The organism is Terriglobales bacterium (genome assembly GCA_035561515.1).
In the GTDB taxonomy this organism is placed as follows: Bacteria; Acidobacteriota; Terriglobia; order Terriglobales; family Acidobacteriaceae; genus DATMXP01.
The window spans coordinates 57,672-113,597 of the sequence record DATMXP010000040.1 but is presented as its reverse complement, the minus strand read 5'-3'; the positions used below and the strand labels follow the sequence as shown (position 1 = coordinate 113,597).

59 protein-coding genes and 1 tRNA gene (2 of these 60 running past the window's edge) are annotated in these 55,926 nt (G+C 57.0%); 31 read left to right on the top strand and 29 right to left on the bottom strand.

The genetic code is table 11. The features are described from left to right. The 4 genes from VN577_18100 to VN577_18085 all read right to left on the bottom strand — a co-directional run. Window positions 1–275 carry the 5' portion of an inorganic phosphate transporter gene (locus VN577_18100; protein HWR16744.1) on the bottom strand. 766 nt of this gene lie to the left of the window's left edge, so the window shows 275 of its 1,041 coding nt (coding positions 1–275); its start codon is at window positions 273–275; the stop codon falls past the left edge of the window. 51 nt (window positions 276–326) lie between these two features. Then, window positions 327–941, bottom strand: a complete 615-nt coding sequence (locus tag VN577_18095) for a DUF47 family protein (GenBank protein ID HWR16743.1) — start codon at window positions 939–941, stop codon at window positions 327–329. A gap of 143 nt (window positions 942–1,084) precedes the next feature. Then, window positions 1,085–1,696 carry a DUF4126 domain-containing protein gene (locus VN577_18090; protein HWR16742.1) on the bottom strand — a complete coding sequence of 204 codons (612 nt, stop codon included), beginning with the start codon at window positions 1,694–1,696 and terminating at the stop codon, window positions 1,085–1,087. A gap of 103 nt (window positions 1,697–1,799) precedes the next feature. Then, window positions 1,800–2,027, bottom strand: coding sequence for a hypothetical protein (locus VN577_18085; GenBank protein ID HWR16741.1), 228 nt, complete (start codon window positions 2,025–2,027; stop codon window positions 1,800–1,802). Window positions 2,028–2,604: 577 nt separating this feature from the next. On the opposite strand from VN577_18085, the gene VN577_18080 reads away from it, so the two are divergent. Together VN577_18080 and eno are read left to right on the top strand one after the other, a co-directional pair. Continuing rightward, a complete protein-coding gene (locus tag VN577_18080; GenBank protein HWR16740.1) occupies window positions 2,605–4,023 on the top strand; it encodes a SpoIIE family protein phosphatase in 1,419 nt (472 codons plus the stop codon). A 125-nt stretch (window positions 4,024–4,148) separates the two neighbouring features. Continuing rightward, a complete protein-coding gene (gene eno, locus VN577_18075) occupies window positions 4,149–5,459 on the top strand; it encodes a phosphopyruvate hydratase (protein HWR16739.1) in 1,311 nt (436 codons plus the stop codon). A gap of 43 nt (window positions 5,460–5,502) precedes the next feature. On the opposite strand, the gene VN577_18070 is transcribed toward eno, so the two are convergent. Continuing rightward, window positions 5,503–6,414 carry a hypothetical protein gene (locus VN577_18070; GenBank protein ID HWR16738.1) on the bottom strand — a complete coding sequence of 304 codons (912 nt, stop codon included), beginning with the start codon at window positions 6,412–6,414 and terminating at the stop codon, window positions 5,503–5,505. A 57-nt stretch (window positions 6,415–6,471) separates the two neighbouring features. Between VN577_18070 and gpmI the strand changes: the two genes are divergently transcribed. After that, a complete protein-coding gene (gene gpmI, locus VN577_18065) occupies window positions 6,472–8,088 on the top strand; it encodes a 2,3-bisphosphoglycerate-independent phosphoglycerate mutase (protein HWR16737.1) in 1,617 nt (538 codons plus the stop codon). Beyond that, window positions 8,085–9,092, top strand: coding sequence for a D-2-hydroxyacid dehydrogenase (locus VN577_18060; protein ID HWR16736.1), 1,008 nt, complete (start codon window positions 8,085–8,087; stop codon window positions 9,090–9,092). The genes gpmI and VN577_18060 overlap by 4 nt, the downstream gene beginning before the upstream one ends. A gap of 2 nt (window positions 9,093–9,094) precedes the next feature. Here VN577_18060 and VN577_18055 read toward each other — a convergent pair whose 3' ends face one another. The 3 genes from VN577_18055 to VN577_18045 form a co-directional block, all read right to left on the bottom strand. Then, a complete protein-coding gene (locus VN577_18055) occupies window positions 9,095–11,710 on the bottom strand; it encodes a hypothetical protein (GenBank protein HWR16735.1) in 2,616 nt (871 codons plus the stop codon). Between the two features lie 159 nt (window positions 11,711–11,869). Beyond that, window positions 11,870–12,070: a cold shock domain-containing protein gene (locus VN577_18050; GenBank protein HWR16734.1), complete on the bottom strand. Its 201-nt coding sequence runs from the start codon at window positions 12,068–12,070 to the stop codon at window positions 11,870–11,872. A gap of 627 nt (window positions 12,071–12,697) precedes the next feature. Further along, entirely contained in the window at window positions 12,698–13,102 is a 405-nt protein-coding gene (locus VN577_18045) for a YciI family protein (GenBank protein ID HWR16733.1), read from the bottom strand. A gap of 339 nt (window positions 13,103–13,441) precedes the next feature. Here VN577_18045 and VN577_18040 point away from each other — a divergent pair, with 339 nt between their 5' ends. Then, on the top strand, window positions 13,442–14,119 hold the full coding sequence (locus VN577_18040; protein ID HWR16732.1) for a hypothetical protein: 678 nt from the start codon (window positions 13,442–13,444) through the stop codon (window positions 14,117–14,119). Between the two features lie 174 nt (window positions 14,120–14,293). Here the strand turns inward: VN577_18040 and VN577_18035 are convergent, their stop codons facing one another. Then, window positions 14,294–14,659 (bottom strand): DUF3467 domain-containing protein, encoded by a 366-nt coding sequence (locus tag VN577_18035; GenBank protein HWR16731.1) that lies wholly within the window; start codon window positions 14,657–14,659, stop codon window positions 14,294–14,296. A 573-nt stretch (window positions 14,660–15,232) separates the two neighbouring features. Beyond that, window positions 15,233–15,652: a hypothetical protein gene (locus VN577_18030; GenBank protein HWR16730.1), complete on the bottom strand. Its 420-nt coding sequence runs from the start codon at window positions 15,650–15,652 to the stop codon at window positions 15,233–15,235. 963 nt (window positions 15,653–16,615) lie between these two features. Here VN577_18030 and VN577_18025 point away from each other — a divergent pair. The 9 genes from VN577_18025 to VN577_17985 all read left to right on the top strand — a co-directional run bounded on the left by VN577_18025 (window position 16,616) and on the right by VN577_17985 (window position 23,618). Beyond that, window positions 16,616–17,317, top strand: a complete 702-nt coding sequence (locus VN577_18025; protein HWR16729.1) for a PEGA domain-containing protein — start codon at window positions 16,616–16,618, stop codon at window positions 17,315–17,317. 272 nt (window positions 17,318–17,589) lie between these two features. Then, window positions 17,590–18,267, top strand: coding sequence for a PEP-CTERM sorting domain-containing protein (locus VN577_18020; protein HWR16728.1), 678 nt, complete (start codon window positions 17,590–17,592; stop codon window positions 18,265–18,267). Window positions 18,268–18,514: 247 nt separating this feature from the next. Next, window positions 18,515–19,219 (top strand): YggS family pyridoxal phosphate-dependent enzyme, encoded by a 705-nt coding sequence (locus tag VN577_18015; protein HWR16727.1) that lies wholly within the window; start codon window positions 18,515–18,517, stop codon window positions 19,217–19,219. Continuing rightward, on the top strand, window positions 19,216–19,512 hold the full coding sequence (locus tag VN577_18010) for a DUF167 domain-containing protein (protein HWR16726.1): 297 nt from the start codon (window positions 19,216–19,218) through the stop codon (window positions 19,510–19,512). The genes VN577_18015 and VN577_18010 overlap by 4 nt, the downstream gene beginning before the upstream one ends. Before the next feature lie 18 nt (window positions 19,513–19,530). Continuing rightward, window positions 19,531–20,934 carry an MFS transporter gene (locus VN577_18005; GenBank protein ID HWR16725.1) on the top strand — a complete coding sequence of 468 codons (1,404 nt, stop codon included), beginning with the start codon at window positions 19,531–19,533 and terminating at the stop codon, window positions 20,932–20,934. A gap of 105 nt (window positions 20,935–21,039) precedes the next feature. Continuing rightward, complete coding sequence (locus tag VN577_18000; GenBank protein ID HWR16724.1) at window positions 21,040–21,804, top strand: DNA alkylation repair protein; 765 nt, start codon at window positions 21,040–21,042, stop codon at window positions 21,802–21,804. 24 nt (window positions 21,805–21,828) lie between these two features. After that, window positions 21,829–22,995, top strand: coding sequence for a M24 family metallopeptidase (locus VN577_17995; GenBank protein ID HWR16723.1), 1,167 nt, complete (start codon window positions 21,829–21,831; stop codon window positions 22,993–22,995). Window positions 22,996–23,037: 42 nt separating this feature from the next. Beyond that, window positions 23,038–23,439: a DUF6677 family protein gene (locus tag VN577_17990; protein ID HWR16722.1), complete on the top strand. Its 402-nt coding sequence runs from the start codon at window positions 23,038–23,040 to the stop codon at window positions 23,437–23,439. Then, entirely contained in the window at window positions 23,436–23,618 is a 183-nt protein-coding gene (locus VN577_17985; protein ID HWR16721.1) for a hypothetical protein, read from the top strand. Before VN577_17990 ends, VN577_17985 begins: the two co-directional genes overlap by 4 nt. 53 nt (window positions 23,619–23,671) lie before the next feature. Here VN577_17985 and VN577_17980 read toward each other — a convergent pair whose 3' ends face one another. Then, window positions 23,672–24,946 (bottom strand): GAF domain-containing SpoIIE family protein phosphatase, encoded by a 1,275-nt coding sequence (locus VN577_17980; protein ID HWR16720.1) that lies wholly within the window; start codon window positions 24,944–24,946, stop codon window positions 23,672–23,674. Window positions 24,947–25,044: 98 nt separating this feature from the next. Here VN577_17980 and VN577_17975 point away from each other — a divergent pair, with 98 nt between their 5' ends. Further along, the gene (locus VN577_17975; protein HWR16719.1) at window positions 25,045–25,446 is read left to right on the top strand and encodes an EVE domain-containing protein; all 402 of its coding nucleotides are present in this window, start codon (window positions 25,045–25,047) and stop codon (window positions 25,444–25,446) included. A gap of 36 nt (window positions 25,447–25,482) precedes the next feature. Here the strand turns inward: VN577_17975 and coaBC are convergent, their stop codons facing one another. The 5 genes from coaBC to VN577_17950 form a co-directional block, all read right to left on the bottom strand. Then, on the bottom strand, window positions 25,483–26,706 hold the full coding sequence (gene coaBC, locus VN577_17970; GenBank protein HWR16718.1) for a bifunctional phosphopantothenoylcysteine decarboxylase/phosphopantothenate--cysteine ligase CoaBC: 1,224 nt from the start codon (window positions 26,704–26,706) through the stop codon (window positions 25,483–25,485). Window positions 26,707–26,814: 108 nt separating this feature from the next. Beyond that, window positions 26,815–27,048 carry a DNA-directed RNA polymerase subunit omega gene (gene rpoZ / locus VN577_17965; GenBank protein ID HWR16717.1) on the bottom strand — a complete coding sequence of 78 codons (234 nt, stop codon included), beginning with the start codon at window positions 27,046–27,048 and terminating at the stop codon, window positions 26,815–26,817. Window positions 27,049–27,065: 17 nt separating this feature from the next. Beyond that, window positions 27,066–27,776, bottom strand: coding sequence for a guanylate kinase (gene gmk / locus VN577_17960; protein ID HWR16716.1), 711 nt, complete (start codon window positions 27,774–27,776; stop codon window positions 27,066–27,068). After that, on the bottom strand, window positions 27,773–28,660 hold the full coding sequence (locus VN577_17955) for a YicC/YloC family endoribonuclease (protein ID HWR16715.1): 888 nt from the start codon (window positions 28,658–28,660) through the stop codon (window positions 27,773–27,775). Before VN577_17955 ends, gmk begins: the two co-directional genes overlap by 4 nt. Window positions 28,661–28,712: 52 nt before the next feature. Next, window positions 28,713–30,557: an ABC transporter ATP-binding protein gene (locus VN577_17950; protein ID HWR16714.1), complete on the bottom strand. Its 1,845-nt coding sequence runs from the start codon at window positions 30,555–30,557 to the stop codon at window positions 28,713–28,715. A 108-nt stretch (window positions 30,558–30,665) separates the two neighbouring features. Between VN577_17950 and VN577_17945 the strand changes: the two genes are divergently transcribed. After that, window positions 30,666–31,241, top strand: coding sequence for a YdeI/OmpD-associated family protein (locus VN577_17945; GenBank protein ID HWR16713.1), 576 nt, complete (start codon window positions 30,666–30,668; stop codon window positions 31,239–31,241). A gap of 57 nt (window positions 31,242–31,298) precedes the next feature. Here the strand turns inward: VN577_17945 and VN577_17940 are convergent, their stop codons facing one another. From VN577_17940 to tmk, 4 genes are all read right to left on the bottom strand, one after another. Then, a complete protein-coding gene (locus tag VN577_17940; protein ID HWR16712.1) occupies window positions 31,299–31,886 on the bottom strand; it encodes a CHRD domain-containing protein in 588 nt (195 codons plus the stop codon). 248 nt (window positions 31,887–32,134) lie between these two features. Continuing rightward, the gene (locus tag VN577_17935) at window positions 32,135–32,515 is read right to left on the bottom strand and encodes an RNA chaperone Hfq (protein HWR16711.1); all 381 of its coding nucleotides are present in this window, start codon (window positions 32,513–32,515) and stop codon (window positions 32,135–32,137) included. 171 nt (window positions 32,516–32,686) lie between these two features. Continuing rightward, window positions 32,687–33,778 carry a hypothetical protein gene (locus tag VN577_17930; GenBank protein ID HWR16710.1) on the bottom strand — a complete coding sequence of 364 codons (1,092 nt, stop codon included), beginning with the start codon at window positions 33,776–33,778 and terminating at the stop codon, window positions 32,687–32,689. 26 nt (window positions 33,779–33,804) lie between these two features. Continuing rightward, entirely contained in the window at window positions 33,805–34,476 is a 672-nt protein-coding gene (gene tmk / locus VN577_17925) for a dTMP kinase (GenBank protein ID HWR16709.1), read from the bottom strand. 181 nt (window positions 34,477–34,657) lie between these two features. On the opposite strand from tmk, the gene VN577_17920 reads away from it, so the two are divergent. After that, complete coding sequence (locus VN577_17920) at window positions 34,658–36,562, top strand: hypothetical protein (protein ID HWR16708.1); 1,905 nt, start codon at window positions 34,658–34,660, stop codon at window positions 36,560–36,562. Window positions 36,563–36,735: 173 nt separating this feature from the next. Further along, on the top strand, window positions 36,736–38,028 hold the full coding sequence (locus VN577_17915; GenBank protein HWR16707.1) for an MFS transporter: 1,293 nt from the start codon (window positions 36,736–36,738) through the stop codon (window positions 38,026–38,028). Here the strand turns inward: VN577_17915 and VN577_17910 are convergent. Then, complete coding sequence (locus VN577_17910; protein HWR16706.1) at window positions 38,021–38,704, bottom strand: peroxiredoxin-like family protein; 684 nt, start codon at window positions 38,702–38,704, stop codon at window positions 38,021–38,023. The two genes, VN577_17915 and VN577_17910, sit on opposite strands and share 8 nt — an antisense overlap. Window positions 38,705–38,860: 156 nt before the next feature. Between VN577_17910 and VN577_17905 the strand changes: the two genes are divergently transcribed. Then, window positions 38,861–39,829: a manganese catalase family protein gene (locus tag VN577_17905; GenBank protein HWR16705.1), complete on the top strand. Its 969-nt coding sequence runs from the start codon at window positions 38,861–38,863 to the stop codon at window positions 39,827–39,829. Between the two features lie 51 nt (window positions 39,830–39,880). Here VN577_17905 and ffh read toward each other — a convergent pair whose 3' ends face one another. After that, entirely contained in the window at window positions 39,881–41,248 is a 1,368-nt protein-coding gene (ffh, locus tag VN577_17900) for a signal recognition particle protein (GenBank protein ID HWR16704.1), read from the bottom strand. A gap of 83 nt (window positions 41,249–41,331) precedes the next feature. Next, entirely contained in the window at window positions 41,332–42,966 is a 1,635-nt protein-coding gene (locus VN577_17895) for an NAD(P)/FAD-dependent oxidoreductase (GenBank protein HWR16703.1), read from the bottom strand. A 136-nt stretch (window positions 42,967–43,102) separates the two neighbouring features. Between VN577_17895 and VN577_17890 the strand changes: the two genes are divergently transcribed. Further along, window positions 43,103–44,491 carry a glycoside hydrolase family 125 protein gene (locus tag VN577_17890; GenBank protein ID HWR16702.1) on the top strand — a complete coding sequence of 463 codons (1,389 nt, stop codon included), beginning with the start codon at window positions 43,103–43,105 and terminating at the stop codon, window positions 44,489–44,491. Between the two features lie 9 nt (window positions 44,492–44,500). On the opposite strand, the gene purK is transcribed toward VN577_17890, so the two are convergent. Both purK and purE read right to left on the bottom strand, forming a co-directional pair. After that, window positions 44,501–45,640 carry a 5-(carboxyamino)imidazole ribonucleotide synthase gene (gene purK / locus VN577_17885; protein ID HWR16701.1) on the bottom strand — a complete coding sequence of 380 codons (1,140 nt, stop codon included), beginning with the start codon at window positions 45,638–45,640 and terminating at the stop codon, window positions 44,501–44,503. After that, on the bottom strand, window positions 45,640–46,140 hold the full coding sequence (purE, locus tag VN577_17880; GenBank protein HWR16700.1) for a 5-(carboxyamino)imidazole ribonucleotide mutase: 501 nt from the start codon (window positions 46,138–46,140) through the stop codon (window positions 45,640–45,642). Before purE ends, purK begins: the two co-directional genes overlap by 1 nt. Window positions 46,141–46,651: 511 nt before the next feature. Between purE and VN577_17875 the strand changes: the two genes are divergently transcribed. The 10 genes from VN577_17875 to VN577_17830 all read left to right on the top strand — a co-directional run bounded on the left by VN577_17875 (window position 46,652) and on the right by VN577_17830 (window position 52,681). Continuing rightward, window positions 46,652–46,954 carry a DUF962 domain-containing protein gene (locus VN577_17875; protein ID HWR16699.1) on the top strand — a complete coding sequence of 101 codons (303 nt, stop codon included), beginning with the start codon at window positions 46,652–46,654 and terminating at the stop codon, window positions 46,952–46,954. Between the two features lie 62 nt (window positions 46,955–47,016). Then, entirely contained in the window at window positions 47,017–47,376 is a 360-nt protein-coding gene (locus VN577_17870) for an STAS domain-containing protein (GenBank protein ID HWR16698.1), read from the top strand. Between the two features lie 180 nt (window positions 47,377–47,556). Beyond that, entirely contained in the window at window positions 47,557–47,802 is a 246-nt protein-coding gene (gene rpsP / locus VN577_17865) for a 30S ribosomal protein S16 (protein HWR16697.1), read from the top strand. A gap of 63 nt (window positions 47,803–47,865) precedes the next feature. Then, complete coding sequence (locus VN577_17860; GenBank protein ID HWR16696.1) at window positions 47,866–48,120, top strand: KH domain-containing protein; 255 nt, start codon at window positions 47,866–47,868, stop codon at window positions 48,118–48,120. Continuing rightward, window positions 48,110–48,670, top strand: coding sequence for a ribosome maturation factor RimM (gene rimM / locus VN577_17855; protein HWR16695.1), 561 nt, complete (start codon window positions 48,110–48,112; stop codon window positions 48,668–48,670). The genes VN577_17860 and rimM overlap by 11 nt, the downstream gene beginning before the upstream one ends. Next, entirely contained in the window at window positions 48,667–49,473 is an 807-nt protein-coding gene (gene trmD, locus VN577_17850; GenBank protein ID HWR16694.1) for a tRNA (guanosine(37)-N1)-methyltransferase TrmD, read from the top strand. Before rimM ends, trmD begins: the two co-directional genes overlap by 4 nt. 94 nt (window positions 49,474–49,567) lie before the next feature. Beyond that, window positions 49,568–49,939: a 50S ribosomal protein L19 gene (gene rplS / locus VN577_17845; protein ID HWR16693.1), complete on the top strand. Its 372-nt coding sequence runs from the start codon at window positions 49,568–49,570 to the stop codon at window positions 49,937–49,939. A gap of 135 nt (window positions 49,940–50,074) precedes the next feature. Then, complete coding sequence (locus VN577_17840) at window positions 50,075–50,926, top strand: halocarboxylic acid dehydrogenase DehI family protein (protein ID HWR16692.1); 852 nt, start codon at window positions 50,075–50,077, stop codon at window positions 50,924–50,926. A 332-nt stretch (window positions 50,927–51,258) separates the two neighbouring features. Continuing rightward, window positions 51,259–51,912, top strand: a complete 654-nt coding sequence (locus VN577_17835) for a PEP-CTERM sorting domain-containing protein (protein HWR16691.1) — start codon at window positions 51,259–51,261, stop codon at window positions 51,910–51,912. A 196-nt stretch (window positions 51,913–52,108) separates the two neighbouring features. Continuing rightward, complete coding sequence (locus VN577_17830) at window positions 52,109–52,681, top strand: hypothetical protein (GenBank protein ID HWR16690.1); 573 nt, start codon at window positions 52,109–52,111, stop codon at window positions 52,679–52,681. Window positions 52,682–52,800: 119 nt separating this feature from the next. Here the strand turns inward: VN577_17830 and VN577_17825 are convergent, their stop codons facing one another. Both VN577_17825 and VN577_17820 read right to left on the bottom strand, forming a co-directional pair. After that, window positions 52,801–53,451: a PEP-CTERM sorting domain-containing protein gene (locus tag VN577_17825; protein ID HWR16689.1), complete on the bottom strand. Its 651-nt coding sequence runs from the start codon at window positions 53,449–53,451 to the stop codon at window positions 52,801–52,803. Between the two features lie 764 nt (window positions 53,452–54,215). After that, the gene (locus VN577_17820) at window positions 54,216–54,620 is read right to left on the bottom strand and encodes a phosphopantetheine-binding protein (protein ID HWR16688.1); all 405 of its coding nucleotides are present in this window, start codon (window positions 54,618–54,620) and stop codon (window positions 54,216–54,218) included. A gap of 260 nt (window positions 54,621–54,880) precedes the next feature. Between VN577_17820 and VN577_17815 the strand changes: the two genes are divergently transcribed. Next, on the top strand, window positions 54,881–55,474 hold the full coding sequence (locus tag VN577_17815; GenBank protein ID HWR16687.1) for a hypothetical protein: 594 nt from the start codon (window positions 54,881–54,883) through the stop codon (window positions 55,472–55,474). A 116-nt stretch (window positions 55,475–55,590) separates the two neighbouring features. On the opposite strand, the gene VN577_17810 is transcribed toward VN577_17815, so the two are convergent. Together VN577_17810 and VN577_17805 are read right to left on the bottom strand one after the other, a co-directional pair. Beyond that, window positions 55,591–55,665 (bottom strand) — tRNA-Glu (locus VN577_17810). A 49-nt stretch (window positions 55,666–55,714) separates the two neighbouring features. Then, a protein-coding gene (locus VN577_17805) for an alpha/beta hydrolase (GenBank protein ID HWR16686.1) crosses the window boundary here: on the bottom strand, window positions 55,715–55,926 show its end. 790 nt of this gene lie beyond the right edge of the window; 212 of the gene's 1,002 nt are visible here — the last part of the coding sequence; its start codon lies beyond the right edge, outside the window — the gene reads right to left on this strand; it ends in the stop codon at window positions 55,715–55,717.

Here is a 55,926-nt window from a genome sequence, read left to right as displayed (position 1 = left end):
AGCCCGGCAAGGACAACGTATTGCGTCACGACCTGCACGCCGCCCATCTCGAGATGGATCATCCCTTTGCCTATGGTTTTGGCAACGGCGGTACCCAGGAAGAATGCGGCGACAAAATTGAAGAATGCAGCCCAGAGGACAGCAAGTTTCGGCGAAAGAACTCGAGTAGAAACTACAGTTGCGATGCTATTTGCAGCATCGTGAAAGCCATTAAGAAAGTCGAATGTTAACGCGACAGCAATCGTTATGATTACAAGCAGTAGACCGGTTTCCACCAGTAGTTGCCTCGAATAATTAACCCAAGAACTTTAAGTGCAGCCAGTGGTTTATGCGCTTTTGAGAATCACCGATTCCAGAACGTTGGCGGCGTCCTCCGCCTTATCGGTCGCCAATTCCAGTACTTCGAACAACTCTTTGATCTTGATCAGCTGAATCGGGTCCTTTTCGTTTTCGAAGAGGTATCCGACGGCGGCGCGGGTAACCTGGTCCGCTTCGTTTTCGAGGCGGTTGATTTCCACGCAGTGTTCCAGCACATGCTGCTGCTTTTCCAGATTGGCAAGCGCCCTTGCAAGTTCTTCCGCCTGCTGCAGGATCAGGGAAGCCAGTTTCGCGGAGTCGCCCGGGACGGCGGTGATCTTGTACACCATGATCCGGTCTCCCGCGGCGTTCAGCAGGTCAAGCACATCGTCGATGGAAGAAGCCAAACGGTGTATGTCTTCGCGGTCGAAAGGAGTAATGAAGGTCTGGTTGAGCTTGGTGATGACGGCATGGGTCATGTCGTCACCGTGGTGCTCGATGTCTTTCAGTCGAGCGACCTGGGCCGGGACATCCTGGAAATTCTCCAGCAGCGCTTTCATCAGTCGAGCGCCTTCGATCAGGTTCTGGGCCATCTCGACGAACATGTCGAAGAACTTAGTTTCCCGCGGAATCAAGCGGACCATCGGTATCAGGGCTCCTTCAGACGGTACACAGAATCGGATTAGGTATGTCAGCGCCCTTGAAATGTAAGGGGCTGATAAATATCTCATGCGAGGTGGGTGGGGTCAAACTTGACAAGCACACTCTTAAAATGCGGAGTGCGCCATTATGCGGCACGAACTTTTTCCCAGCTTTTCTCTGCGCCCCGGAAGAGCCGCTTCAGAGCTCGGACAACGAATCTGACAAACAGAAAAACAAAAACCAACAAGACGGCCACCGTGGCGGCGGCGACATAAGGATGCTGCGTCGCGAACCACGTCAGGCCGATGGCCGCGACATCCTCGCCAATACTGAGCGCAGAGTTGGAAAGCGGCTCAGGCGATGGCGTTACGGCGGCCCGGGCGGCCGTCTTGCCTCCGTGCGCCGCGAACGCTATGGCGCCGCCGGCTACGGCTGCGATCATCTGGACGTGCGGAGGCAACTGCGCCGAGGCATGATACGCAAGCAGGGCAGCAACCGGAATGCGCACGAATGTGTGCAGTGCGTTCCAGATCAGGTCGAAGACAGGAATTTTGTCGGCGAAGAACTCTATGACGAACAGCACGCCCGAAATTCCTATCACCCACCAGCTTTCGACAAGGCTCAGGGAAGCAGGAATCTCGACAATGTGTGCACGTGAGAGAAGCCCCAGGGTGGCAAGCGTGGCATACACATTCAGTCCAGCCGCGAAGCTGGTTCCGACAATCAATCCGAACAGATCTTTGTCGCTGAAGTGCATAAGAAGCGCTGCTCCTCAGAATGTACGTAATCTGATGCGATTGGTTCCGCGACGGCAACGAAAAAGGCCACCTTTGCAGGTGGCCTTCATCGGCAGAATAATCTTAAAGCGCCGATTCAATCTCGAAGCCCCAAGCCTCGAGCAAAGGCTCAGGAATGTACTTCGAATTCCGATTCTTGCGCGCCCACTCACGAAGCCGAGTCGAACGGATGTACTGGTCGGGCGTCAACTTGAACTCTTTCACGACCTGTTCGAACTCGGTTACAGTGGGAACGATGGGGCCGATCGGCTCGGGCTTACCCCAGTTAGGATTTCCACGTCGCTTTGCCATGATTAATTCGTCCTGCCTCGCTTGATTAGAAAGGTAGAAAATACCCGTTGGTACTGATTGGATTCACCGGGGCCGAAAATGGATTCAGTGGATGGGCCCTAAGTCTTGACTTTGCTTGACCTTACCAGTACGACCAAGAGTCCCCGACGAAACTACCGATCTTAGGGCAATTTTCCTAAAGAGTCAATGTTAAAAGGGTCGGGCGCATAAAACATCAATGTGGAAATTTAGCGCAACTGGCTGAAAACACAAGAGATTGGCGCGTAATGGCGCATAACGGAAAGCAGTGACGTGTTGAGCTCAGCTAAGTAAAAACACTGTCGTGTTTCTCAACAATCCATGGAGACGAACATTTAGCTTTTCGAGTGGCAGTCGTGAACTTACCAGCCGCCATCCAGAATCTGTAGACATTCCACCAACAAAGAGCCCTCGCATCCGTCCAACTCACACGTGCCGATGGCATCCTGTTTGCTATCTCATTGATGTGCAGCGATTTGACTCAATAGATTCGCAAAAAGTGTTCGATTTTGGGACGCAAGCGGCCGCTACCGCACAGTCGGTATGGGGAAGAAGTCCGGTGAAGTTATTCCGCCGAACGCGACGGCCCGACAGCGAACACGGCAGTCATCGCTTGCTCGCAAGATTCGCCGCGGGATTAAGCTTCCTGAGCTTGAGGCTAAAGCGCGACCACCAGCCATCTCCGGCGGAACAGATTCTCGGCGCTGTGCCGAGCCTCGATCTTGCGCAAGCCGTCCGCAGGGCGACATCCGTCGAGGACCTCTTCCAATCACTGATCCGCACCGTAAACGCGACATTCCCGTCGAAAGCAGTCAGCCTGTTCATCCGCGATGACGAAACCGGCAACTATCCGTGTCGGATCTCCACCATTCCGGGCGAGGGCGATGGATCCACCCCGGCCCTTGCGCGCGACGCTTTCGTCGTTCGGCGTCTTCGCGGACTTGACTCACCTTTCTCCGTCGACGCCGGCGACCTGAAGGCTTGGGCCGACGCGCTCCAGGATGCGCCGCGTGAAGTGTTCGAGAAGCGCATGCGCGAAAGGGAAACGCTGGAGCGCACCCGAACGTCGCTACTCGTCCAGTTGAAAACGCGCAACGAGTTGATTGGCATTCTGTGTCTGGGGGAGAGCAACTACGGGCGCTTCAGCCCGCGTGATCAGCAGGCCTTAAAGGGCGTGGCGGGACAACTCGCGCTAATAATCGAAAACGCGAAACTGCTCGAACGCCTGGTCGAGCATCAGCGTCTTCAAGCCGAACTGGAACTCGCTGCCGAGGTCCAGCGAAGCCTCCTTCCCCATCGTGCGCCAACCATGCGCGATTTCGATCTTTGCGGATTCTGCAAGCCAGCCCAACAGGTGGGAGGCGATTACTACGATTTCGTCTCCGTGGGCGAACACTCTACAGGAATCGCCATCGCCGATGTCGCCGGTAAAGGGATTTCCGCTGCTCTGCTCATGTCCGTAGTGCAGGCATCGCTTCGCGGACAACTCCTCGGCAGCAACGGAACGCACAGTCTCGGGGAAATGGTGGGACTTCTAAACCGATTGATCAGCGGATCGGTATCCACCGCTCGATACGTAACTTTCTTCTATGCCCAACTCGACCAGCGCCAAAATGGCGTTCGCTTCGTGAATGCCGGTCACAATCCGCCGATCCTTTACAGCGCCGCTACCGCAGAGTTCCAGATGCTGGATAGCAGCGGCCCAGTTCTGGGCGTCTTGCCTGAAGCCAACTTCACCGAGCAGGCATGCGCCCTCAACACGGGCGATGTGCTGTTCGCATACACCGACGGGGTAACGGAAGCACTGAACTCCAGCGGCGAGGAATTCGGGGAGGAGCGCCTCCGTGCCGCGATTGCCGCAGCTTGCAGCGGCTCCGCTCAAGACATTCTCGACCGCGTGATCGCCGAAGTCACCGCATGGTCAAGCGGCATTCGACAGCACGACGACATCACAGTGATAGCCCTAAAGAAGAACTAACAGCGAGATCGTTCCCTAAATCACAACCGAAAGTGCCTTCGTTACACCTGACTGGCCGGGAGTTTTATATAATCGCGGGTTTGACGCAGTGATTCGGCAGTTTCCGTAGAGCAGAGAGGACTCATATGACAGTAATCGTAGACATACATGGCCGCGAAGTACTGGATTCGCGTGGCAATCCTACCGTTGAAGCTGAAGTTTTCTTGTCCAGTGGAGCAGTGGGGCGGGCGATTGTTCCGAGTGGCGCCTCAACCGGTGAGCACGAGGCAGTCGAATTACGAGACGGTGACAGGGGCCGTTATCTCGGCAAAGGCGTCACCAAGGCCGTGGACAACATCAACACCGAGATCGCCGACGCCCTCGAGGAAATGGACGCGAGCGACCAGCGTACGCTCGACGCGACCCTGATTGAGCTCGATGGCACCGAGAACAAGGGACGTCTAGGCGCGAACGCGATGCTGGCCGTCTCCATGGCCGCCGCTCGCGCAGTCGCGACTACGATGGAAGTTCCCCTGTATCGCTACCTCGGCGGCGTAAACGCCAGCGTACTGCCAGTCCCGATGATGAACATTCTCAACGGCGGCGCCCACGCTGATAACAACGTAGATTTCCAGGAATTCATGGTCATGCCGGTCGGTGCGCCGAACTTCTCCGAGGCACTCCGCTGGGGCGTGGAGGTCTTCCACACCCTTAAGGGCGTGCTTAAGAAGCGCGGATACAACACTGCGGTCGGCGACGAAGGCGGCTTTGCACCGTCATTGAAGTCCAATGTGGAGGCCATCGAACTGGTGGTCGAAGCCATCCAGGCCGCCGGATACACTCCCGGTGAACAGGTCGCGATTGCGCTCGATCCGGCTACCAGCGAGCTCTATTCCGATGGTAAATACGTGTTCAAAAAGTCGGACAAGTCGGCGAAATCATCTGAAGAAATGGTGAAGTACTGGGCTGACTGGGCGAACAAATATCCGATCGTATCCATTGAAGACGGACTGGCGGAAGACGACTGGAAAGGCTGGAAGATGCTGACCGATGAAGTTGGCAGCAAGATTCAGCTAGTCGGCGACGACCTTTTCGTAACCAACACCAAGCGTCTTCAGCAGGGCATCGACACGAAGACTGCTAACTCTATTCTGATCAAGGTCAACCAGATTGGCACCGTGACCGAAACCCTGGATGCGATCGAGTTGGCGCGCCGTAATCGCTACACGTCAGTTATTTCGCACCGCTCCGGCGAGTCGGAGGATACCTTTATCGCCGACCTCGCTGTTGCCACCGGCGCAGGCCAGATCAAGACCGGCTCGGCTTCACGTACCGACCGCATCGCGAAGTACAACCAGTTGCTGCGCATCGAGGAGGAACTCGGCGACGGCGCACGCTTCCTGGGTTTGAAAGCGATCAACTTCCACGGGGAGCTGAAGGCGAAAGCGAAAGCCTAAGTTCGATCCCTTGGCACTGCCCGGCCGCTCTGGCCGGGCATTTCTATTTTGCTGGCTCGGTTGGCGGCAGGTCCCTAGCCGGTTCCTCTACAACTCCGGTGATCTTCGATTCAGCCGTGAACTTGTGATAATCACTGTAGGTGGCTTCGTTGCGGAAGCGTCCGGTGGCTACGGCAACTCGTCCGCTGCCCTGGATGAACACTCGTTTTGGTAGCCAGACCTCGTCGTTCACGCGCGTCTGCTCGAATTCCAGATGCGTGCCTTTGTGAAGTTTGAAGAGGAACCATCCGACGCTGAAGTCATCGGAGAGATCGGCTTCCACTTTCACCCACTGGTAGTCGGCTTTGGTGATCCAAACTGTGCCGCTCAGCTTCGATAGCAACTTACCAGCCCTGGAACTCGACTTGTAGTCACTGCGCGGTGTGGCGCGAAGTACCCATACGCCTTGGCCGTTGAAGTTATCTTCTCCAAGCAGTTCGTAATTCAGCATCAGGGGCAGTTCGTCGGCGATCTCGTGCTGGAACTTTTCGCGATCTTTCTCGCGTTCGCGCTCGCGATCAGCGTCTGTTCTCTTGCTCTGCTTCTTGAAGAAGTCTTCTAGCTTTTCTTCTTCTTTCTTCTGGTCTTTTTCGCTCAAAGGTTGATCGTCTCGAGCAATCAACTTTCTGTATGGTTCGCCGTAGATGATGGAAATCTCATACGTCTTGATCTCCGTCTTCTTGGGTGAGCCGTTCTTCTCCAGTTGCTGATCCACTGTGCGTTGCTGAAACGTGTAGTTCCGGATGGCGTCGAGATTACGTCGCCAATGAGCTAGGGAGCGTCTGACAATCTCCTGTGCGGTCGGCGGCTCGGAAGCATCAGGCTCCTGGCAGTAGCCGCGAACGCCGAGCGAGAGCAACAAGGCTGCAATCAGCAGAGACGTCTTCGCAGATCGGAGCGGGGAGGGTCGCATCATTTAGAATTCGAAGTCGTAATTATCCTAATCTTCTCGACAAAGAGATACCGGAAATCCATGACTGTTCGTCCGAAACCGCTGGTACTGACTATTCTCGACGGCTGGGGATACTCCCCGAAAACGGAAAATAACGCGATCGCGCTCGCGCGCAAGCCCACCTACGACAAACTGCTGAGTGAATATCCAAACACCCTGATCTACACCAGTGGGCGCTACGTCGGGTTGCCCGACGGCCAAATGGGGAACAGCGAAGTTGGACACCTGAATATCGGCGCCGGGCGCGTCGTCTACATGGACATCGTTCGTATCGATCTAATGATCGAGAACGGTACCTTCTTTAAACATCCGGTGCTGCTCGATGCCATGAAAAGCACCCAAGTGAACGGCCGGAAACTGCACATTTTCGGGCTGATCTCCGACGGCGGCGTGCACTCAATGAATACGCATCTCTATGCGTTGCTCAAGATGTGCAAGCAGCAAGGCGTAGAGCGGGTATTCATTCATTGCTTCATGGACGGCCGCGATACTCCACCAAACTCCGGCGCCACCTACGTTGCGCAACTGGAACAGAAGATGCGTGAGTACGGTGTCGGCAAGATCGCGTCGGTTTCCGGGCGCTATTACGCGATGGACCGCGATAAACGCTGGGAACGTACGAAGAAAGCGTTCGACGCGATGGTACACGGCAAGGGCGAGGGCGGAACGTTCACCGATGCGGTGCAGGGAATTAAGGAGTCATACAACAAGGGCGTGACCGACGAGTTTGTGCTTCCATTCGTTTGCGTGGATGGCAAGGGAAATCCGGTCGCGACGATCGGCGACGAAGACTCGTGCATCTGTCTCAACTTCCGTGCCGATCGTGTCCGCGAAATTACCCGTGCGTTGTGCCGGAATAGTAGCATCAGTAAAGAAGCCGGACGCGATCTTGATGGATGGGAGTCGCTGGATCAAACAATTCCGCGCGACGACGAACCGAAGAAGCTGAAATACGTCACCATGACCCAGTACGACGCGAAGTTCACGCTGCCCTACGTAGTGCCCCCGGAGTCGCTCGACAACATTCTTGCGAATGTCATGGGACAGGTGAACATGCGCAACCTGCGCGTGGCCGAAACTGAGAAATACGCTCACGTCACGTACTTTTTCAACGGCGGCGTCGAAAAGCCATTCCCTGGCGAAGACCGGTTGCTTGTTCAATCGCCAAAGGTCGCGACCTACGATCTGAAACCGGAGATGAGCGCCGAACAAATTGCTGATGGCGTGGTGAAGGCCATCAACGACACGGCTTTTGATGTGATCGTGGTGAACTTTGCCAACGCCGACATGGTGGGGCACTCCGGCAAGATCGAGCCGACCATTAAGGCGGTTGAGACTGTCGATCACTGCCTCGGACGCATCTATTCCGCAGTCCGCCAGCACGGAGGCGCTATGTTGATCACCGCCGATCACGGAAACGCCGAGATGATGGTCGATCCAGTGACGGGTGGGCCGCACACGTACCACACGACGAATCCGGTTCCGTTCATCGTGGTAGGTGAGGATTCGAATAAGTACACGTTGCGCAAAGACGGTGCATTACAGGACATCTCGCCGACAGTTCTCGGACTGCTCGGAATCCCGCAGCCCAAAGAGATGACCGGACATGATTTGAGGATCCCGAAGAACGGTAGATGAAAGTCGTCATCATTCTTAAACATCGCGCGGCGCATTGGACGGCGCCTGACTGGTTTCTGGAAAAACTGCGGGCCGAGTTTTCTGATGTCGAGTTCGTGTACCTGCGCTCGTACGACAACATTGAGCAGGACATTCGGGACGCAGATGTGATCGTTACGTCTTCGCTGCGTCCCGAGCAGGTTCGTCTGGCTCCGCGGTTGCGCTGGATTCATTCAACCACCGCTGCTGTGCATCAGTTGCTGATTCCGGAGATCGTCAACAGCGACATCATTCTGACGAATGCGCGCGCAGTTCACGGACTTCCTGTCGCCGAGCATGTTCTCGCGTTGATGTTCGCCCTCGCTAAGCGACTACCAGCTGCGGTTCGCGCTCAGACCAGGCACGAGTGGGGCAAAGAGGATCTTGGCGGAGCTGATTCGCCGCAGGAGCTACGGGACGCGACTCTCGTTCTGATTGGTGTCGGCTCCATTGGTCATGAGGTGGCGCGCGTGGCAGCGACGCTTGGCATGCGCGTGTTTGCTGTGCGAGCGAATCCTAAGAAGGGCGTTGACTGGCTTCCGGATGGCGACCCGGAGCGAGCACAGCATCGAGTCTTCGGACCGAAGGATTTGCATCGTGCGCTGAAGGACGGAGATTTCGTCGTGGTGAGTGCGCCTTTGACCGGCGCGACCGACAAGCTGATCGACAGGGAAGCACTCTCGCAGATTAAACCAGATGCATTTCTCATTAACGTTGCGCGCGGCGCTCTTGTCGACGAGAAGGCTTTGGTCGAAGTACTTCAGCAGAAACGAATTGCTGGCGCGGCGCTCGATGTGTTCGAGACAGAACCGCTACCGGAAAACTCTCCGCTGTGGGATTTGGATAACGTCCTGATTACGCCTCATCAAGCCGGCTTCGCTCGCAAACTTTGGCAGCGGCAATACAAGCTGCTCAGCGACAACCTGCGCCGTTATCGCGCCGGCATGCCGCTTCTCGGAACGGTCGACAAGAAAGCCGGCTACTAGCGCTATCTCATCTGAGCAGCAATCAGCTTCCTGAGCCGATTCCGCTCATCCATGCCAATATCGGCGATTTCGAACATCACACCGGCATTTGCTTCGCGTATCAGCACGCGACTACGCAAATGACGCATACCGAGTTGCATCTCGAGGAGTGCTTCAGAACCGAACTGGCCGCGACCATTGCGCACGGCGAGTCCGCCACCGAGCGAGATGCGCTCAAGCGCAACTGGGCAACGTCCTTTGGCGGTAATTGCGGTGGCGTTGATGGTTGTATTCGGCACGACGCGTTCGTAGCGGCGCTGCCGCAGCCAATTGGTATCGGTTGCGTCCAACGGACGGATGTTCAGTTCCTGCTCGTCGAGTCCGGACTTGACCAACAACCGTTTCGCGCGCTCCGGATTGATGTTCTGAAGTGCCTGCATCGCGGCGAGGCGTAGCTCGCGCGCGTTCGAGAAGCCTATCAGCGAGCGCTGCTGGATGATTTCGGCCAACATGTCTTCCGCGTCGTTGATGCGCAGACGACCGACAGCTTCCACAGCCTTTAGCTGCGCAAATTGGGAGCTTGCAGCTGCGCCTTCACCGGAAGCGAGGTCGAGCAGGGAAATGACCGTAGTCGAGTTTCCGGAAAGCCCTATCTCGTCGATCGCTTCCGGAATGATGAGCGGATCGAGATGCTCAAGCAGAGACAGTAGCAGTTCGCCGCGGAGTTCCGCGCCAGAAGAGGCGATTTGACGAACGACCGAATCCTGTTGCAATCGCGACCATTCACAAGCCCGCTTTGGCAGCTCATTGAGCATCAGTTCGATGTCGAGGCGCGTCAGTACGCCGATGCCGATAATGCCTTCTGCGGCTGGTCCTTGCAGCAGCAGTTCGCGCAAGTGCTCAATTGCCGGCGAGCCGATCTGATTCAGCAGATCGAGATAACGTTCAGTTTCCTGAAGCGTGCTGCAACGTGCGAACTGGCTGGCGATTTCCTCGGCAGCAGGACCAGGCGTGCGACGAAGCACGTCGACAAGACCTTTGGGCAGCGTTTCGCCCTGATGTACTTCGGCGACGAAATCGTGCAGTCGGCTCTGGACAGATATGCGCGGACGCATGTCGCGCACAAGGTTCGGCTGCGACTTCTCGACACGCGCGAGGCTGCACATCGACTGCTCAAGCGCTGGGTAATCGCGCTTGGCGCTTGCTTCCTGGCTGAGTCGCACAAAGGCGGCGCTGAGTAGAGTCTGGATCTCGAGTGACTGCTCCGCTGCGAGTTGGCGTCCGACGCGCAGGATGCACTGCTGCAGGAGCCCGTGATCGACGCGACCACAGAGCTCGGCAAGTTCCGTGAGTCCAGTTGCGACTTTGCGGCGAGCTTCCATGTCGGTGCTTTCGACGCCGGAAGTGAAGTTGGCAAGAATGGAGATCGCTGTGTCGCCATCGCGACGCTCGATCAACTGCTCGACATAGCTGCGAACATTGCGGGCAGGAATGCACCAACTATCTTCCGAGAGCAGGACGTTCTTTTTGCCCCAATCGGGAACGGAAGCCCAGAACTGCCGGTCGAGAATCTCCGACTGGCTTTCGACGAGAAGGCCTGCGCGAGACATCTGGTCTTCATGCGAATGCAGCACGCTGCGCAGCGACTCGAGTTCCTTGTTCAGGCGCTCGATCATCTGCTGGACAGCGTTGATCTTCACTTCGCCGCGCTCGAAGCTCTCGACGGCGAAGCGAATCGCCAGGTGCTCGGCCAACTTGAGCAGGTCGGGCGAATCTTGTCCGTCGAAGGAGTTCGCGACGGTATTGAACAGCATCTGGTAAAGCGCGCTGTGAGCGCTCGGCGTGAGCTCGGAGAGTTCGTGCTGCATGGTCGCCGAATCCGGCGCTGACTCGCAGTGCTGTTTCAATGTGCCCATGCGAGTCATGAAGCGGATGACGCTGATGACTTCGTCTTCTTCGAGCGGCGCAGGATGATTTTCGTAGGCGGGAACGATTTCCGCCTGAAGTTCACCGTTGCCATTTCCGGTTCCGTCGTCGTGACCGCCTTTTGTGCCTTCGGCTGCGGAGATCAACTGGAGCAGTTTCTTCGGATCTTTAATCCAGTCGGTGACTTGCGGTCCGAGTTCGTTGATCGTGTTCGCGGTGATGAGGCTCGCCATTGGAACGGCAGCATCGTCATGCACGCTGTCGTGCGGGACGAAGCGGACTTCGTTTACTTTCACGCCTTGTGTTGGCGAATGCTGCGCGATCGATTGCAGATTAGCGAGCAGTTCGGAAGGGCGCGAATTGGCGAATGTTGTGACGATGCTCTGCAGGTCGTTGGCGGTCACCGAATTTGAAAAGTGAATGCTGGCGATGCCGGAGGCGGCGAGCATTTTTGCGAACGATTGCTCGGCGGGGCCGGACTCGAGCGGAACACCATCGAGCAGTAACTTGTCGCCGGAGATTCCGAGGAGGAATCCGTTGTCGCCCGTGAGGACAGACTGTAACAAGGTCCAGGCTTGATCGAACTGATCGGTGGACCGCTTGTGGGCCAATCCGTACAGGCGCACATGCTTCAGCAGGATATTCAAGCTACGGGCGAATGCCTTCGCACCGGTTAGCTTGTCCGTTGGGGAGAGGGCAAGCGCGGCTGACATAAAGTCTCCTACAGCAGATGACACTGTAGGACGATGGGGTAATTACGAACAGGTTACGACGGCGGAGTTACCGAAGGTGCACTTTCGTTCGAAGTTACGAACGACGTAGGCCCCAAGCAAAATCGGCGGCCGAAGCCGCCGGTGCGAAGTGGAGAATCTTCAGAGTACCTGGACGTTTTCGGCCTGCCAGCCCTTTGGTCCCTTGACGACTTCGAACTGCACCGCCTGACCTTCCTGCAGGCTGCGGAAGCCCTGTGTCTGGATCGCCGAGTAGTGGACGAAGACGTCTTCACCATTCTGGCGGGTGATGAAGCCGTAGCCTTTAGCGTCGTTGAACCACTTCACTGTTCCTTGTTCCATACGATGATGCAACTTCCTTCTGCGTGAAACTTGTCGCGCAAGGCACAGCGTAGCAAAAACATGGCGGTGGGTGTAGGAGAGAAAGAATCTTTACTCCTGGAGGGTTATTGCCCGGAGTTGCCGCGGTTGGGGAGGTACCCCCTCCCCCCTCCCCCCGGTTTTTCGTTCCTATAACAAAACAAAGCAGTTACGCGAACGTGGAATTCTACATATATGAAAACAAAGGGCCTGTAATTCCTTTGGAATCAAGAGCATACGGCTTGTATATGAGAACAAAGGAGTTAAATAAAAAGTCGTTAGTTGTTAGTACTTAGTCGGCGACCGTCAGTCGTTGGTCGTCGGCAAAAGCTCTCCTCCTGAAAAACCGGTGGTGACAAAGCTAAAACCACCTACATTTTCAGAATAGCAATTTGGGTGGGGGCATCATGCCACAGTTTAGAAATTTATTTTGCGAGTGTTTTCAGGACTTTGCGGGGAAAAGGGCTCGGTGACCCCCTTGACATGCTCCGGAGGGAGCAATTGGTAATTGGGTAATTTGTAATTGGGTAATTTGAAAAGACTGGCTGCCAACGCTGGTGGTAGTCCGGCCCTTTCGGCACAGGACGCCGAAAGGACCGGCCACCCAAGTCAAGCCGTCTGGTTTTTGGCGCGGCGTTGCTCGCTGGCCTGGACCATGGCGCTGAGGTCGGCGACGGGGCGGATCTCGAAGGTTGAGGGACCGCCGTTGACGGCCGGATGTTTGGACATCAACTCGACGGCGTGATCGAGGTCGCGCGCCTCGAGGATAAACAGTCCTCCAATCTGCTCCTTGGTTTCGGCATAAGGACCGTCGGTGACGGCGACCTTGCCGCCCTTCCAGCGCAGGGTACGGGCGGAGGAGGCGGGCTGAAGCGCTTCGCCATGGCCGAAGTGGCCGCCAGCGCGGAGCTGGTCGTCGTAGGCAAAACACTCGTCGACCATGGCGTTCTGCTGGGCTTCGGACATGTTCTCGAACTTGCCGGGGGCGATGTATCCAAGACATACGAACTTCATGTGTGAATCCTCGTCAGTCAGGTGACTTCCATAGTATGTCGAGTGGGGGTGGGGGGAATCGACAGGGGATGAGAAGTTTTTGTGAGGGCGGATGGTAGGGCCTCACCCCAGGCTTCCCGATTCGGAACGGAGCCGCATTCTAACTGCTGGATCACGTTGACACAGTTAATCGAGGGAACCACACTCAAGCCGAACCAGTCTCTCCGAAGCGCAATGCCCCAATTCGGATATGCACACCCCCTGAGACGGCTCTCGATACCCACCGGCCTAATGGGCTCTCACGCGGACATTATCCCAGGAAGAAGTTAGACGTGCGCTGCACGTCAGAAAGGAAACGCGATGCGTCGCTCATGCACAGTGTTGACGGTATCGTTGCTCTTATTGCTGGCCTCCAGCATGCTTGTAGCGCAAGTGAGTCATCGTCCGATCGAGGACTTCATCAGCGCACAGGAAAACCTCACGTTCTGGATGGCGTTGAATTCACCCTACTGGGGAGTGCTCGATATAGCGGGTGTTAATAATCGGTATCTGCTCATCGAACAATGCGGGGTACCGGGTTTTGGTCCGACCTTCAACGGAGACATAACCGAGAAGGCATTGGCTGATGGAAGGACGCAGGTCCACATCGTGCTGCAAGGGAAGAACGCATTTATGAGGAGTTTCCTGGGCGAAGACGGCACGCCGGTGATCGGCCACGGCTTTGCCGAGGTTTGCTATTACGGCGCGCCTGCGATGCTTGGTCATTTCACCCTGGTGGTCGACCTAATCAGTAACCAACCTGTAGGCGGGGCATTACCCGACTTGGGAAGAATTCTCAGCGGGGAGGGCGGAGTAGTTACAAGCCTGCTGGTGGATGCATACGGACAAGGGTTGTTGCGGGAGTATTTCGAACTCCCGGCCGAGTCGATGGGCTTCCTTCGCATCGTGCAGAGAACACCATTGGCTAACTGGCATGCGACGCCGGGAAGGGACTACTGGCCAGCGGAGATAGTGGAAGTTAAGCCAATCGGGCGGTAAAGGCAACTAATGTAAGTTTCGGTTGTTAAAGCAGGCCGCCGATTTTCGGCGGCCTGAACTTTTTGGGGAGACGGTGGCGGGTAGTGGGAGCGGAGTCTCAGTGCCATATCACTGAGGCATGGAATCGGGCCCGGGCGGCCTATTTTAGGAACGTCTCGAATTGTTTATCTGTTTTCACTTCTGCTGTTCTTGTTGTTGTGCGACGAACGAATTGAACTTATCGGCCACGGTTCCGACCAACTCCTCTAGCGACAGCTCTGAATCTTCGGGTAGCAACCACGGTGGCAATAGATTCGCAGGGAGATCTACTGGTCCGTTCTGTTGTTCGTGTGCCATTACGTTGACGAGTAAAAACAACGCAGCTATCTTGGCCTGCGACCAAGCCATGACGACTGACGCCTTCTGGGAGATGATCCAACTCTCGTCTTCTCGATGATCGAGTTCTCCAAAAAACAAGCGTAGATCGAACACCGTAGATTCGAAACGCACATTGTTAGCATAAAACGACTTAAAGTCCGGGGTTCTTACTGTGTCGGCCATCTCGAATCCTCTCTAAATGCGGCAGCCTGCGATAAATACGTAAAAGAAACCGGGTGAACGGCGGGGGGTTCCAGTTGGGTGCCCGGTTTTACGTTGGTGGGATTCGATGCAATCCCAGCATATACAGTTCGAACATCTGGGTTTTCAGCCTCCCTTACCGGAGGAACTACCCCTAGAGCTTTTGCGTTTCTAAACTCTCTTTCAAGCGGAGAAGGACGATAGAACGCACCCTGGTTCTCTCTTTTAATCGGCCAAAGTCCCCGATCATCACTAAAACTCGGGGGGGTGAAATCGGTTTCTGTTACAGATTGGTTCCATTTAGCGAGGTCGGAAAATGGAGCGAATCTGACAATCAGACCGACGTCAAAGGCGTTTGCGATCCGAAGTAGGGTGTTAACTGTAAAATTTCCGTAATCAGGATTCTCCAACCGAGAAATTGCGTGCGGTTTCATTCCTGACTGCTGGCCCAACTCTGCTTGGTCCCAATTCCGTTGTATGCGTAACTTACGCATCTGCGACGTAATAGTTCGTCTAACTTGAGCCGAAACGAACTGCCGCCGATATTCAATATTGCTAAGTTTCTTCACTAGCCCCCGAGGGATCATATTTCCTTAGCCTGCCTTCTCTCCGAAGTTCGTAAGCGCTCTTCCTTTTATGCGCCGTTTCAATTGCATTTGGCGGATCTGTCGCCTGGAGATTCTTCCGTTTTCGATTCTTAGTTGCGACCATCCAAAAGTTGTAGTTACCACCACCATGTCCCAACGCGCCGAATACCCGGTACTGGGCGCCACCATACTTAAACCTAATTTCGCCCATTCCATGACCCAAGGGCTTAAAACTCGGGACACCCCATTCATGATAGGGAATGCGCCCCAACTCTTCCGAGAGGATGACGTCCAGTTCGGCTTGCGCGCCGGCGGGCATATCAGTGCTGATGATTCCGCGATCAGTGGAAACGCCATGAACGAATTCATAAAACGTCCAGATGAGCATATCACAAAATTGTGATGTCTTTAGACAGTTTCGAATTACTCTTTACACATTCTCGAATTGCAAGGAGGCCAGGTGTTCAAGAAAGCAGACCAGGCTTAGCGCGAAACCAACTACCCTCTGTTGCTTCAATTTGAGAAAAATCGTTGTCGATGTACGCCAAAAGCAAAACCACTAGGGATATATTTCAGGCGAATTAGTCTTCATTCCGGCAACGTTTGCTCGTTCGATGATGTTCTTGCGGATTGCCTCTTCTGTAATCTCCATTTGTTTCGTCCTCTTAACGTCGAATAGTTACTACCGTCACGAGCGAGTGACACGAAAACGGCCAGTCACAAAACCCGGCTTTCTCTCAAGTCTTCGACAAACTTGCGTAAGAGCCAGAGGCTCTCATGCAGCATCGCGATTCGGTTAACGCACGCTTATAACACAAAAGGTAGTCCGTGCAACAGGAAGTCGGACGTGATCTATGTCTAAAACAACAAAAGGCCTCCGGGAGCTTCGTCTTGGGCTAACCTGATTGGTAGTACCGGTTGAGATAGACCCTCACGTCAAACACGGACAGACGTTAGTTCACTAGCGTTCTCACCCCACCCTATTCGCTGGCGCGAATAGGATGGGGCACCCAGTTCCCAGCACCCAGCGGTGCTGCGCACCGCAAACGGACAAAGACTGTCTGTTGGATTACCCAACGCTTGCGCGTTGGGCTCCCAGTAGTGTCACCTTGCGTGCGCGAGGTTAACGCAAGTGATGTTCGCGCACACGGAAGTTCGCATGGTGCAGGCGGCGTCTCACCCCACCCTATTCGCTGGGGCGAATAGGATGGGGCACCCGTCGTCGGATAGGGGCAGCAGTCGGAAGGTCAGTGACTGACGGTGGCTGACGAGTAACTTTCGTGTTGTCTTGGGTGCCGTGGGGAAGTACTCTGCCGTTGATATCCCCCGCATTTTGCATGGAGGTCATTCCGTGAAAGTTCGTGGTGTTGTGTTCGTAGTGATGATGGCGTTTGCGGCGATAAGTTTAGCGGCCGAGAAGCCGAGGGTGTTTGTAACCGACAGCCAGTCGTGGTCGATGTCGGGCGGGGGTGGCGGATCGAGTTCCGGGTTCGGCGGTGGAACGAGCGGCGGCGCGCGTCCGCAGACGGCGGAGATCGTGAAGACGTTCGGCGAGCGGTGCTCGGAAGTGGTGGTGAATAACATCCGCGAGAAGGCGGATTACGTGATCGTGCTCGACCATGAGGGGGGCAAGGGTTGGATCCGCAAGGACAACAAGGTAGCCGTATTCAATAAGGAAGGCGACGCGATCATCAGCAAATCTACGCGCAGCCTGGGCAACTCGGTGGAAGAAGGATGCAAGGCAATTGTGGCCGACTGGGAAAAGCGCGGTCCGGTGGTGCCCGCAGCACAGAAGGAACAAGAACCGTCCGCGGCTGCACAACCTGTGGCGACAACTGTGGGCACGCCGCAATTGTGGATAGCTCCGCAGGAAATGAATGGGGCGGAAGTTGAGATAGATGGCACGTTTGTCGGTACGACGCCGAGCAAGTTCGAGGTCACACCGGGCGAGCACGATATCAAGATCACGAAGTCGGGCTACAAGACGTGGCAGCGAAAGATCAAGGTGATGAGCGGGACGGTGAATGTGTCGCCGACGTTAGAGAAGCAGTAGGTGACATCGACCTACAAGGAGCCTGGCTACGGCCAGGCTTTTATGTTGAGGAATGGTGTCTGCCTCGCGGACAGGAGTGTCCGCGCTACGCGGTCGCATTCCCAAAATGGAACTGAGTTGGTGTAAAGAGAATCGGTTTGCCCAAGTGTTGCAAATAACTGCATCGTTTAACTCGTAGTGTTGTGTAACTCTTTTGTTATCAGGGACACTCGTGGCCCGTCACGTGCGTTAGTTAGCTGGTTGTACGCAACACGCATTGTGGAGGTTGGGGCATGAAGAAGTTCCTGATGGTGGGCCTGGCAGTATGCTTGCTGGCGGCATTGCCGGTTTCGGCTGACACCGTGAACTGGACGCAGTGGTCGAACACGTTCACGACGAGCGCTTCGGCGGGGAGCGCCAGCGGCACTTCGGGGAGTATATCGGTAGGGTATTCGGGCGAGTTGGAGAGCCTGCTTTTCAACTATCCGAGCTGGGGACCTGCCAGCACGTTCAGCGGTGGCACGATTTCGAATGCGCCGCCCTCGAGCGGTGGGATTGTGAAACTGTTTGGCGGGAACGGCCAGGTGGTTAACACGATCACGTTTTCGCAGGCGGTAACGAACCCGGTGATGGCGATCTGGAGTCTTGGGCAGGGCGGCGTTAATGCGCAGTTCCTGTTCGGCAGCTCCGAGCCATTCACGGTCCAGAGCGGCGGGGGCTCGAACGAGTATGGCGGGCTCTCGATCGTATCGTGCAGTGGCGGGACGACAATCTGTGGCGTAGAAGGCAACGGCACGATTCAGTTCAACGGTACGTTTAGCTCGATCAGTTGGACGAATCCGGTATTCGAAAACTGGTACGGATTCACGGTGGGAACGTTTGCGCCGACGACATCGGTGCCCGAACCGGCGTCGCTGCTGTTGCTGGCTGCCGGACTGGGAGGCTTGCCGCTGTTGCGCAAGAAGCGGTAAGACCGACTTCGGTCTGGTTCACAATTCATAGGAGCGTCATTACAAGAGCCACGGTTTAACGTGGCTCTTTTTGTTGTCGGGCTTGCGTTAAATCAAAGACCGCTTCTGTCACCATCCTATTCGCTGGCGCGAATAGGATGGGGCACCCCGCACACAGGCCACTTCATAAGTCAAAGGCCGCGGACAGGAGTGTCCGCGCCACACAAGCAGAACAAAGGAAATCCGGTGGGGTGGTAAGCTTTGGGCGATGTCGATTGCTGAGAATCTGGAGCAGGTGCGAGAGCGGGTCGCTGAGGCGGCGCGGAGGTGTGGGCGCGATCCGAAAGGTGTGACGCTGGTCGCGGTGTGCAAAACGTTTCCGGCGGAGGCGATTCGGGAGGCGTACGAGGCGGGTCAGCGGTTGTTTGGCGAGAATCGGGTGCAGGAGTTTGAGGGAAAGGCTCCGGCTCTGGCGGACTTGAGCGATGCCGAGTTCCACATGATCGGACATTTGCAGTCGAACAAGGCGCGGAGAGCGGTGGAGTTGTTCGATGCGGTGGAGTCGGTGGATTCGGTGAAGCTGGCGGATCGGCTGAATGCGGCGGCGGGGGAGTTGAAGAAGACGTTGCCCGTGCTGCTGGAGATTAACGTCGGCGGGGAAGAGGCGAAGAGCGGCTTGACGCTGGACTGGACGGAGATTGAGCCGTTGCTGGCGAATGCGCCGAGGTGGGAGAGCCTGAGGATCCGCGGGTTGATGACGGTTCCGCCTTATACGGAAGATCCGGAGGGAGCGCGCGATTACTTCAGGCAATTGCGCGAGTTGCGCGACGAGATTGTGCGGAGGGAGTTTCCGGCGGTGGAGATGGAGACGCTGTCGATGGGGATGTCGCACGATTTCGAAGTCGCGATTGAAGAAGGATCGACGTGCGTGAGGGTGGGAACGGCGATATTCGGGGAGCGGCCTCGTCCATGATCCCGATTCGAGACACTGCGCAAGGGGCGACTTTTGCGGTGAAGGTGCATCCGCGGGCGAAGAAGGATGCGATTGCGGGTGAGGTGGGCGACGCGTTGAAGGTGGCGTTGACGGCGCCTCCGGTGGAAGGGAAGGCGAACGAGGCGTGTATCCGGTTCTTCGCAGAATTTTTGAGAGTTCCACGTTCGTCGGTTACCATAGCCGCCGGAGAAACCAGCCGAAATAAAGTGATACGAGTGCACGGCCTGACGGCCGCACAGGTAGAAGCGCGGTTGCGAACAGTTACAAGCTGACCGCCCAAGGAGATCCACTTGAGCATTTCGCAGCGGTGGCAGGAGATACGGACGGGATTCGAGCGTCCGTTCTGGGTAGCGAACGTAACGGAAATTTTCGAGCGCATCGCCTATTACGGCGCTTTTTCGTCGCTCGCGATCTACCTGCAGGAAACACTCAACTTCTCAACCCAACAGACGGGAACGCTGACGGGAATCTTCGGCGGACTGGTGTGGTTCATGGCCGTGTTCGGCGGGGCCGCGGCGGACCGGTTGGGGTTCCGGCGCGCGTTGTCGATCGCGTACCTGGTGCTGGGGGTAGCGTACTTCCTGATTGGGTCGATTGGCGCTCCGTGGCTGGCGCCGGTGCGAGATATGGTGCCGCTCGGGCTGTTTGTGGGAGTGATCCTGGCGCTGCCGGCGATCGGCGTGGCGCTGGTGAAGCCGTGCATTGTGGGGACGACGGCAAGGGCGTCGAGCGAGAACGTGCGGTCGATCGGCTACTCAATTTACTACACGATGGTGAACGTGGGCGGATTCCTGGGACCGCTGGTCGCCGCATGGGCACACAAGCACATGGGCGTGCAGAACGTGTATCGGGTGGCGGCGATTGCAGTGTTCGCGATGTTCTTCGTGGTGCTGTTCTTCTTCAAAGAGCCGCGAAAAGCGGGTGATGCTCCGCCTCCGTCGGTGGCCGAGGTGGCGCGGAACTTCTGCGTGGTGCTGGGAAATTATCGGCTGGTGCTGCCGGTGCTGGCGATCGCGGTGCTGGTGGGGATCGCGTCGATGGTATGGCACTTCTCGGTGCCGTGGTGGGCGTGGCTCATCCTGGTGGCGGCGTTCCTGGCGGGGATCAGCAAGTTTATGTGGTTCCTGGTGCTGTTCACGGGGTACTGGATCGTGTTCTGGCAGCAGTTCATCAGCGTGCCGGGATATGTGCACCGGTTTATTGATCCGGATGTGAGCGTGGAGTTGATCCTGGCGGTGGATGGGTTGACGGTGATCACGCTGACGATCGCGGTGAACGCGCTGACGCGAAAGATTCCGGCGCTGATGGCGGTGATTGTCGGGACGGTGATTACGTCGATGGCGTGGGTGGTGCTGGCGCTGGTGCCGACGGTGTGGGGCGCGGTGCTTTCGATCTTCGTACTGGCGTTGGGAGAGATTACGCAGTCTCCGCGATACTACGAATACATTTCGCGGTTAGCGCCTCCGGGACAGCAGGGCACGTACATGGGATTCGCGTTTCTGCCGATTGGGATTGGCTCGCTGATTGGCGGATGGTTCGGCGGAAAGATGGCCCACTACTATGGCGAGGTGGTGAACAAGCCGAGCGGTATGTGGCTGGTGTTCACCGGCGTCGGCCTGGCGACGGCGCTGATCCTGTTCATCTATGACAGAGTGGCGCGGCCGGCGCATCCGGATGAGGCGGCGGCGAGATAAGCGAGCGATCTATCCGGAATTGAGTTTTGTCACAGCCTGAGAGCGGACGGGTGCGGTAGTCTGCTCGCCCAAGCCGCAGGTGAAGCCTGCCGGCGTAATGAAATCATGAAAAAGACACCCGCCTATATTGCTGCGCATATTCGTCGTGTGCTGGCGAACGGCGCTTCGGCCCCGCATACAGAAGAAGTCCAACGGTTTTTCAAGGAAGAGATCCAGTCGCGTGGCTGGTACACAGATGAGCTGCGGAAGGTGGCGGTGCGGTTTCGCAAGGCGCTGCTGAATGATTGCGGACAGGAGTTCCTGATCGCGGTGGCGGACAAGTTATTTCGCGGACGGGTGCTGGAAGAGAAGGTGTTCGCGGTCATCCTGCTGCAAGGGGTGGTGAAGCAGTTTGGAGACGCGGAGTTCAAGCTGTTCGCGTCGTGGATTGCGCGGGTGAGCACGTGGGCGGATCATGACGCGCTGGCGTCGTACCTGCTGGGGCCGATGATCGCGGCGGAACCGAAGCGGGCCAAGGCGGTGTTTACGTGGGCGAAGTCGCGGGACCGGTGGCATCGGAGGGCGGCGGCGGTGTCGTTGATAAGGGCGATCCAGCAGCAGAAGTGCCGTCGCGAGGTGGTGCAGATATCGAACCTGTTATTGAAGGATGAAGACGATATGGTGCAGAAGGGATTGGGCTGGCTGCTGCGGGTGGCCGCGAAGGCCGACCATGATGTGACCCTTCCGTACTTGATGAAGATCCGCGATAAAGCGCCCAGACTGGTGCTGAGAACAGCGTGCGAAACGCTGCCGATTGACGAGAAGGTGAAGGTCTGCGGGGCGACGGTGGGCCGAAAGAGGGGCTCAAAGCGGGTCCACGCGATACAATAGCGGGTCTTACCTACGAGCAAGTTTATGAACCTTTCCGCGATTCAGACGGCGCTCCGCGAGCGCAACATTGATGCCTGGCTGTTCTACGACCATCACCACCGCGATGCGATTGCCTATCGCGTGCTTGGCCTGCCGGATTCGCTGTTCGTGACAAGGCGCTGGTATTACGTGATTCCGGCGAATGGCGAGCCGCAGAAGCTGGTACACCGGATTGAAGCCGGGCACCTGGATTCTCTGCCGGGAAGCAAGCGGGAGTATTCGGCCTGGCAGGAGTTGTTTGAAGGCATTGAGACCATCCTGAAGCCGTACAAGAAAGTGGCGATGCAGTACTCGCCGAACAACGTGGTGTTCTATGTGTCGCTGACCGACGCGGGAACGGTGGAGTTCGTGCGGGGCCTGGGAAAAGAGATCGTGAGTTCGGGCGACCTGGTGGCGCGGTTTGAGGCGACGCTGACAGACGAACAGATCAAGACCCATTACGAAGCCAAGGACAAGATCGACGCTATTGTGGCTGCGGCGTTCAAGGAGATCGGAAACCGTGTCCGGAGTGGCGGGACGCACGAGTACGAGATCCAGAAGTGGTTCCTGGAGCAGTTCGAGCGCGAGGGGTTGTTTACGGACGAAGCGCCGATCGTGGCGGTGAATGCAAATAGCGGGAATCCGCATTACGGGCCGGACGAGACGCATTCGGCGGCGATCAAGGAAGGCGACTGGGTGCTGCTGGACGTGTGGGCGAAGCTGGACAAGCCGAAGGCCGTTTATTACGACATCACGTGGACGGGGTTCGTGGGACCGAATCCGTCGGACAGGCACCGCGAGATCTTCAAGATCGTGACGTCGGCACGTGATGCAGGCGTCGAGAAGGTGAAGGCGGCGATTGCAGCCGGACAGAAGCTGGAAGGCTGGATGGTGGATGAGGCGACACGGAACACGATCGAGAAGTCGGGATACGGGCGAAACTTCATTCACCGGACCGGTCATTCGATCGGGTCGGAAGTCCACGCGAACGGCGCGAACATGGACAACCTGGAGATCCATGATGAGCGGCAGGTGCTGCCGAACTCGTGTTTCTCGATTGAGCCGGGACTGTACTTTCCCGATTTTGGCGTGCGCAGCGAAGTAAACATGATGGTCCGCGAGCGTTCCGCCGAGGTAACAGGTAAAATTCAGAAAGAGATCGTACTGATCTAGTTCAACTTACGAATGGCCTCTTCTAAGACAAACGACATTTCTATGGCAGAGAAGCCGGCATACGTCGGCACGCCGAATCCGACGATGGCGATTGTGGCGCCCGCGGTCGGCTGGCTGATTCCGGGAATGGGGCACCTGATCCAGAAACGGTGGGGGCGCGGCCTGCTGCTGATGGCTTCCATCGTGACCATGTTCCTGCTGGGACTGGCGATGCAGGGGAAGGTGTACCGTCCGAACAGCGGTGACCTGCTGGACATGCTGGGCTTCATTGGCGACCTGGGCGCGGGTGGGCTGTACATTGTGACGCGCACGCTGGATGCAGGACAGGGCGCGATTCACCGGGCCGTCGCCGATTACGGGACGAAGTTCATTGTGGTTTCCGGACTGCTAAACGTGATTGCCGCCATTGATGCACACCACATCGCAATGGGGAAGAAGCCATGAACATTGAACTTTCCCACTTTTCAGCAGCACTGATCTTTGCAGTGTTTGCGTCCATCGTGTTTGGAATTACGCAACGGAATACGCCCCGCGAGATGGTGAAGTACGGCTTGTATTGCTTCTCGCTATTCGTTGGCGGTGTGATCGTGGCCGGATGGGCCATGTGGCTGTTGAAGCATTAAAAGATTGCAGTTGAAAACGCCCTCCATAAAGGAGGGCGTTTTTCGTTTGATGACTAGGCCGTTGCAGTGCAACGGAGGAGGATGACGGTTGCGTCGTCCGCTGGCGGCCCGGGCGAATGAGCGCAGGCGGCCTTGAGCAGACTATCGGCTGACGCGTGCGGCTGAAGCATGTGCTCGCAAATGCGGCGGGTGCCGAATTCGTCCTGTTTCCGGTCTTCCGCTTCACTAATGCCATCGGTATAGAAGACCACTTTGTTGCCGTGTGCGAGTTCCACGACGTGGTCGTTATAGAGCGTTTCGGCAAGTCCGAGGGGGAGACCGGAACCGGCATCGATGGACTTCGCTTCGGAGCCGTGAACGAGCACCGGGTGAGGGTGTCCCGCGTTGGCGAAGGTAATTGTATGGCGTTGTGCGTCGAGCACACCGTAAATCATGGTGACGTAGCGTCCGGCGGGGAAGTCGTCGCGGAGAACGAGATTCAACTTGCTTAAGACTTCGGCGGGGCTATCGTAAGCGCGCGCGAGCGAACGCAGAATGCCGCGGGTGGCGGACATCAGGAGCGCGGCGGCCATGCCCTTACCGGCGACATCGGCGAGCACGATGCCCCAGCGGTCGTCGCCGAGATCGATGTAGTCGTACCAGTCTCCACCGACTTCTCCGGCGGGGACGCTGGTGGCTTCAAGCGCGAGTCCGGGGAGGAACGGGGAAGATTTCGGCAGCAGCGACTGCTGGATGACACGGGCCTCTCGGGCTTCGCGCTGCATCTGTTCCCGTTGGCGCACTTCGCTGCGATATGCCTGAGCATTCTGAACGGCGACGGCGATGTGCTGGCAGAGAACTTCCAGCAACCGGCGCTGGCTGAGTGGAAAGCCATCGAGTTCGTGGTGCGCGGTCGAGAAGACGCCGATGACCTTGTTGCCGATCTTCAGCGGGATATCGAGTTCGCTGTTCGTGCCTTCTTCGCAGGGAACGAAGTAGGGGTCTCTGCTGACGTCCGGGGCGTAGCAGGTGGTGCCTACTGCGGCTACGTGGCCGATCATTCCCTGCTCACCGACTTTGAGACGCGCGCCGCAGCAGGTGAACATGGTGCATCCCTTCACGGCGGCGAGGACCATCTCGTTGGTGGACTCGTCATGAAGCCAGATGGAACTCTCGATACAGTCGAACCAGGCGGCCACTTCGTTGACGATCTTGTTTAGAAGTTCGTCGAGGTCGAGCGTAGAACTGATGGCTTGCGCGGCTTTCTGAAGCTTAAGAAGATCGTGCACAAACCATTCCGAGTGCGGGCGAATCGAGGACTCGGTGCGTGGAAGCGGACTGGTAGCCATGGGCCCTCCCTGCTGATCCTTATTGGATGTGCGCAGCGAATTTTAGCTGCGAAATGTGTGCATGAAACGGAAAATTAAAGGAGCTGGAAATTCCTGAAATGGAACGGCTTACAATGTCTCGCATGTATTACCTCCTGAAAACTGAAGCCAGTGCGTATTCGTTTGCCGACCTGCAGCGTGATAAGACCACGATCTGGGACGGTGTCACCAATCCAGTAGCGGTCAAGAACCTGCGCGGGATGACGAAAGGCGACGAACTCGTCATCTATCACACGGGCGATGAACGCCGGGCGGTGGGTACTGCACAGGTAGTATCGGTGGACGCGACGGATGCCAAAAATCCGAAAGTTGCGATCAAAGTGGGGAAGGCGCTGAAGACGCCGAAGTCGCTGGATGAGATCAAGGCGGAGAAGGTGTTTGCGGATTCTCCGCTGATCAAGATTGGAAGGCTTTCGGTGGTGCCGCTGACGAAGGAACAGTGGGAGTGGGTGGTGGGGTAAAGACGGGCCGCGGATGAAGCGGAGATTCGCGGACGCTTACGCGTTCTTCTTGGCGGCTGCTGGGGTACGCTGCCGAAGCGCTTTGACTGTGTCAAGTATCCGCCCGGCGACTTCGCGCTTCGAGGTTACTGGAATTTCCTGAACATCGGTGGCGGTGATGATGGTGACGGCGTTCTGGTCGCTGTCGAAGCCGATGTCTTTGCGAGAGACGTCGTTGGCGACGATGGCGTCCATGCGCTTCTTCAGCATCTTCTGGCGGGCGTGCTCGAGGACGTCGTTGGTTTCGGCGGCGAAGCCGATAAGCAACTGGCCATCGCGGCGCTTCGAAAGCAGTGTTGCGATGTCGTCTGTCGGGGTGAGGTCGAGCGAGAAGGCGTCGTGCCGCTTCATCTTTTTGCCTTCGGGTTTCGCGGGAGTGTAATCGGCGACGGCGGCGGACTTGATGATGACCGAGGCTTCGTCTTTACGCGCGAAGACGGCGTCGCGCATCTCTTTCGCGGTTTCTACTCGGACGATCTCGACGTTGACCGGTGGGTTCAGTGAAACCGGGCCGCTGACGAGAATAACTTTCGCTCCGCGGCGTGATGCTTCTTCAGCCAGCGCATATCCCATTTTTCCGCTGGATCGATTGGAAATGTAGCGGACGGGGTCAATGGGCTCGCGAGTCGGGCCTGCGGTGACGAGAACGGTTTCACCGACGAGGTCCTTGGTGGTTTGGAGCACGTCGAGTACGGCTTCGACGATGTTCTCGTTGGCGGCGAGGCGTCCGGCGCCGATCATGCCGCAGGCCAGGTATCCGCTACCGGGTTCGACGATGCGAACGCCGCGCTTCCGCAAGACTTCCAGATTGGCCTGAGTCGCGGGATGATTCCACATGTTGACGTTCATCGCCGGTGCGACAACGACAGGAGCGGTGGTAGCGAGGTAGAGCGTGGAGAGGAAGTCGTCGGCAACTCCATTGGCGAACTTGGCAATGATGTCGGCTGTGGCCGGAACAACGACGAGAGCCTGAATGGATTCGGCTACAGAGATGTGTTCAACGGCGGAATCGAGATTGGCCTGTCCGCCGTAGTCGGAGCTGAACATCTCGGTGATGACCTTCTGTCCGGAAAGGGCGGCGAAGGTGAGGGGCCGAACAAACTCCTGGGCGGCGCGGGTCATGATGACCTGCGAACGTACTCCGCGATCCTGAAGTAAGCGCAGGACCTCTGCCGCTTTATACGCCGCAATGCCGCCGGTAACGCCGAGTGCGATGTTCATGGTTATTGGATGAGACGACGACGAACATGGGAGCAAAGGGGTAGCGGATAAGGTTGGCGGCTGGAAAAATGGGACCGGTCGCCCTGGTTATCCGCTAACCGGTGATTGCTATGCTTCCGCTGCGCCGTCCAAAAGTTCGCTGGCCTGTTCGACGGCCGACTTCTCGTTCGCGGTAATCGACCACTTGATCTTACCTGCGCGAATCTCCTCCCGAGCGATTTTGCAGGGCTTGCGGGTGATGGTTTCAACTAGCGGGCGAGCGCCGGATTGCAGTTGGCGGGCGCGGCGGGCAGCTACAAGGATGTAGCGATAGTTGCTATCGAAGCCTTCCATCAACTTCATTTGTAAGTCCTCAATTCTTATTGCGGGGCCGGTGCGAGTCCAAAGGACTCGAAAATTTGTTGCGCACGCTGACGCATGTTCGGAAGTAGTAAGGCATTGGCCTTTGCCAAGGTCTTTTCGTCTGGGGAGGTACTTCCGCTACGTTTCGCACGTTCCGCCAGCACAATCGATTTGAGCTGGTCGATCGACTCTTCTAGATGGTCGTTAACCAAAATATAGTCGTATTTTGGGTATTTCTCAATCTCACGGGCGGCTTCTTCGAGCCGTCTACGGATAACTTCCCGGGAAGTTACGTGTTCCGCCTGAGAGCGGCTGGTAAGGCGCATCTCGAGTTCCGAGCGGGACGGTGGAAGGATGAAGATACTGATGGCTTCGGGCATCTTCTCCTTTACCTGCTGGGCGCCCTGAACATCGATGTCGAGGATGAGGTCCTTACCCTTTGCGGTAGCTTCGGCGAGAAAGCGGCGGGCCGTGCCGTAACAGTTGCCGAAGACTTCGGCGTGCTCGAGGAATTCTCCGGCATCGCGCATGGCTGCGAACTCGCCGCGGGTGACGAAGAAGTATTCACGGCCGTGCTCTTCGCTTCCACGGGGCTCACGGGTGGTATAGGAGATGGAGAACTGGAGTCCGGGAACCAGGCTGAGCAGGCGATTGGTGAGCGTGGTTTTGCCCGATCCGCTGGGGGCCGAGATGATGAAAACCGTTCCGGGCTTCTGCTGGCCGATCATTCGATGTTCTGCACCTGCTCCCGGAGTTTTTCGATCTCGGCTTTCATGGCAAGTCCGTATTCGGTGATCTTCAGCGCTTCGCCGGCGACGCCGCTGGTCTTCGACAGGATGGTGTTGGATTCGCGGCCCATTTCCTGGAGGAGGAAGTCGAGTTTCTTGCCGACTTCTTTCGCGCCTTCGATGTGCTGAAGGAAGTGCTTGATGTGCGTTTGCATGCGCACGACTTCTTCCTGAATGTCGCTACGCTCGGCCAGCATGGCGGCTTCCTGCAGGATGCGGTCGGGATTGGCCTGACCGCCGATGAGCTCGGAGATCCGTGCCTGGAGCTTCTCCATATAGGCGTTGAGGACGATGCTGCGGACCTGGTCGATTTCGGCGACGGCTTTCGTGAGCCGAGCGATGCGGTCGCGCAATTCCTTCTCGATGGCGTGGCCTTCGTCGGCACGCATGTGATCGAGCTTGGAGATAGCCTCTTCGAGCTTGGGGAGCACGGCGGCTTCCACCTGCTCGGGATCAATCTCAACTGCACCTTCCAGAGCGCCGGGAACCTTGAAGATGGCGTTCAGGTCAGGATCGGAGGTGATGCCGTGCTCGGCGGCGGCAGCGCGGTATGCCTGCACGTATCCGTTGACGATCTGGCGGTTGAGCGCGAAGCCATTGGCTGAGCCGCGGTCGAGCGAGAAGGTGAGTTCGACGTGTCCGCGGGCGAGCTTGTCTTTGAGGACCCGACGAATTTTCATTTCGAGCGCGTCGGTATCGGCCGGCATACGGAGGTGGAGGTCAAGGAAACGGTGATTTACGGATTTGAGCGACAGCGTGAAGGCGAGGTGGTCGGTGATCTGGCCTTTCACCTGCGCGAATCCGGTCATAGAGCGAATAGACATAAGTTAGTTATTGGTTGCTCGTGGGCAAGGATCGACTGAAATGCGCATAGAACTAGCGTGCGTCATTGGACGGTACCTTTGCCGATTCGATGTCAACGAACTGCAAATCATACAACCTGCGATATGTCCCGAGGCGATTCAGCAGGTCTTCGTGGGTGCCCATGTCAGCAATCGTGCCATTTTCCAGGACCATGATGCGGTCGGCACGGCGGACAGTGGAAAGACGGTGAGCAATCACGAAGACGGTGCGACCTTCCATCAGGTTCTCGATGGCGGACTGGACGAGGGCCTCGGACTCGGTATCGAGCGCAGAGGTGGCCTCGTCGAGGATGAGGATCGGAGCGTTCTTGAGGATGGCGCGCGCAATGGTAAGGCGCTGGCGCTGGCCTCCGGAGAGACGCAATCCCCGCTCGCCGATGATGGTGTTGTAGCCCTCGGGCATTTCGCGGATGAACTCGTCTGCGAGTGCCGCCTTGGCAGCGGTGATGACCTTGTCTTCCGACACGTGGGGCTGGCCGTAGGCGATGTTGTTGCGGACGGTGTCGTTGAAGAGGATAGTGTCCTGGGTGACGACGGCGACAAGGGATCGCAAGGAGCTCAGGGAGAGGTCGCGAATGTCGGTGCCGTCGAGCAGAAGGCGCCCCTCGGTTACATCGAAGAAGCGCGGTATCAGGTGCACAAGGGTGCTCTTACCGGCACCACTGGAACCGACGATAGCGAGGACCTCACCCTTCTTCACTTCGAGGTTGATGTCCTGAAGAACGCCACGCGGATTTTCTTTGTCGTAGGAAAAGCTGACGTTGTCGAAGCGAATGCTGTCACGGAACTGCTTTACGACCTTCGGGTGAGCCTTTTCTTTCACGTCGTCTTCGGCGTCCATGAAAGCGAAGATCGAGGAAGACGCGCCGAGGGCCTGCTGGAAGCTGTTGTTGAAGATGGCGAACTTACGGACCGGATCGTAGAGGCGGACAACGGCGAATAGGAAGGTGACGAAGATGCCGGGGGTCATGTGTCCGGCTTTGATCTGGTCGCGGCCCAGCAGGATGAGCAGGGCAATGGCGATGGATCCGAAGAAGTCCATCAGGGGAGAACTCAGGGAACTGGCGCGAACGGAACGCATGTTGGCGCGGAAGAGGCGTTGCGCGGCACCACGGAAGCGGAAGGACTCCCACATCTCCATGCCGAAGGCTTTCACGATGCGATTGCCGGTGATGGTCTCGTGGAGTATGTTCTGGATTTCCGCGAGCTTGTCTTGACCGGAGCGGGTGGTCTTGCGAACGCGCTTCCCGATGCGGCGCGCGGACAGCAGAACGGCGGGAATGAACAGCGCCAGAACCCAGGACAGTTTGCCACCGAGGCTGATGACGGCAAGCGAGAGGAACACCAGAGTGAAGGTCTGCTGGAGGAACTCGGCGAGAACCGAGGACATGGCGACCTGAACGCGCTCGATATCGTTGATCAGAGTGGATAGCAGGGTTCCGGTGGTGTGCTTGTGAAAGAACGCGGCCGAGCGGCGGAGGATGCTGTTGTAGAGGTCGTCGCGGAGATCGGTGATAAGGCCGTATCCGGCGTAATTCACGAGGTATGTGCCGGCGTAGTCCAGCACGCCTTTGAGAAGAGTGGACGCGACGAGCGCTACGGCAACGATCGTCCAGGCGTTCTGAAAGCGTTCCGGCATGAACTGCTGGAGGTAGATCGGCTCGTGGTTCCAGGGCAGCGTGACCAGCAGGATGTTCTTCGATTGGGACGCCGGGTTGAGCACGCGATCGAAAATGGGGCCGATTAGCAGCAGACGGAAGGCTTCCAGGAAGCCGACTGAGGCCAGCATGACGACTGCTGGAATAAGCTGCGCCAGGTAAGGAATGACGTATCGGAGCAGGCGCAGAAGTTGACGCATTACGAGATGCTCCGTGGCGGGATTTTAGACTGAGGCAGCAAGTCTCAATTTTATAGTCTTTTTGGCAGAGAGGCACAGTCTCAGCATTGGCTGGTTAGGAATAGAGACATGACTACGGTTTTCTTCCGATCATCGGACGAGTTTCGGCACTGGCTGGCTAAAAACCACGACAGCGAAAAGGAATTAGTGGTGGGGTTCTACAAGAAGGAGTCCGGGCGGCCGAGCATCACCTATCCGGAAGCCCGGGACCAGGCGCTTTGCTTCGGGTGGATCGACGGTGTGCGGCGGAACATAGATGAGGTGAGCTACTGCATCCGGTTCACTCCGCGGAAGGCAAAAAGCATTTGGAGCGCCGTGAATATTGCCCGGGTGAAGGAATTGACGAAGCTGGGGCAAATGGTGCCGGAGGGGCTGAAGGTCTTTGAGACGAGACATGAAGACCTTACCCGGAGGTATTCGTTCGAGAATAAGCCCACCAAGTTTGAGCCGCCGGACGAGAAGATATTCCGGGCGAAGGCTAAGGCTTGGGAGTTTTTTCAGAGTCAGCCGCCGGGATATCGGCGAACGGCGATGTTCTGGATGATGTCCGCCAAACGGGAAGAGACGCGGCGCAAGAGGCTGGAGGAGTTGATCTCAGATTCCGGGAAAGGGTTGAGGATCAGGGTATTGAGAAGGGGGGAGTAGCCCATCGGAAATGAAGAAGCCGCCCACGGATGGGCGGCTTTCGGCATTCTGGGGAGGCTATTTCGATTTACGGCGAACGGCGATCAGGCCAGCCAGCATGCTTCCGAAAATCGCCATGGAGGCCGGCTCCGGTGCAGGCGCGAGGAATCCGCGAATTTCGCCGCCGGGGTAATTCGTTGTGTGGATATTCAGGTAGGCTTTGCCGGCGGCCATTCCAGCGGCTAGCGCACTCTCAGCGCCACTGACACTTCCGCCATTGGCAGTGATGAAGGTCGCGTTCCAACTGGCGGCGTCAGTGAGATCGAAAAGATGGTCGTAGCTGCCGGAGGTCACCCCGGTGGGGAATCCAACGAACCGCGGGACCTGCGTCGCGACAGGTGCATTGAGTGTTGTATCGAACGGGTTGGCGACGCAACAGTGGATATGGGACGCGGTGGTGCCGGAGGACAGGCCAGACCACTGGATTTCAACGCGGAGCGTGTGCGCGACGGAGTCGTAGGTAACGAGGGTTGAGCCAGTGCCAGCGGATGCGTTGGATGGTGATTCGGCTGCGCCCGTGAGATCGGCGTAATAAAGGAACTGGTCTGCGTGCGAAACGGCGGTGAGAAGGAACAGCGCAAAGAACGAGACCAAAAGGCGTCTCATGGATAGCCTCCGACGGTGACGTTTTTAGGCCCGAATCCCCACTGGGTAGTTGGCAATCAAGAGCGACGGGGCGTCGCTGATTGGAAGGCTAGGTGCACTTTCAGTTCCATTTTGGGAATCGTGGAATCAAGGGGTTAGAGTCGTCGTGAGAAGAGATAGTGCAAGGGCTTGCACACTAGGGAGGAGAAGGGCTCCAAGTACAAAAGGCGCCTTGCGGCGCCCTTCGCATATGAGTGCAGAATGAAATCTTAGCCTTCAGATTCCTTGTACATGTAGCGAATGGCCTGTTTGTAAATCAGGAGATTGGGTTGGCCTGAGCGGTTGACTTTGATGCAGCAGCGGTCATACCACTCGAGGATACCGTGGACAGATTCGCCGTCCTGGAGAACGACTACCAGCGGCGTTCTGGTCGAGATCTGCTTTTGGTAGTAGAAATTCTCGGCGTGCGTTTGTTCCGCAGGCGGGGTCTTCTTGCCCGCGGTGGACCGGTCACGACGTTCGCCTTCAGGACGCTGGGCGTCTCCGCGATTGCCATTGGCGGCAAGCGTGGGACGGATCAGCTTCCGGCTGGTGAACGATTCCGGTTCAGGCGCCCGACCGACGGCGGTTGAATCGAAAGAGTCCTTCATTAGATACCCCGTAAAAGTAAAAACGCTCGAACGCGACGGGAGCGCAAAAGCACCCATAGTGGAGCCCGATCACGGATGCAAGGGTGTCACGCTGGGTGAGCTTGCGATAACCGTATCACAGAGGGCCGGACGGGGCAATGACGACAGGCACTTGCGTAACTCTGGCGGAAATTAGCGTTCCAAACTGCCCGCGAAGGCGTCCAGGGAGAGGGAGCGCAGGACGTTGCGGCGCATGCCGGATTCCACATCGTGAAGGCGCTGGGCGGCCATGGAGATCCAGTCGAAATCCACAGAGGCGGCGAGACGGTTCAATTCAGGGGATATATCGGAATTCCGAAGAAGGTTCGAGGTTCCTTCTTTCAGGAAAAGCAGGTCTTCGAGAATCGAATAACTGGCGCGGAGGAGTTGCTCGGTTTTTTCCTTACCTTCGGCTCCCGCCCGATAAGTTTCCGTGGTGCGGAAGAGAGGTGAGTGGTCGTCGGGGTTGACGGCCGACATTAAGAGCGTGAGTGCGTCTTTGCGAGCGGCGGTGTAGCGTTCAAGGTCGAAAGTAATGGCTTTGCCGCAAGCGCCGCCACAGAGGCGGGCGACGAGCGAGCGCGTGGGGGCGTTCCAGTCGGGACGCTTCTTTGCCAGATACTGCTCTACTTCGGCAACGGTCAGAGGCGCCAATTGCAGCGTGACACAGCGGGAACGGATGGTCGGCAGGAACTCGCCGGGGTTGGTGGTAAGAAGAAAGATGGTGGCGAACTCGGGTGGCTCTTCTAAAACCTTGAGCAGGGAATTCGCAGCTTCTTTCATGAACGCCGAGTCAGTAAAGATGTAGACGGCGTGGTCGCCCTTGCGCGGCCGCTTGTAGATCTGGCCGATGACATGGCGGACCTGGTCGACTTTGATCATCATCTGCGGAGGATCGGGAGGGATGATGAGGACGTCGGGATGGGTTTGGACGAAGATTCGCGTGTCTTTCTTGTCGGTTTCGCGGAGACCCTCGCGGGTTTCGACGGCTTCGTCGAAACGCTTCTCCAGGTCGTCGGCTTGGGCGATCTCAAGGCAGTTTTCGCAATGTCCGCAGAAGTCAGGTTCGCCGGTCAGCGGCGGGTTCTGGCAGTTCATCGCCTTGGCGATCATCTGCGCGAGCGTGTATTTGCCGGAGCCTTCGGGGCCGGAGATGATCATGGCATGCGGAAAGCGGTCGCGTGACATCATGCTGCGCACGAGATCGACGGTGGCCGGATTGCCATGAAAATCGGAGAAAGGCATACGTAGTTTCTAATTGTAATCGGGAACTAGGAGGGACTTAAGAGGCGCCTTCTTACTTCGGCGACGATGTCGGCGTGCACCACGTCCTGTTCGCGACGGGCGTCAACCATGTAGACGCGCTGCGGTTCGCGGGCGGCGATTCTCAAATAGGCTTCGTGAACGCGCTCGAAGAACTTTCTATTCTCACGCTCAAATCGATTTTCGTCGGCGTCTTCCCCAGATTTCCTGGTGGTCTGCTGGTTGCGGCGACGGGCGCGAGCGACGCTGGCACTCACCTCGGAGTCCATCAAAACGGTCAGATCGGGGTTGAGTCTGGCGACGGCGCGATGAACGGCAAGCACAGTCTCCGTGCCGAGTTCGCGGCCTCCGCCCTGGTAGGCCTCGGACGAATCGGTGTAGCGGTCGACGAGCACGTACTTACCGGCGGTGAGTGCTGGTTCAATGATCTCGTGAATCAACTGCGCCCGGGAAGCAAACATCAGCGCCAACTCAGCCCGAGGCGCAAGGCCCTGGGTGCGGGAATTCAAGAGAATGGAGCGAATTTGTTCGCCGATTGCGGTGGTGCCGGGTTCACGGGCGGTGACGACGTCGAGTCCTTCAGCACGAAGCACGTCGGCGAGGCGGTTGAGCTGAGTACTTTTGCCGCATCCGTCGAGACCTTCGAAGGTGATGAACTTTCCGCGCTGTGTGGGGCTCACGAGCGGCCATCATAGCAGAGGGCGAAAGCGTTCTCCGTGAGGTCGAATCGAGCAGAAGGATTCGCGGGTCGCCCCGGAAATTGCGGGAAACGTCACAAGATAGCACCAGAGTATCCTGCAGCAACGGCCGCCATCATTTACGATAGGGCGCCTGGCCACGATGTGGCCAACGGGAGCACGCATGAAAAAGTTCGCCGCATTTCTGCTTCTCGTCGTATCGGTCTGTAGCGCGCAAATCCAGGAGCCGAACTCACAGCAACCGTATCCGGGGACAATTCAACTTACGGTTGACGCTTCGGCCGCGCCCACCCGCCTCTTCCACGCAAAGATGTCGATCCCGGTGAAGCAAGGTCCGATGACACTGCTTTATCCGAAGTGGATTCCGGGTGAACACGGCCCCACGGGACCGGTGGTGGACCTGACTGGACTGAAGATAACGGCCAACGGACAGCCGCTGGCGTGGCGGCGAGACGACGTGGAGATGTATGCGATTCACGTTGATGTCCCGGCGGGAGCAAACTCGCTGGATGTGGCACTCGACTACACGTCACCCGTGGATCAGGGCATTTATACCGGCGGGCCGACGGCGAGCGCGAAGATGGGCGTAGTGAGTTGGAACACCCTGCTGTTGTATCCGGCGGGATACCGGGCGGACCAGATCACGTATAAGCCGGCGCTGAAGATTCCGACAGGCTGGAAAGCCGGAACAGCGCTGCCGCTGGCGACACAAACCGGAGACACGATGGACTTCAAACCGGCGTCGCTGTACACGCTGGTGGATTCGCCGGTGATCATGGGCGAGAACTTCAGGACTTTGCGGTTAACCGGGGCGGCTGAGAATCCTCCGGTGCAAATGCATGTGGCCGCCGACAGCCAGGATGCGTTGAAGTTTTCGGCGGAAACAGACCAACATCTGAAGAATCTGCCGGGCGAAGCACTGGCGCTGTTCGGCGCGACTCACTATCGCGACTATCACTTCCTGCTGTCCCTTAGCGACCACGTTGCGCACTTCGGGCTGGAGCATCACGAATCGAACGACACACGGATTCCCGAAAGAACCATGACCAGTGCCGATTACTACCGGATCATGGGAAGCGTGATTCCGCACGAGTACGTGCACTCGTGGAACGGGAAGTACCGGCGTCCGGCGGGATTGAATACGCCGGATTATGAGCAGCCCATGAAAGGAGAACTGCTCTGGGTTTACGAGGGCATGACCGATTACTTCGGCGAGATCCTTATGCCGAGAACCGGCTTGTGGACTCCGGATCGGTACCGCGAGAACCTGGCGCTTATGGCGGCGGAACTGGATAACCGGTCAGGCAGGACATGGCGTCCCTTGGTGGATACAGCGGTGAGCGTGCAAACCCTGAACTACGCGCCGCGTTCGTGGACTGACTGGCGACGCACCGTGGATTATTACGAAGAAGGAAACCTCATCTGGCTGGAAGCGGATGTCACGATCCGGCAGTTGACGAAGGGGCAAAAGTCGATGGATGACTTCGCTCATTTGTTCTTCGGAGCACCCTCGCTGGGAGCCAACCAGATTCCGGCAGCCAAGCCGTATACGTTTGACGATGTGGTGAACACGCTGAATCAGGTGGCGCCGTATGACTGGAAGAAGTTCCTTAACGACCGACTGACCTCGACTTCGCCACGCGCGCCTTTGGGAGGAATCGAAGGCGGCGGGTGGCGGTTGATCTATACAGACCAGATTCCCGCAGCGCTGCGGACGAAAGAAGACATCCAGCAGTACACGGACGTGAGCTTCTCGATTGGGCTCCAAATCAAGGAAGATGGCACGATTTCAGACTCGTGGTTTACGAAACCGGCGGCGCAGGCGGGGATCATGCCGGGGATGAAATTGATTGCGGTGAATGGAAGGAAGTTTTCTCCACACATTCTTCGCACGGCGATTCGCGAGGCGAAAGGAACTCAGCAGCCAATCGAGTTGCTGATCCAGAATGCGGAATTCTTCAAGACATACAAGCTGGATTATCACGAAGGTGAGAAGTATCCGCTGCTGCAGAGGAATGAAAAGCCGGACGTCTTGACGGACATCATCAAGCCGCACGCGACGAAGTAACGCTAAGGCTGTAAACGAGAAGCCCGGTCGCGAGCCGGGCTTCTTAGTTTCCAAAGAAGCGAGTGCATGCGGCGCGGGCGAATTAAGACAAATTCGTACGAGACTCAAACAAAACCTGTATATACTGTCGTGCATCTTTCTGCGGCTGCGTTGCGCAGATTCGAAGTGCACCCATGAATACAGTTGTTCCGGCTTCCCACATGGCAGAGGTTTCGCATCGCACGCGCAGGCGGATTTTCTTTCGCATACTTCCGTATGTGTTCCTGCTGTACATCATTAACTTCATCGATCGGATGAACGTGTCGGCGGCGGCGCTGGAGATGCCTTTCGATAAGGAAGTGCTGGGGATCGGCTCAGGCATTTTCTTCATTGGCTATTTCGCGCTGAATATTCCTGGAGCCCTGATTGTCGAGAAGTCGAGCGCGCGCAAACTGATCTGCGCCATCATGGTGCTGTGGGGACTGGTGACGATGATGACGGCGTTCGTGCGAACGCCGACGCAGTTCTACGTAGTGCGGTTCCTGTTGGGTTTCGCCGAAGCGGGTTTCTTCCCAGGCATCGTGGTGTACCTGACGCACTGGTTTCCGAATGAAGATCGGGCGAAAGCGGCTGCATATTTCATGGCGGCGATTCCGGTTTCGTCCGTGCTGGGCGCGCCGCTCGCGGGGTGGTTGCTGGGGGTGCGCTGGTTTGGTCTCGAAGGATGGCATTGGTTGTTCATCCTGGAAGGAATTCCGGCGGTGATCTTCGGAATCGTCACGCTGTTCTATTTGACCGACTGGCCGCATGAGGCGAAGTGGCTGAAGACGGAAGAACGCGAATGGCTGGTCAATCAACTGGAGCACGAGAAGCAAGCCAAGTTGAAGGTCCGCAAGTATGGCGTGTTTGAAGTCTTCTACCAGCGCGAAGTGCTGACGTTGACGGCTGTTTACTTCCTGTTCGGAATGCTGGTGTACGGGATTGGCGTGTGGCTGCCGACGATTGTGAAGGGTGTGTCCGGCGAATCGAACCTTAACGTGATGCTGTTGTCGGCGATTCCGTATGCGGTTTCGACGGTGGTAATGCAGATCAACGGGTGGCACTCGGACAAGACAAATGAAAGGTTGTGGCATACGGCAATTCCGCTGATGCTCGCGGGTGTGTGGCTGTCGGTGATGTACACGGCGGAGTTGAGTACGGTTGCGATGATGACCGTGCTGGTGCTGCTCACCGCAAGTTACCAGGCGATCCTGCCGACATTCTGGGCGATTCCGAGCACGATACTGGGCGAGGCGGCGGGAGCGTCGGCGACAGGGTTCATCAACTCGATTGGAATGCTGGGCGGGTTCTTCGGTCCGGCGTTGATGGGGTACATCACGCAGAACTCGCATACTTTCAAGCCCGCGTATGCGATGCTGGCGGTCTGCATGTTTGTGGCGGGATTACTGGTGCTCTCGACGAGAATCCGGAAGCCGGAAGCTACTTAAGGCTGGCGAGAACTTCTGCCGGTTCCGCGCGGAGGGTGTAGTCCTCGTTTGCCCAGGAGTAGCGGATGGTGCCGTCCGGAGCGATGGCGAAGGTGGCAGGCAGCGGGAGCGACCAGGAATCGTCTCCGTTGATGTGCGGCAGGTTGATGAACACGGTGGCGAACAACTGCTGCTGGTAATCGGGAACCTGATACGCAATCCCAAATTGTGAAGCGACTTTGTTACCGGGATCGCTGAGGATGGGGAAGGCGATCTTGTGCTGGTCGCGCATGAAGTCGCATTGCGGGACGGACATGGGCGTAACGGCAACGATGTTTGAGCCTGCAGCTTTCACCTGTGGCAGCGCTCCCTGCCAGGCTTCGAGAGTGGCGCAACAGAAGGGACACCAGCGCCCACGGATGAAGGTAACGATGAGCGGCCCTTGCGATAGTAGATCGGCGGATTTGACGGTCTTGCCGCGTGCGTCAGACAGAGTGAATGTCGGAGCTTTGTCGCCGATTTTGAGAGCGCGTTGCGCGAGAGCGGCATGGCGGAACTCTTCAGTGGCGCGATCGTTGACCGCCTGAGTTGCGGCGGGAACAAAGCGGCGCATGAGAGTGCGACGTTCATCCAGTTCGTCGCGCAACGTTGCTTTCAACGGTTCCGGTTCTGATTCAGAAACACCACGCCACTTCATCGGCCATCCCCTGCACGAATCATAGCAGTTGCCGACATTCGCGGGCTGACAAGTCAACCCGACTCCACCGAGAATCATCGGAACCTCAAAACCCTTCGCAACCGCTGAGGTCTGCTGACCTTAATCTTTCCAACCCCAAGCCTATAGAGGAGTCCTATGTTTCATCATGTTAAAGAATTGCAGTTCAATGCACGTGTTTCCGGACCCGACCCACGGTTCGCGAAGTTGCTTCTGGAGCAGTTCGGAGGAGGTAACGGTGAACTGAAAGCAGCCATGCAGTACTTCACACAGGCATTCGGTTGCCGACAGGCGTATCCGGAGAAGTACGACATGCTCATGGATATTGCGACGGAAGAGTTCAGTCACCTGGAGATCGTGGGTGCGACGATCACGATGCTGATGGGCAGCGCGAATGCGGAGTTGAAAGACGCTACTGAGCAGAAGGTCATGAAGAATGTGACGAAGTCCATGACCGAACGCGCGGAGATGATCCACGAAGCGGCGACGAATCCCGAATTTCTGGTCCTGAGTGGCGGCGGGCCGACGGTAACGAATGCCGCCGGAATTCCCTGGAACGGAAATTACGTAAACGCGAACGGAGATCTGACGGTGGACCTGCGGTCGAACATCGCAGCGGAATCGCGAGCGAAGATCGTTTACGAGTACCTGATGCAGTTCACGGATGATCCGCTTGTGCTCGAATCACTGCGATTCCTGATGACGCGCGAGATCTCGCACTTTCAGATGTTTCAAGCGGCGCTGGATACGATTCAGCCAAACTTCCCGCCGGGAATTCTGCAGGGCGATCCGCGGTTCACGCACGCATACTTCAATATGTCGGATGGCGCGAGCGCGCGCGGGCCATGGAATGAAGGCTCGGGACCGTGGGCAGACGGAGGCAAGTGGGAGTACGTCGGCAATCCTCGGGAGGCAGTTGTAAAAACCGGAGGTCTGGTGGACTTTCCGCAGACCGATCCGGCCTCTGAGAAAGACATCCAGAAGATGGACGAGAAGCTGAGCAAAATGCGAAGCGAGGAAATTAAGAGCAAAGTTCCGAAGGGCGAGAATCAGTGGTCGGCATATCCGCAGACCCAACTGGATTCGCCGATGAAGAAGGCGAGCTAGAAACACAAAAGGCGCGGATCACTCCGCGCCTTTCCTGCATTCTGGGCTGGGTTATCTTCCGAAGCCGCTCGGCATTCTCATGCCGGCGAGCTTGCGCGAGAAGCTTGCCTTGCCCATGTCCTTGAACATCTTGCGCATCTGGGCATACTGGCGAAGCAGGTTGTTAACGTCCTGAATCGTGGTGCCTGATCCGCGCGCGATGCGCTTGCGGCGTTGGCCGTTGATGACGTCGTGGTGATCCCGCTCGTACTTCGTCATCGAGTTGATGATGGCTTCCACGCGCACGAGTTCCTTCTCGTCGAAGTTGTCGGCTGCGGCCTGAAGTCCGGCAAGCGGCCCGACTTTCGGCAACATTCCGAGCAAGCTGGAGAACGAGCCCATCTTTCGAACCTGCCGGAGTTGATCGCGGAAGTCTTCGAGGGAGAAGCCGTCGCCGCCGAGAGCCTTCTTGGCGAAGTCTTCGGCTTTCTTCTTATCGATGTTCTGCTCGGCCTTTTCGATCAGCGACATGATGTCGCCCATACCGAGGATGCGTCCGACGATGCGATCGGGGTGGAACGGCTCGAGCGCGTCGTACTTTTCGCCGATGCCGATGAACTTGATTGGCTGGCCGGTCACGCTGCGAATGGAGAGCGCCGCGCCGCCGCGTGCGTCACCGTCCATCTTGGTGAGGACGACGCCGGTAAGCGTGAGGCGCTTGTGGAATTCGTCGGCTGACTTGACGGCGTCCTGACCGGTCATGGAGTCGGCGACGAAGAGGATCTCGCTCGGGTTGAGCTGAGCCTTGAGCGCCTGCATTTCTTCCATCAACTGTTCGTCGATGTGGAGACGGCCAGCGGTGTCGACGATGAGCACGTCGCAGCCGAAGGTGGCGGCTTCGCGACGAGCTTCTTTTGCCAGGCGAACGACGTTTTCAGTGTCCGCCTTCTCCAGCTTGCCAACATAAATGGGAGCCTTGATGGCGTCGGCGACAACTTTCAACTGGTCGCGGGCGGCGGGACGGTATACGTCGACCGACACGAGCATGGGGCGGTGTCCGCCCTTCTTCAGCCAGTTCGCGAGCTTGCCGGAGGTGGTGGTCTTACCGGAACCTTGCAGTCCAGCCATAAGAACGACCGTGGGCGGTTGGGACGAGAACTTGAATTTTGCGGTGTCGCGCCCGAGCAGGCCGGCGAGTTCGTCGCGGACGACCTTTACGAGTTGCTCGCCGGGCGAGAGGGCGGTCATCACCTCAGTGCCGAGGGCTTTTTCGCGGATGTGATCCGTAAGGTCTTTGACGACCTTGACGTTGACGTCGGCTTCGAGCAGGGCCAAACGGATTTCGCGCAGGGCTTCGCCGATATTCTCTTCGGTGAGCTTGCCCTGTCCGCGCAGGTTCTTGAATGTTCGTTGAAGTTTCTCGGTTAAATTGTCAAACACAGTTCAATTATATCGGGAGCAGCGGGAATCGCGGGACCGTGCGAACCGGGCACGATCCCGCCAAAAGGTGAGATGCAGGCAGTTCAGGCCCAGTTCTTCATGATTTCCCCGAAGCATTCGAGTCCGCTCGGAATCACAGCTCCGTAGCCGTGTCCCGGTTTGGTCCACGCGCCCGCAAGATAGAGGTTCTTGATAGGAGTGGTGTGGCCGATCCGACGCGGGTTGGAATTGTCGAGCGTCTGGTCGAAGCCGTAAATGGCTCCTCGGTAATTTCCGGTGTACCGAATGTTGGTGAGCGGCGTGCCGATTTCCTTCACCTCGATAGCCTTACCGAGCCCCGGCAGTACCTTCTCAGCCTGCTTGATGAGAATTTCGGCAATACGGTACTTCTCCTTGTTGTAAGCGGTCTTGTTGCCCTTCCAGTAATCGGCCTCGAAGGGTTTCCAGTGCTCGTATCCCTGGAGCGTGAGGATATTGACGGTGTTCTTCCCTTTCGGTGAGTAGCCTTCGAACAGGTTGTCGTAGAGCGAGAGGCCGAATCCGGGATTGGTGGTGTCGCAGTTCAGGGCTGCTTTGTAGTCGGCTTCGGGATCGTAGCTGGTGTTGTAGAAGATTTCGGCGTCCTTGATACCGACTTCGCGGACGAGGTCTTTCTTCAACCCGAGAAAGACCTGGAAGCAGGAGAGGCTGACGCTGTAGCTATCGAGCTTGGTCAGGTAGTCCGCCGGAAGCTGTTTCGGATCGAGCATGGTGTGGAAGGTGGAATAGCCACTGGCATTCGAGACCACGACTTTGCCGAGGTATTCGGTCTTGTCGGCGGTCGCAACGCCATAGGCCTTGCCGTCTTTCACAAGGATCTTCTCGACCTGGCTGTTCAACATTACTTTGCCGCCACGCGACTCGATAAATTTCACGAAAGCGTTGCTGATGGTCTGCGAGCGTCCACGCGGGTAAAAGCCGCCGGAGGTCAGGTACGAGTAAAGCGGTCCGGCGTAATACGTGCTAGCAAGCTTGGAGGGTGGCAGTCCGTAATATCCCCACTGCGCGGAGATGATGCCCTTGAGCTTCGGATCTTTGATGATGGGGTCGACGATCTGTGCCCAGGTGCTGCCGGAATACTTATAGAGGTGCGGGAAGTCGATGGGGAAGCGACTGAAGTCGACGTTGCCACGCGCTTGAAACAACTTGCCGAAATCGTTCGCGAGGCCTGCCATGTCGTCGAACAGCGTCTTGATCGAGTCCTTTTCGGCGGGGAATGCCTTCGTGAGCTGATCGACGAAGGAGTTGATGTTGCGATTGGCGACGGTGAAATCGTGTTGCGGAAAGATGGCGCGGAAGAGAGTCGGGTGCGGAACAAATTCCACGTCGGTGATTTCGGGGAAGCCGGGAATCAGATTGAAAACTCCGTTGCGGTCGCCGACGGTGGTGGAGTGCAGAGAGACGTCGAACTCGAAGCCGCCGGGCCGCTGGAAGCTTGTCGCATATCCGCCAGGGCGGTCGTGCTGTTCGAGTACGAGAGGCTTAAAGCCCTGGCGCGCGAAGGCAGCCGCGCAACTCAGGCCGCCGAGACCGGAGCCGATGATGACGGCGTCATATTGATTCTCGGGAAGCGTGGAAGCGTCGGCGAAGGGAAGAGAATCCCAGTCGAGTCCGACGAACGCGGCGGATGCGATCAGGGTTTTGAGGAAGTCGCGACGTTTGCAGTCGGAAGAGGGCATGGCGGTACCTCCGCTCTCTGAGTTGCGAGCGACGCTAGGCCCGGGAGCGGTTCACTGCAAGGAGAACAGTCACGCGCGCAGGTGATAATTCGGGCGCCACGGCGAGGGGCAAACATCAGCGGTACAATTCGTGACCATGCACCGTCGCGAAGCCATCAAGCTAACTGTTGGGACAGCCGCTTCCATCGCCATCTTCAACCATTCGAATCTGTTCGCCGAGAGCTTTGTTTCGAAGCGACCTCCCGCACATCAACGCAAGTTCGTGAGCGAAGCGGTTGAGGCGAAGATCGCCGAAGTGAGGAAGAGACTCGGTGATACCGAACTTGCGTGGCTGTTCGGGAACTGCTTCCCGAATACGCTCGATACGACAGTCCGCTACCAGACGCTTGACGGACGCCCGGATGCATTCGTCATCACCGGCGATATCCCTGCAATGTGGCTGCGCGATTCCAGCGCACAGGTCTGGCCCTACTTGCCGCTGGCGAAAGAGGATGCAAAGCTGCGCGACCTAGTGGCGGGGGTTATCAACCGCCAGACGCGGTCCATTCTTATCGACCCCTATGCAAACGCATTCAATTTCGGATCTGAGGGCGGTGAATGGAAAGACGACCTCACGGCGATGAAGCCGGAATTGCACGAGCGCAAGTGGGAGATCGACTCGCTCTGCTACCCGATTCGGCTGGCACACGAATACGCGCGAGTCACGAATGACGTGTCGCCCTTCGACGCCCGTTGGAAAGAGGCGATGAGGCTGGTCCTGAAGACCTTCCGCGAACAGCAGCGATTTGATGGACGCGGACCTTATTCCTTCCGTCGCAAGACTACAACGCCGAACGATACGCTCAACCTGAACGGCTTCGGCAATCCTGTCCGGCCATGCGGACTTATCGCGAGCGGTTTTCGTCCGAGTGACGATGCCTGCATTTATCCGTTCCTCATTCCGTCGAACCTGTTTGCGGTGGTATCGCTGCGGCAATTGCATGATCTCGCGCAGCGTGTCCACGATGATGAACTGGCGAAGAACGCGCTTGGTCTTTCCGATCAGGTTCATGCGGCGGTGATGAAGTTCGGAGTTGCACAGCATCCGAAGTACGGCCAGATCTATGCGTATGAGGTGGATGGCTTCGGGAATCAGCTATTCATGGATGACGCCAACGTGCCGAGCCTGCTGGCGCTTCCGTACCTGGGCGCTGCGAACAACGATGATCCGGTGTATCGCAATACGCGGACGTTCGTGCTCAGCGAAGATAATCCGTACTTCTTCAAGGGAAAAGCTGCGGAAGGAATCGGGGGGCCGCACATCGGAATGAACATGGTTTGGCCGCTCTCGATTATTGTTCGCGGCCTGACGGCGAATGACAAAGCGGAAATGAGTATGTGCCTCAGCACGCTTCAGCGCACACACGCTGGGACCGGATTTATGCACGAGTCGTTCGATAAGGACGATCCCGCAAAATTCACGCGCCCATGGTTCGCCTGGGCGAACACGCTGTTCGGAGAGTTGGTACTGAAGTCGCTCGCCTGACGAACGACTTCAACACTTTTCGAGACAGTGGTAGGCGTGCTTCACGCGGTCGAGTGCCTCTTCGACGGTGTCACCGATCGCGCTGAGGTGTCCCATCTTTCTTCCCGGGCGCGGCGTGTGTTTCTCGTAAAGGTGCAGACGAACGCCGGGGATCGCCAGGGCAGATTCGAAATCCGGATGACTTCCTTCGAGCCAGAGGTCGCCGAGCAAATTTGCGATAGCAGCAGGACGAAGCAATTCCACTGAGCCCAGCGGCAGATCGCAGACGGCGCGCATCAGTTGCTCGAACTGGCTGGTGACGCACGCACGCTGGGTGGCATGAAAGCTGTTGTGCGGTCGAGGAGCGAGTTCGTTGACGAGCAGGCGGCCGTCCGTGGTGACGAACATTTCGATGGCGAGCAGGCCTTCGATCTCGATTTTGCGGGCGATCTCGTTGGCAATTTCAGAAGCGTCTTTGGTGATGCGTTCGGAAACCGGGGCAGGCGTTACGGACCACGCGAGGATGCGCTGCTCGTGGTAGTTCATCGCCGGAGGAAAGACCATGGTCTGTCCGGACGGACGGCGGGCGACCATCATGGAGACTTCGCACTCGAGGTCGAGAGTTTTCTCGGCGACGACCAAGGGTGCGTGGAGCGCATCCCAGGCTTCCGCGGCTTGGGTGGGTGAAGTGATCTCGAACTGGCCCCGGCCGTCGTACCCACCAAAAGCAGCCTTGGCGAACACGCGGGGTCCGACTTGCTCGATGGCTTCGGCGAGTTCCTGAACCGAAGCAGCTTTGCGGTAGTCACCGATAGGAAAGCCGTGCTTCGCGAGCCAATCTTTCTGCTTGGCACGGTCCTGGATAATTTCAAGCACTCGCGCTGAAGGGCGTACCGGCGCGAAGTGGGCCGCGGCATTCAATGCGTCGAGACCGATCTTCTCGATTTCGAGTGTCAGCACATCGCAGTGCTTGGCCATGGTGACGGCAGCTTCGACGTCGCTGAAACTGGCGGCGATGGAGTGATCGGCGATGTATCCGGCGGGACAGTCGCGATCGGGATCGATGACCTGGATGCGATAGCCGAACGAGCGCGCAACCATGGCGGTCATGCGGCCGAGTTGGCCTCCGCCGAAAAATCCAATGGTGGAGCCGGGAAGAATAGCAGCCACTACGGCAACTCCTGTTTGAGGACTTCTTCACGACGCGCATTGCGCCAGGCCTTCAGCTTCTCGCGCAGTTCAGGACGCTTGTTGGCGAGTATGGAGATGGCGAACAATCCGGCGTTGGCAGCACCAGGCTTGCCGATGGCGAGTGTGCCGACGGGTACACCCTTGGGCATCTGCACGATGGAGAGAAGGGAGTCGATGCCCTGCAACATCGTGGCGGGGACGGGCACTCCCAGAACGGGCAGGGTGGTTTTTGCCGCCACCATGCCCGGCAGATGAGCCGCGCCGCCCGCGCCAGCGATGATGACTTCGAGACCCCGCGATTCGGCAGTCTCGGCGTATTCGATCATCCGGTCAGGAGTGCGGTGGGCAGAGACGATCTTCATCTCGTGAGGCACGCCCAATTCTTTCAGGATTTCGGAGGCGGGAGTGAGCATGTCCAGATCGCTCTTCGATCCCATGATGATACCGACCAACGGAGAGCCGGCGTTTGTGTTTGCCATGACGGGATTATTTCACCAGAGCAGGGAACGAGCACAAGACTTTCGATGATGTCGCTTGCTGACGAAGTTGGAGGTGTCCGGCGGGAGGATGGATTGGGGAAAGCTGATCGTCGAAATGCCAGATCCAGTGCGGCATATCACATACGGCGCTGACGGGTGGTATTTAGTATCGCAAGGCCTTCATTCGAAGTGTGGCGGGCGCCGGGAGACAGTTCTTTGGTGGCGGGAATCCACCAAACGAAAACGCCCCGGGCGCAACCGGGGCGTTCCTATATGCCCATCGAAGGGAGGTGATGCGTATGCAGCGTTCTAGACTCCGGTTTGCCATTCGGATCGACGATCGATTCGTACTGGCGACCGCTGTGAGTCTGGTGGCGTTAGCAGCCATCGTGCTATTGCTTCTTCGGAAGTAGCAGCACCGCCGTCGATGTCTTCACCATCGGCGGCGAAACTTCAGGCTTTATTTTACCCCTCTCGTCAACCGGTCATTTCCGCTGTATGATCTTGCGCCATGTTGGGTGGGAAGACCAGTGAGCAGTGGATTGCGCAGTACGCCTCGAGCCATCAGCATCCGGTAAATCGCATGTGCCACACGTTCGGGATCCCGACGATTGTGGTGTCTCTGCTGTTGGGGGTTGGGGGCTTTTGGCATCGTCCACTGTGGAAGTGGGCGCTAGCGCTGTTTGTTGTGGGATGGGTGCTCCAGTTCATCGGCCATGCATTCGAGCGAAAGTTGCCAGAATTCTTCCACGACTGGCGCTTCCTGTTTGTGGGATTGCGGTGGTGGGCCGCAAAAATCAGGGGTCGTGCCTAAGTTCCGAAGTTCATATTCACCCCCGGTAAGACCAATACTGCATACATCGATGGGGGTGAGCGATGGCATTACAAGCAGGAACACAGGCAGGGCGGGACTTCAGCTATCGAACGGAGAGCATTGAGAACGGCTTGCTCGTGATGTGCAAGGGCCGACTTGTGGCAGGGGCGACATCCGGGTTTCTTGCCGACGTAAAAATGATGTTTCGGCCCGATCAAAGGATCGTGCTGGACCTCTGTGATGTAACGCACCTGGATAGCTCAGGGTTGGGAGCGCTGGTTCAGGTTCTGGTCTCGTCGAGGTCAGCTGGATGCCGCCTGCAACTCTACAATCTAAGCAGGCCGGTGAAGCAGTTGTTCGGCATAACGCATTTGCTGAATGCGTTTGAGAACTGCGGGGCTTATCTGACGAAGATGCCGTAAGCGGTGGGTTGGGTACGTTCAGCTTGCCCAAACGGGGCAACTTACGTAATAATAACGGTTTGCACCCCTGCTCCCAGTGTGTCTTGAGGGCTGGCAGGCTGGTGTTGCCGGTTTGTCCTGATCGGTCGTTCCAATCGGTCTAATCCGGAAATTCAACAAAAGGAATCAGTTAACGTGCTGATGATTCGTTTAGCGCGCGTTGGAGCGCGCAAGCAACCGTATTACCGTGTCGTCGTGATCGAGAAAGACCGTGCCCGCAATGGCCGTTCTGTTGAGGTCGTTGGCCAGTACAATCCGCGCACGAACCCCGCGACTGTGAACATCAAGCGGGAACGTGTGGATTACTGGGTGGGCAAGGGCGCGCAGATGTCCGATCGCGTTCGCGTGTTGGTTTCGAAGCTGCCCGCGGCTACAACCGCAGCATAGTTGTAGTCCCACGTTTGCCCAAAGAAGGCAGACATGGGGCACCGATAACTTTCGAGGGAACGAATGCCCCAAGTCACTGACGAGCAGGTGAAGACACTCGTGACCGACCTCGCTACCGCCCTGGTGGGCAGCAGCGAAGGTGTGGAGGTCGAGCAGTTCGATGAAGAAGGCGAAGTCGTCTTCGAACTCACCGTTCCGGAAGAGGCGATGGGTAAGGTGATCGGCAAGTCCGGACGCACCGCCAAGGCATTGCGCAGTGTGCTTGACGCCATCGGCGAAGTGCAGAACAAGCGCTACGTGCTCGACATTGTCGAATAACGATTTCGTCACCATCGCGCGCGTCGTGAAGACGCAGGGCCGGCGCGGCGAAGTGGCCGTCGAGATGTTCAGCGACTTTCCCGAGCGGTTCGAGGATCGTCGCAGGGTTTTTGCGTTGGATCAGAAAGACCAGCGGCGCGAGTTGCAGGTCGAGGACTTCTGGCCACATAAGGACTACATGGTCCTGAAGTTTGCCGGGATTGATTCGATCAGCGATGCGGAAACGCTGCTGAAGTGCGAGATCCAGGTACCAGCCACGGAGCGGACAAAGCTCGAAGAAGGTTGGTATGTGAGCGACCTGATCGGCTGTGTGGTTTTTGACCAGGCACGCGAGGTCGGCACGGTGGCCGACGTGGAGTTTGGCGCTGGAGAGGCGCCGGTGTTGCTGGTTCGCCAGGGCCAAACGGAGCACATGATTCCGTTGGCCGAGCAGTACACGAAGCTGGTGGACACAGCAGCAAAGAAGATTCAGTTGCATCTGCCCGAAGGGATGCTGGAGATTAATGCTCCGCTTTCCTCGGATGAGAAGCAGAGGCAAGGCAACGAATGAAGTTCGAGATCATCACGATTTTTCCCGACTTCTTTCGTGGCCCATTCGATTTCGGCATTATCCGGCGGGCGAAAGAGGCCGGACTGGTCGAGATCAACATCCACGATCTGCGGGTCTTTACCAAAGACAAGCACAGAACGGTGGATGACCGCCCATTTGGCGGCGGCGAAGGCATGGTGCTGAAGCCGGAACCGATCTTTGATTGTGTTGAGTTTCTGCGGGTTACGTCGAAAGCGCAGCGGGATACGAACCGCGAGTCGGTAATCCTGCTTTCGCCCGGCGGACGCCGGTTCGATCAGAGGATGGCGTCTGAGTTGGTGAGGCTGGAGCGGGTAACGGTGATCTGCGGCCGGTACGAAGGGGTGGACGAGCGCGTGGCCCAGCACATTGCTGATCGCGAAGTTTCGGTCGGCGATTTCGTGCTGAGCGGCGGCGAACTCGGAGCGGCGCTGATCGTGGACACGGTTACGAGGCTCATCCCGGGTGCGCTCGGGAATGTGGCGTCGGCGAAGCAGGAGTCGTTCACGGCAGACGAGCATGTGCTCGACGGCGAGCCGGATTCGACCTGCGGGTCAGGTGGATTGCTGGATTATCCGCATTACACGCGTCCGGCGGATTACCGCGGCATGAGTGTGCCGGAGGCGCTGCTGAACGGCAACCACGATGAGATTCGCCGGTGGCGGCGCAAAGAGGCGCTGGCAAAAACCCTGCGGAACCGTCCAGAGTTGCTGGACGAATCGGAATTGAGTAAGGAAGACCGGAAGCTGCTGGATGAGCTTCGGCGGGAATTAGAGACGGTGTGATCCCACCCTTCGCTGCGCGAAGGATGGGGCACCCGAGAACAAGTTCAGAAGTAAAAGATCCTGCGCACGGCGCAGAAGGTAAAGGAAAAGAAAAATGTCTACATCACCCATTCTTCAGCGACTCATCGCCAAGGCGCAGCGCACCGATCTGCCGAACTTCAAGCCGGGCGACACCGTACGCGTACAGGTCAAGATCAAGGAAGGCGACAAGGAACGTCTGCAGGCGTTCGAAGGCGTTGTGATCAAGAAGACGTCGGGCGCGCAGGCCAGCTTCACGGTCCGCAAGATGAGCTTCGGACACGGCGTGGAGCGTATCTTCCCGATGAACACCCGCGTCATCGACAAGATTGAAGTCACCCGCCAGGCGAAGGTTCGCCGCGCGAAGCTGTACTATCTGCGCGGACTGCGTGGCAAGGCTGCCCGCCTGAAGGAACTGGATACCCGCCAGACCGCAGCGAAAGCCTAACGGCAGCAGCTCTGGCTGGAAGATTGAACCCCGAGTACACGTGCGTGTGCTCGGGGTTTTTGTTCGCAGGGTGTGCAGAGTATTGCGCACAACCGGCCAGCGTCTCTGGACGTCATAGTTGTTGAGAGCTCTGCGATGCCCCTTACCCGGATGTATGAAGAAACGGAAGTTTCCTCCGACCTCCAGCGCGTTTACGGCGATATCCGAGCAAGTTTCGACGTTCCCTGGGTTCCCAGCACCTTCAAACTAGCCGCCGGATGTCCCGCGTACCTGAAGACAATGTGGGATGACCTAGGGCCGGTGGCACGATCGAAAGAGTTCCAGACGGCATCTCGCGCACTCGAGGAGTTCGTGCGCTCGCTTGCAGTGAGCGATGGATGGCATTTTTCCTCTCAGGCTCGGCTTCTGGCAGCGCAGAAGTTTTCCATTGGGGACATTGAACAACTAGGCGGAATCCTGAGCGTGTTTCTGCGGTCCATCCCGAAGCTCGTCCTTTTTTCCCGGCTGATGCAGCGTGGATATTCCGGCGGCCAAAGTGGAAGAGTCTCCGCGGGGAAACAGGCTTCGGCACTCGCACGCATGATGACACTGAACGTGCCGAACGAACGAGAAGCTGGCATCCGAACATGGCTCATCTACAACGACATCCGCAAAGCCTTCGGCATGAAAAATGTATCGACTCTCTTCCGGGTGATCTCGCCTTACCCGGGGTACCTCGCCTCAGTCTGGATGGATTCCAAAAAATTGATGAGCCAACCGACATTCGTGCGTGCAAAAGACGAGGTCTCGCGGCGTTCGCTTGGGTTGGTTGCAGGATTGCCAGTGCGCGACCACCGGAAGCATTTGAAAGATATGTCCCCCGATCAGTGGCGCGATGTCGAGGAGATGGTGGACAACTTCGCGCGGCTAGCGCCGCAGTTCGCGCTGGTTGCGGCCGTCTGGCAAAGAAGCTTCCCGCAGTACGCCTCACAGAACGTGGCAGCGTAGGCGGTGCCGTCCGAGCGGTGAACGAGACACAAATCGTTCTCAAGCGCCTAAATGGACGGGATCGTATGAGACCAATTTGGAACTAGGCTGCCTAGCCGACCTCAGATTCCCATTGACCCCGCCCTGCCGTGGTAACAGAATCCAGCCATCGGTTCAAAACACTGGCAGGCCGACCGAACCTGGGAATACATCGCGAATCTCTTCTGGCCAGAGGCGATGCGTTGATCCCGGGTTGTTCATGCAGTAGTACGGCCCGGGATACTCCCCTTTCTTGCAAACTCGTCGTCCCTCCCAAGGGAGTCGCCCTTTCCTAACTGAACGGAGGGAATGCTATGAGAAAGTTCCTCGTACTGCTGTTCGTGTTTGCGTGTTACCTACAGATGTATGCCGCTCCAGTGAAGTTCACATTCTCGGGAACGGTTCGGTACACGATGTTCAGTCCAGATAATCCTTTCGAAACGGCGATACAGAACGGAACGCAGCTTACAGGCAACTTCATTTTCGACTCGCAGTCACCTGATACCTTTCCCTATCCAGATCCCAACACGGGCACTTACGTCTCATCCGGCGGACCTTACGGGATGATGGTGAATATCGGCGGAATGATGTTAGCCATACCGACGGTGGCCATTTATGTGGAGAACGACTCGAATGGGCACGACTGGTACAGCGCGAGTGCAGAAGCCGGAAATCAGGCGGACCAGCAGGATTATCTTTTGCTGGAACTCTATCTCGATAACGACGGAGGCACCGTATTTAAGGATGACAGCCTTCCTTTAATGCCGCCGGCGCTCAGTTATTTCGAGAGCGGTCTGAGTACGCATGGGTTCGCTATTATCGGGCAACAGACAAAGAATGGCGTGTTTTACCAGTTTGAAATAGATGCCCATCTCGACCACTTTGGAATCCCGGAACCAGCGTCGTTCGTGATATTCGGAGGGGGACTGCTTGTGTTTGCGGTTCGGGTGAGAAGGATAGTTCATTGACGTGAACGCATCGCCAGAATGATGCGCGCAAATGGTCAGGCAACGAAACGTCGCGAGGCTTCGTACGTCGCATGGGATTCGGCCCGGTGCCAATTCGGGAAATCTTCGCGCGGAATAACTGCAGCGGTTCCGTTCCATCCGTCTATTCCGGACTATGATTCGCCGTGTCAGGGCTCGATTTAGCCAGGAGGTAACGATGTCCAACGGCGGAAATGCAGCAGCAACGCCCGCGACTGCGAACATATCGCAACGGCGAATGATCGAGTGCATTGTGAGCGCGGGGTATTGGGCGAATCATCTCAACCTTTACGCGGAAAAGATGCAGGTGCGGGCGGACCGATACACGATCGTCGCCAGCCTCATCAGCGTTGTTACCGGGTTGAGTGCATGGGGAGCAATTGCGGCGAAAACCGGATGGTGGGCACAGGCGCTGGTCGGAGTGATGGCGTTTGCCGCAGCGGCGGTTTCGGTGATTCCCAAGGTGAGAGGCTACGGTGAATGCGCGATCAAAGCCGCGCCACTGGCAACGGAATATGGCGCCGCTCTCGGGATGCTGGAAGATGCGGTACTTGAGATGCAGTCAGACAAACAGGAGCAGTTGCAGAGCGCTCAGATCCATGCACGGCAGGCACTGAACGTTTTCGATTCCATACGAGCGAAGAAAAACGCCCTTCGACCATTCCCCACCGATCTGGCGCAGGACATTACGAGTAAAAGAGAAGAACTCATCAGACAACAGGAAGCGCTTGTGACGGCTCCGAAAAATTGAGAATCAGAACATCGGGCCCAGACGTCATTCCTCTCACACCAATGCACTCGGTTCAAGTGACACTCTGAACAAGCGAAAAGGGTCGCTTTGCGCGACCCTCTGCGAGATTCCCCACGTCCTTATTTGCGCGCACGTTTCCTCAGCAACAGTGCGGATGCACCGGTACCGAAAAGAATGATCGCAGCAGGCTCCGGAACCGTTGGAACGGTCCCCTGAGTCCTAAAAGTCAAATCGTCGAAATTACCGTACACAGCCGGCCCAGACGTATGCTGGCTGGAGAATTGAACATACGCGATCACGTTGCTTCCGGCATCGAAGGTAAGCGTTTGGAAAGTGCCAAAACCGGCATCGCCATAGTTGATTGGGTAATAGACGGTACCGAGCAAGTTGTTGCTTGCATCGAATGCCTGAAGCCAGGGCTTATTTGTCGGAGTTCCGAGGTATTCCGGCGGAAGCACAGCCTGGGCGTTAATGGCAACTACGCTCTGGGCCGTGTCAAAGGTGGCCCTGATTCCTCCCCAGCGAGCATCAAAGAAGGGCAGACCCGTGCCGAACAACGAAACCACATTGCTCGTGCCGTCTCCACGGGCGTAAATGTTCGGTCCGGTACCGTCCAATCCACAGCCTACACACGAGAATGTCACCCCGGTGTAGTAATTGTTGATAACGGTTCCGTTCGGAATGCCATTGAAATCCACAACATCGGCCATGGCAGATGAGGCGGCAAATGTCACAAGCAGTACCACAAGGACTGCCAAACGAATTTTCATGCAACCACTCTCCTGAAATTTTGAAACGGTGTTTGCAAATCAGACTTACTGCGGGTGAGAGAGCTACTTGCAACTTGGCTGCCAACCGGCCAAGGAGATGTAAATTCATTTGTTATCAGAGATAAACGACGTAGTTTGTCGTATGGCGAGAGCGACGGATGTGCAGCAAATTGCAGCTAAAGGAGGAGCAAGTTCCCACGCGGATTAGTGTTGGCTCAGTTCTTGACAGTTACGAGCGCGAGGAAGCTATTTTTGTCAGTTGGTGACAAGCTTCCGGCTCGGGATGCAGATAACTGTCGGGAACAGCCGTTTCCGCTCACTACCTCACCGTGAGATTCCTTGTGGGAAGGGGATTTTTCGACAGCTAATCGGTCGAGCTTCGGAAACGGCGCACGAATAACATGATCAGTTCTACGAGCAAAAGGGTCAGGAACGTGTAGACAAGGCTATTGGCGATAAAGATCACAGCCCAGAGCAGGTGTGATGATTGTGAGAATCCGAACATCGGCTACAGAATTTGCGCGATAGCAATCCCCGGTGCCATTGCCTCCCAAGCGTGCGGGAATATGTTGGCATTTGGGTAGGCTCGGAATGCAAACACACTCAGAACTGTCGTTAGTGAAAATCCAGTCGCGCAAGACCAAGCCCAGTGCGACTTTGAAATAGACATCCTGCGCCCCCACGAATGCGGAACGATACAGTGAAGGTTGATAGCTGTCGAGATTGTGGTCAAGGCGATTTCCGGAATCTATCTTGGAACACGGTTACGAAAAGATATCGTCCTTGAACGTGCTGTCTTCGGTGAAGTCCTTAGCCCCAGTTTGTTCGACTATTATGTTGCGAAGAACGGCAATGACCTGCTCCTGGTTCCACGGTTCGCCGACGTCCTTCACTAGATCGGGTCGCGAGTCGCGCATAGATATTTTGAGCAAACATCTTCTGGCGGACTTGTTCGGTGCGTGAACTTCAACGCGGGGCAGCAGCCAATTAGACACGGAACGGGGCGTCTGCATTGCTTCGACATCACCATCTGGAATGGTCACGTCGAAGGTCTCCTCGATAGCCATGACAACTTCGACCGCATCAAGGCTATCCATCGCTTTCATTGAACTATTTATGCTTTTCCAGGCCCTCGCAATGATGTTCGTTTTCGGCGTAATGTCAGACATAGCAGGAATCGGATTATACCGTTAAGTGTTGGTAACGAACGTTGCCACTCACTATCTCAAAAGAGGACGAATTAACCCCGAAGTACTCGCAGAGCGGGGATGTTTTCTCACGCTTATCGCGCAGGGTGCGCACAAGTTTTTGTGTTTTTAGGCCCTCGCCTAGAATTTTCCAGTTTTGGACCAAGTGCTGGTTTCGTGCCGTTCTCTGGCTGAATGTGTGATAGACTGCCTCGTTACTTTGCGGCGGTGCGGAGCATTGAATGGACGAGAGCATCGCAATTCTTCTTTTCTTCGGCGGTGCAGTCTTCTACTTGTATTACGTCAGGTCTTTAGAGACACGGCCATTGTCAGCCATGGCGAGGAGAGGCGTCGCAGTTTCAAAGTACATCATTGCCGTGTTCGTTAGCGTATTCGGTACCGCAGGAGTTGCTCTTTTGTTTTCGACTCCGCTCTTTTTGTACTCCCGACTAGCCCATAGCCCCGTGGCAGAAGATTTATTCTCGGCTCTGCTCGACAGACCATACTTCCCGTTGCAGATCGCTGTTGCTGGAGCACTGGGCTACTTCACTTTCAGATGGCTGAAAGAAGGGCGGCCTCAACTTGTGCTTCTGTTACCAGTCGCTCAGGCCGTTGTAGCAGCGTTTGTGTATGTTCATCGCTATCATCCGACAGATTGGAGCGATGTCTGGCAGACTTTCTTCAACTGGGAGTGTGGCTGCTCTGCCTCCCTACCGCAATGGCGAGTGATGTTTCCTCTGTACGCGTCTGCGTCGTTTGCCGTTGGTGCGCTAATCCGAAAGCGTTTGCAAGCAAGCGTGACAGTTAACGAAAGCGTGGTTGCACCGCAATCCTAAACGCCCACGGGAAGATCGCGAAAATCCTACCGTGTTCGGCTGTTCCCAGCAGGTTCTTTCTCCTGAGGGAGTGGCCTACGTTGATGGTTCCTTGGGAATCGAAGAAAAGGAATGTTTGGTAGCGCTACCGGGAATCGAACCCGGGTTTGAAGATTGAGAATCTTCCGTCCTAACCCCTAGACGATAGCGCCACTCGCGTGAGGACATTTCGATTATAGCAAAACCGCCTCACGCTTCTGCTCAATTTGCCGCGGTTTTGGCTGCTACGGAAGATGGCTTCACCGCTTCGGCGGGCCAATCTCCAGACAGGAACCGATCGGCCATTTCGACGACGCGCGGTTCGTCAATCCAGGACTGATGTGCCGCATTCGGGAGCGTCACAAGGCGTGCGTTTGGGAGCACCGTCGCCCATTCTTTTCCCGCACCATAAGGAGCATTCCGGTCCTTACGCC

Bases quoted from the DNA above. Each gene is read 5' to 3' on its own strand.
- VN577_17825 (HWR16689.1), bottom strand. From the start codon at position 53,451: ATGAAAATTCGTTTGGCAGTCCTTGTGGTACTGCTTGTGACATTTGCC.
- VN577_18000 (HWR16724.1), top strand. From the start codon at position 21,040: ATGAAAAAGACACCCGCCTATATTGCTGCGCATATTCGTCGTGTGCTG.
- VN577_17895 (HWR16703.1), bottom strand. From the start codon at position 42,966: ATGCCCTCTTCCGACTGCAAACGTCGCGACTTCCTCAAAACCCTGATC.
- VN577_18060 (HWR16736.1), top strand. From the start codon at position 8,085: ATGAAAGTCGTCATCATTCTTAAACATCGCGCGGCGCATTGGACGGCG.
- gmk (HWR16716.1), bottom strand. From the start codon at position 27,776: ATGATCGGCCAGCAGAAGCCCGGAACGGTTTTCATCATCTCGGCCCCC.
- VN577_18085 (HWR16741.1), bottom strand. From the start codon at position 2,027: ATGGCAAAGCGACGTGGAAATCCTAACTGGGGTAAGCCCGAGCCGATC.
- VN577_17840 (HWR16692.1), top strand. From the start codon at position 50,075: ATGCCCCTTACCCGGATGTATGAAGAAACGGAAGTTTCCTCCGACCTC.
- VN577_17890 (HWR16702.1), top strand. From the start codon at position 43,103: ATGCACCGTCGCGAAGCCATCAAGCTAACTGTTGGGACAGCCGCTTCC.
- VN577_17930 (HWR16710.1), bottom strand. From the start codon at position 33,778: ATGCCTTTCTCCGATTTTCATGGCAATCCGGCCACCGTCGATCTCGTG.
- gpmI (HWR16737.1), top strand. From the start codon at position 6,472: ATGACTGTTCGTCCGAAACCGCTGGTACTGACTATTCTCGACGGCTGG.
- VN577_17835 (HWR16691.1), top strand. From the start codon at position 51,259: ATGAGAAAGTTCCTCGTACTGCTGTTCGTGTTTGCGTGTTACCTACAG.
- VN577_17870 (HWR16698.1), top strand. From the start codon at position 47,017: ATGGCATTACAAGCAGGAACACAGGCAGGGCGGGACTTCAGCTATCGA.
- rplS (HWR16693.1), top strand. From the start codon at position 49,568: ATGTCTACATCACCCATTCTTCAGCGACTCATCGCCAAGGCGCAGCGC.
- VN577_18010 (HWR16726.1), top strand. From the start codon at position 19,216: ATGATCCCGATTCGAGACACTGCGCAAGGGGCGACTTTTGCGGTGAAG.
- rpoZ (HWR16717.1), bottom strand. From the start codon at position 27,048: ATGAAGTTGATGGAAGGCTTCGATAGCAACTATCGCTACATCCTTGTA.
- trmD (HWR16694.1), top strand. From the start codon at position 48,667: ATGAAGTTCGAGATCATCACGATTTTTCCCGACTTCTTTCGTGGCCCA.
- eno (HWR16739.1), top strand. From the start codon at position 4,149: ATGACAGTAATCGTAGACATACATGGCCGCGAAGTACTGGATTCGCGT.
- VN577_18035 (HWR16731.1), bottom strand. From the start codon at position 14,659: ATGGCCGACACAGTAAGAACCCCGGACTTTAAGTCGTTTTATGCTAAC.
- VN577_17955 (HWR16715.1), bottom strand. From the start codon at position 28,660: ATGTCTATTCGCTCTATGACCGGATTCGCGCAGGTGAAAGGCCAGATC.
- VN577_18030 (HWR16730.1), bottom strand. From the start codon at position 15,652: ATGCTCATCTGGACGTTTTATGAATTCGTTCATGGCGTTTCCACTGAT.
- VN577_17905 (HWR16705.1), top strand. From the start codon at position 38,861: ATGTTTCATCATGTTAAAGAATTGCAGTTCAATGCACGTGTTTCCGGA.
- VN577_18090 (HWR16742.1), bottom strand. From the start codon at position 1,696: ATGCACTTCAGCGACAAAGATCTGTTCGGATTGATTGTCGGAACCAGC.
- VN577_17860 (HWR16696.1), top strand. From the start codon at position 47,866: ATGCCCCAAGTCACTGACGAGCAGGTGAAGACACTCGTGACCGACCTC.
- VN577_17820 (HWR16688.1), bottom strand. From the start codon at position 54,620: ATGTCTGACATTACGCCGAAAACGAACATCATTGCGAGGGCCTGGAAA.
- VN577_17940 (HWR16712.1), bottom strand. From the start codon at position 31,886: ATGAGACGCCTTTTGGTCTCGTTCTTTGCGCTGTTCCTTCTCACCGCC.
- VN577_17985 (HWR16721.1), top strand. From the start codon at position 23,436: ATGAACATTGAACTTTCCCACTTTTCAGCAGCACTGATCTTTGCAGTG.
- VN577_17945 (HWR16713.1), top strand. From the start codon at position 30,666: ATGACTACGGTTTTCTTCCGATCATCGGACGAGTTTCGGCACTGGCTG.
- VN577_17950 (HWR16714.1), bottom strand. From the start codon at position 30,557: ATGCGTCAACTTCTGCGCCTGCTCCGATACGTCATTCCTTACCTGGCG.
- VN577_17875 (HWR16699.1), top strand. From the start codon at position 46,652: ATGTTGGGTGGGAAGACCAGTGAGCAGTGGATTGCGCAGTACGCCTCG.
- VN577_18020 (HWR16728.1), top strand. From the start codon at position 17,590: ATGAAGAAGTTCCTGATGGTGGGCCTGGCAGTATGCTTGCTGGCGGCA.
- VN577_18045 (HWR16733.1), bottom strand. From the start codon at position 13,102: ATGAAGTTCGTATGTCTTGGATACATCGCCCCCGGCAAGTTCGAGAAC.
- VN577_18070 (HWR16738.1), bottom strand. From the start codon at position 6,414: ATGATGCGACCCTCCCCGCTCCGATCTGCGAAGACGTCTCTGCTGATT.
- VN577_18015 (HWR16727.1), top strand. From the start codon at position 18,515: ATGTCGATTGCTGAGAATCTGGAGCAGGTGCGAGAGCGGGTCGCTGAG.
- VN577_17980 (HWR16720.1), bottom strand. From the start codon at position 24,946: ATGGCTACCAGTCCGCTTCCACGCACCGAGTCCTCGATTCGCCCGCAC.
- VN577_17915 (HWR16707.1), top strand. From the start codon at position 36,736: ATGAATACAGTTGTTCCGGCTTCCCACATGGCAGAGGTTTCGCATCGC.
- purE (HWR16700.1), bottom strand. From the start codon at position 46,140: ATGGCAAACACAAACGCCGGCTCTCCGTTGGTCGGTATCATCATGGGA.
- VN577_17990 (HWR16722.1), top strand. From the start codon at position 23,038: ATGGCAGAGAAGCCGGCATACGTCGGCACGCCGAATCCGACGATGGCG.
- VN577_17920 (HWR16708.1), top strand. From the start codon at position 34,658: ATGAAAAAGTTCGCCGCATTTCTGCTTCTCGTCGTATCGGTCTGTAGC.
- VN577_17975 (HWR16719.1), top strand. From the start codon at position 25,045: ATGGAACGGCTTACAATGTCTCGCATGTATTACCTCCTGAAAACTGAA.
- coaBC (HWR16718.1), bottom strand. From the start codon at position 26,706: ATGAACATCGCACTCGGCGTTACCGGCGGCATTGCGGCGTATAAAGCG.
- VN577_17815 (HWR16687.1), top strand. From the start codon at position 54,881: ATGGACGAGAGCATCGCAATTCTTCTTTTCTTCGGCGGTGCAGTCTTC.
- VN577_18040 (HWR16732.1), top strand. From the start codon at position 13,442: ATGCGTCGCTCATGCACAGTGTTGACGGTATCGTTGCTCTTATTGCTG.
- VN577_18055 (HWR16735.1), bottom strand. From the start codon at position 11,710: ATGTCAGCCGCGCTTGCCCTCTCCCCAACGGACAAGCTAACCGGTGCG.
- VN577_18050 (HWR16734.1), bottom strand. From the start codon at position 12,070: ATGGAACAAGGAACAGTGAAGTGGTTCAACGACGCTAAAGGCTACGGC.
- VN577_17830 (HWR16690.1), top strand. From the start codon at position 52,109: ATGTCCAACGGCGGAAATGCAGCAGCAACGCCCGCGACTGCGAACATA.
- VN577_17995 (HWR16723.1), top strand. From the start codon at position 21,829: ATGAACCTTTCCGCGATTCAGACGGCGCTCCGCGAGCGCAACATTGAT.
- VN577_17910 (HWR16706.1), bottom strand. From the start codon at position 38,704: ATGAAGTGGCGTGGTGTTTCTGAATCAGAACCGGAACCGTTGAAAGCA.
- VN577_18095 (HWR16743.1), bottom strand. From the start codon at position 941: ATGGTCCGCTTGATTCCGCGGGAAACTAAGTTCTTCGACATGTTCGTC.
- rpsP (HWR16697.1), top strand. From the start codon at position 47,557: ATGATTCGTTTAGCGCGCGTTGGAGCGCGCAAGCAACCGTATTACCGT.
- VN577_17935 (HWR16711.1), bottom strand. From the start codon at position 32,515: ATGAAGGACTCTTTCGATTCAACCGCCGTCGGTCGGGCGCCTGAACCG.